The 54,632-nt window shown below is 64.9% G+C and carries 55 protein-coding genes (2 of these 55 cut by a window edge); 28 read left to right on the top strand and 27 right to left on the bottom strand.

Features of this window, described 5'->3' with window-relative positions; translation table 11 throughout:
• A protein-coding gene (locus ACVW1B_RS11050; RefSeq protein WP_253608958.1) for an MFS transporter crosses the window boundary here: on the bottom strand, nt 1-566 show its 5' end (the start). 658 nt of this gene lie to the left of the window's left edge; only the first 566 of its 1,224 coding nucleotides appear in the window; it begins with the start codon at nt 564-566; the stop codon falls past the left edge of the window.
• A gap of 96 nt (nt 567-662) precedes the next feature.
• Between ACVW1B_RS11050 and ACVW1B_RS11045 the strand changes: the two genes are divergently transcribed.
• Nucleotides 663-1,604, top strand: coding sequence for a LysR family transcriptional regulator (locus tag ACVW1B_RS11045; RefSeq protein WP_253608959.1), 942 nt, complete (start codon nt 663-665; stop codon nt 1,602-1,604).
• A gap of 48 nt (nt 1,605-1,652) precedes the next feature.
• Here the strand turns inward: ACVW1B_RS11045 and ACVW1B_RS11040 are convergent, their stop codons facing one another.
• From ACVW1B_RS11040 to ACVW1B_RS11020, 5 genes are all read right to left on the bottom strand, one after another.
• Nucleotides 1,653-2,357: a PA1136 family autoinducer-binding transcriptional regulator gene (locus ACVW1B_RS11040; protein ID WP_092089840.1), complete on the bottom strand. Its 705-nt coding sequence runs from the start codon at nt 2,355-2,357 to the stop codon at nt 1,653-1,655.
• Nucleotides 2,358-2,513: 156 nt separating this feature from the next.
• The gene (gene hchA, locus ACVW1B_RS11035) at nt 2,514-3,389 is read right to left on the bottom strand and encodes a glyoxalase III HchA (protein ID WP_456792156.1); all 876 of its coding nucleotides are present in this window, start codon (nt 3,387-3,389) and stop codon (nt 2,514-2,516) included.
• 100 nt (nt 3,390-3,489) lie between these two features.
• A complete protein-coding gene (locus ACVW1B_RS11030; protein WP_253608963.1) occupies nt 3,490-4,185 on the bottom strand; it encodes a GNAT family N-acetyltransferase in 696 nt (231 codons plus the stop codon).
• Between the two features lie 108 nt (nt 4,186-4,293).
• Nucleotides 4,294-4,938 carry an O-methyltransferase gene (locus ACVW1B_RS11025; RefSeq protein WP_253608964.1) on the bottom strand — a complete coding sequence of 215 codons (645 nt, stop codon included), beginning with the start codon at nt 4,936-4,938 and terminating at the stop codon, nt 4,294-4,296.
• 26 nt (nt 4,939-4,964) lie between these two features.
• Nucleotides 4,965-5,585 (bottom strand): PadR family transcriptional regulator, encoded by a 621-nt coding sequence (locus tag ACVW1B_RS11020; RefSeq protein ID WP_456780690.1) that lies wholly within the window; start codon nt 5,583-5,585, stop codon nt 4,965-4,967.
• 203 nt (nt 5,586-5,788) lie between these two features.
• Here ACVW1B_RS11020 and ACVW1B_RS11015 point away from each other — a divergent pair, with 203 nt between their 5' ends.
• Complete coding sequence (locus ACVW1B_RS11015) at nt 5,789-6,142, top strand: MmcQ/YjbR family DNA-binding protein (RefSeq protein WP_253608966.1); 354 nt, start codon at nt 5,789-5,791, stop codon at nt 6,140-6,142.
• 21 nt (nt 6,143-6,163) lie between these two features.
• Here the strand turns inward: ACVW1B_RS11015 and ACVW1B_RS11010 are convergent, their stop codons facing one another.
• Nucleotides 6,164-6,730 (bottom strand): histidine phosphatase family protein, encoded by a 567-nt coding sequence (locus ACVW1B_RS11010; protein WP_456780691.1) that lies wholly within the window; start codon nt 6,728-6,730, stop codon nt 6,164-6,166.
• A gap of 90 nt (nt 6,731-6,820) precedes the next feature.
• Nucleotides 6,821-7,786, bottom strand: coding sequence for a GlxA family transcriptional regulator (locus ACVW1B_RS11005; RefSeq protein WP_253608968.1), 966 nt, complete (start codon nt 7,784-7,786; stop codon nt 6,821-6,823).
• A gap of 205 nt (nt 7,787-7,991) precedes the next feature.
• Here ACVW1B_RS11005 and ACVW1B_RS11000 point away from each other — a divergent pair, with 205 nt between their 5' ends.
• Complete coding sequence (locus tag ACVW1B_RS11000) at nt 7,992-8,633, top strand: HD domain-containing protein (RefSeq protein WP_253608969.1); 642 nt, start codon at nt 7,992-7,994, stop codon at nt 8,631-8,633.
• A 7-nt stretch (nt 8,634-8,640) separates the two neighbouring features.
• Here the strand turns inward: ACVW1B_RS11000 and ACVW1B_RS10995 are convergent, their stop codons facing one another.
• Entirely contained in the window at nt 8,641-9,099 is a 459-nt protein-coding gene (locus ACVW1B_RS10995; protein ID WP_057019819.1) for an SRPBCC family protein, read from the bottom strand.
• A 77-nt stretch (nt 9,100-9,176) separates the two neighbouring features.
• Here ACVW1B_RS10995 and ACVW1B_RS10990 point away from each other — a divergent pair, with 77 nt between their 5' ends.
• Entirely contained in the window at nt 9,177-10,268 is a 1,092-nt protein-coding gene (locus tag ACVW1B_RS10990; protein ID WP_253608970.1) for an adenylate/guanylate cyclase domain-containing protein, read from the top strand.
• A 5-nt stretch (nt 10,269-10,273) separates the two neighbouring features.
• Here the strand turns inward: ACVW1B_RS10990 and ACVW1B_RS10985 are convergent, their stop codons facing one another.
• Entirely contained in the window at nt 10,274-10,522 is a 249-nt protein-coding gene (locus ACVW1B_RS10985) for a hypothetical protein (protein ID WP_051002888.1), read from the bottom strand.
• A gap of 92 nt (nt 10,523-10,614) precedes the next feature.
• Between ACVW1B_RS10985 and ACVW1B_RS10980 the strand changes: the two genes are divergently transcribed.
• Complete coding sequence (locus tag ACVW1B_RS10980; protein ID WP_456780692.1) at nt 10,615-11,835, top strand: helix-turn-helix domain-containing protein; 1,221 nt, start codon at nt 10,615-10,617, stop codon at nt 11,833-11,835.
• A 133-nt stretch (nt 11,836-11,968) separates the two neighbouring features.
• The gene (locus ACVW1B_RS10975) at nt 11,969-12,616 is read left to right on the top strand and encodes a Vgb family protein (protein WP_253608972.1); all 648 of its coding nucleotides are present in this window, start codon (nt 11,969-11,971) and stop codon (nt 12,614-12,616) included.
• A gap of 28 nt (nt 12,617-12,644) precedes the next feature.
• Here the strand turns inward: ACVW1B_RS10975 and ACVW1B_RS10970 are convergent, their stop codons facing one another.
• Entirely contained in the window at nt 12,645-13,862 is a 1,218-nt protein-coding gene (locus ACVW1B_RS10970; protein WP_253608973.1) for an MFS transporter, read from the bottom strand.
• A gap of 135 nt (nt 13,863-13,997) precedes the next feature.
• Nucleotides 13,998-15,164 carry an ABC transporter substrate-binding protein gene (locus ACVW1B_RS10965; protein ID WP_253608974.1) on the bottom strand — a complete coding sequence of 389 codons (1,167 nt, stop codon included), beginning with the start codon at nt 15,162-15,164 and terminating at the stop codon, nt 13,998-14,000.
• A 213-nt stretch (nt 15,165-15,377) separates the two neighbouring features.
• On the opposite strand from ACVW1B_RS10965, the gene ACVW1B_RS10960 reads away from it, so the two are divergent.
• Nucleotides 15,378-15,944 carry an AAA family ATPase gene (locus ACVW1B_RS10960; protein WP_456780693.1) on the top strand — a complete coding sequence of 189 codons (567 nt, stop codon included), beginning with the start codon at nt 15,378-15,380 and terminating at the stop codon, nt 15,942-15,944.
• A gap of 8 nt (nt 15,945-15,952) precedes the next feature.
• On the opposite strand, the gene ACVW1B_RS10955 is transcribed toward ACVW1B_RS10960, so the two are convergent.
• Together ACVW1B_RS10955 and bamA are read right to left on the bottom strand one after the other, a co-directional pair.
• Nucleotides 15,953-16,504: a carboxymuconolactone decarboxylase family protein gene (locus ACVW1B_RS10955; protein ID WP_057019813.1), complete on the bottom strand. Its 552-nt coding sequence runs from the start codon at nt 16,502-16,504 to the stop codon at nt 15,953-15,955.
• A 136-nt stretch (nt 16,505-16,640) separates the two neighbouring features.
• The gene (gene bamA / locus ACVW1B_RS10950; RefSeq protein ID WP_456792155.1) at nt 16,641-19,151 is read right to left on the bottom strand and encodes an outer membrane protein assembly factor BamA; all 2,511 of its coding nucleotides are present in this window, start codon (nt 19,149-19,151) and stop codon (nt 16,641-16,643) included.
• A 284-nt stretch (nt 19,152-19,435) separates the two neighbouring features.
• Between bamA and ACVW1B_RS10945 the strand changes: the two genes are divergently transcribed.
• On the top strand, nt 19,436-20,158 hold the full coding sequence (locus ACVW1B_RS10945; protein ID WP_456821605.1) for a response regulator: 723 nt from the start codon (nt 19,436-19,438) through the stop codon (nt 20,156-20,158).
• Nucleotides 20,155-21,498: an ATP-binding protein gene (locus ACVW1B_RS10940; RefSeq protein WP_253608979.1), complete on the top strand. Its 1,344-nt coding sequence runs from the start codon at nt 20,155-20,157 to the stop codon at nt 21,496-21,498. Before ACVW1B_RS10945 ends, ACVW1B_RS10940 begins: the two co-directional genes overlap by 4 nt.
• Before the next feature lie 190 nt (nt 21,499-21,688).
• On the opposite strand, the gene ACVW1B_RS10935 is transcribed toward ACVW1B_RS10940, so the two are convergent.
• Nucleotides 21,689-22,156, bottom strand: coding sequence for a MarR family winged helix-turn-helix transcriptional regulator (locus tag ACVW1B_RS10935; protein ID WP_253608980.1), 468 nt, complete (start codon nt 22,154-22,156; stop codon nt 21,689-21,691).
• 146 nt (nt 22,157-22,302) lie between these two features.
• Between ACVW1B_RS10935 and ACVW1B_RS10930 the strand changes: the two genes are divergently transcribed.
• Nucleotides 22,303-22,704 (top strand): Ohr family peroxiredoxin, encoded by a 402-nt coding sequence (locus tag ACVW1B_RS10930; protein WP_253608981.1) that lies wholly within the window; start codon nt 22,303-22,305, stop codon nt 22,702-22,704.
• 96 nt (nt 22,705-22,800) lie between these two features.
• Nucleotides 22,801-23,205: a cupin domain-containing protein gene (locus ACVW1B_RS10925; RefSeq protein ID WP_253610029.1), complete on the top strand. Its 405-nt coding sequence runs from the start codon at nt 22,801-22,803 to the stop codon at nt 23,203-23,205.
• 51 nt (nt 23,206-23,256) lie between these two features.
• Here the strand turns inward: ACVW1B_RS10925 and ACVW1B_RS10920 are convergent, their stop codons facing one another.
• Nucleotides 23,257-24,774, bottom strand: a complete 1,518-nt coding sequence (locus ACVW1B_RS10920; RefSeq protein ID WP_253608982.1) for an MFS transporter — start codon at nt 24,772-24,774, stop codon at nt 23,257-23,259.
• A gap of 214 nt (nt 24,775-24,988) precedes the next feature.
• Here ACVW1B_RS10920 and ACVW1B_RS10915 point away from each other — a divergent pair, with 214 nt between their 5' ends.
• Nucleotides 24,989-25,897: a LysR family transcriptional regulator gene (locus ACVW1B_RS10915; RefSeq protein WP_456780696.1), complete on the top strand. Its 909-nt coding sequence runs from the start codon at nt 24,989-24,991 to the stop codon at nt 25,895-25,897.
• 181 nt (nt 25,898-26,078) lie between these two features.
• Here ACVW1B_RS10915 and ACVW1B_RS10910 read toward each other — a convergent pair whose 3' ends face one another.
• Nucleotides 26,079-26,990 carry a LysR family transcriptional regulator gene (locus tag ACVW1B_RS10910; RefSeq protein WP_456780697.1) on the bottom strand — a complete coding sequence of 304 codons (912 nt, stop codon included), beginning with the start codon at nt 26,988-26,990 and terminating at the stop codon, nt 26,079-26,081.
• Between the two features lie 124 nt (nt 26,991-27,114).
• Between ACVW1B_RS10910 and ACVW1B_RS10905 the strand changes: the two genes are divergently transcribed.
• Entirely contained in the window at nt 27,115-28,554 is a 1,440-nt protein-coding gene (locus ACVW1B_RS10905) for an MFS transporter (protein ID WP_456780698.1), read from the top strand.
• Nucleotides 28,555-28,574: 20 nt separating this feature from the next.
• Here the strand turns inward: ACVW1B_RS10905 and ACVW1B_RS10900 are convergent, their stop codons facing one another.
• Together ACVW1B_RS10900 and ACVW1B_RS10895 are read right to left on the bottom strand one after the other, a co-directional pair.
• Nucleotides 28,575-29,768, bottom strand: a complete 1,194-nt coding sequence (locus tag ACVW1B_RS10900; protein ID WP_456821604.1) for an MFS transporter — start codon at nt 29,766-29,768, stop codon at nt 28,575-28,577.
• Entirely contained in the window at nt 29,765-30,547 is a 783-nt protein-coding gene (locus tag ACVW1B_RS10895; RefSeq protein WP_253608987.1) for a GNAT family N-acetyltransferase, read from the bottom strand. The genes ACVW1B_RS10900 and ACVW1B_RS10895 overlap by 4 nt, the downstream gene beginning before the upstream one ends.
• A 103-nt stretch (nt 30,548-30,650) precedes the next feature.
• Here ACVW1B_RS10895 and ACVW1B_RS10890 point away from each other — a divergent pair, with 103 nt between their 5' ends.
• On the top strand, nt 30,651-31,550 hold the full coding sequence (locus ACVW1B_RS10890) for a LysR family transcriptional regulator (RefSeq protein WP_456780699.1): 900 nt from the start codon (nt 30,651-30,653) through the stop codon (nt 31,548-31,550).
• Between the two features lie 68 nt (nt 31,551-31,618).
• A protein-coding gene (locus tag ACVW1B_RS10885) for an IS5 family transposase (protein WP_092083899.1) occupies nt 31,619-32,382 on the top strand; the annotation gives its coding sequence in 2 pieces (ribosomal slippage) (nt 31,619-31,954 and nt 31,957-32,382; 762 coding nt in all).
• A 146-nt stretch (nt 32,383-32,528) separates the two neighbouring features.
• On the opposite strand, the gene ACVW1B_RS10880 is transcribed toward ACVW1B_RS10885, so the two are convergent.
• Entirely contained in the window at nt 32,529-33,326 is a 798-nt protein-coding gene (locus ACVW1B_RS10880; protein WP_456780700.1) for a DUF899 domain-containing protein, read from the bottom strand.
• Between the two features lie 217 nt (nt 33,327-33,543).
• Between ACVW1B_RS10880 and ACVW1B_RS10875 the strand changes: the two genes are divergently transcribed.
• The 6 genes from ACVW1B_RS10875 to ACVW1B_RS10850 all read left to right on the top strand — a co-directional run bounded on the left by ACVW1B_RS10875 (nt 33,544) and on the right by ACVW1B_RS10850 (nt 39,337).
• Entirely contained in the window at nt 33,544-34,053 is a 510-nt protein-coding gene (locus ACVW1B_RS10875; RefSeq protein ID WP_253608990.1) for a MarR family winged helix-turn-helix transcriptional regulator, read from the top strand.
• Complete coding sequence (locus tag ACVW1B_RS10870) at nt 34,050-34,910, top strand: DMT family transporter (RefSeq protein ID WP_456780701.1); 861 nt, start codon at nt 34,050-34,052, stop codon at nt 34,908-34,910. Before ACVW1B_RS10875 ends, ACVW1B_RS10870 begins: the two co-directional genes overlap by 4 nt.
• Before the next feature lie 165 nt (nt 34,911-35,075).
• Nucleotides 35,076-37,172, top strand: coding sequence for a YncE family protein (locus ACVW1B_RS10865; RefSeq protein ID WP_456821603.1), 2,097 nt, complete (start codon nt 35,076-35,078; stop codon nt 37,170-37,172).
• A gap of 91 nt (nt 37,173-37,263) precedes the next feature.
• Complete coding sequence (locus tag ACVW1B_RS10860) at nt 37,264-37,731, top strand: carboxymuconolactone decarboxylase family protein (protein ID WP_253608993.1); 468 nt, start codon at nt 37,264-37,266, stop codon at nt 37,729-37,731.
• A gap of 165 nt (nt 37,732-37,896) precedes the next feature.
• A complete protein-coding gene (locus ACVW1B_RS10855; RefSeq protein WP_141342111.1) occupies nt 37,897-38,769 on the top strand; it encodes a bifunctional helix-turn-helix transcriptional regulator/GNAT family N-acetyltransferase in 873 nt (290 codons plus the stop codon).
• 70 nt (nt 38,770-38,839) lie between these two features.
• On the top strand, nt 38,840-39,337 hold the full coding sequence (locus ACVW1B_RS10850) for a peptide deformylase (protein ID WP_253608994.1): 498 nt from the start codon (nt 38,840-38,842) through the stop codon (nt 39,335-39,337).
• Nucleotides 39,338-39,462: 125 nt separating this feature from the next.
• Here the strand turns inward: ACVW1B_RS10850 and ACVW1B_RS10845 are convergent, their stop codons facing one another.
• Together ACVW1B_RS10845 and ACVW1B_RS10840 are read right to left on the bottom strand one after the other, a co-directional pair.
• Nucleotides 39,463-40,725 (bottom strand): serine hydrolase domain-containing protein, encoded by a 1,263-nt coding sequence (locus ACVW1B_RS10845; RefSeq protein WP_456821602.1) that lies wholly within the window; start codon nt 40,723-40,725, stop codon nt 39,463-39,465.
• A gap of 188 nt (nt 40,726-40,913) precedes the next feature.
• The gene (locus ACVW1B_RS10840; protein ID WP_253608996.1) at nt 40,914-41,387 is read right to left on the bottom strand and encodes a VOC family protein; all 474 of its coding nucleotides are present in this window, start codon (nt 41,385-41,387) and stop codon (nt 40,914-40,916) included.
• A 425-nt stretch (nt 41,388-41,812) separates the two neighbouring features.
• Between ACVW1B_RS10840 and ACVW1B_RS10835 the strand changes: the two genes are divergently transcribed.
• Nucleotides 41,813-42,466 (top strand): glutathione S-transferase family protein, encoded by a 654-nt coding sequence (locus ACVW1B_RS10835; protein ID WP_253610030.1) that lies wholly within the window; start codon nt 41,813-41,815, stop codon nt 42,464-42,466.
• A gap of 80 nt (nt 42,467-42,546) precedes the next feature.
• Here ACVW1B_RS10835 and ACVW1B_RS10830 read toward each other — a convergent pair whose 3' ends face one another.
• A complete protein-coding gene (locus ACVW1B_RS10830; protein ID WP_253608997.1) occupies nt 42,547-43,734 on the bottom strand; it encodes a serine hydrolase domain-containing protein in 1,188 nt (395 codons plus the stop codon).
• 373 nt (nt 43,735-44,107) lie between these two features.
• Here ACVW1B_RS10830 and ACVW1B_RS10825 point away from each other — a divergent pair, with 373 nt between their 5' ends.
• The 3 genes from ACVW1B_RS10825 to ACVW1B_RS10815 all read left to right on the top strand — a co-directional run bounded on the left by ACVW1B_RS10825 (nt 44,108) and on the right by ACVW1B_RS10815 (nt 45,866).
• Entirely contained in the window at nt 44,108-44,272 is a 165-nt protein-coding gene (locus tag ACVW1B_RS10825) for an FAD-dependent oxidoreductase (protein WP_456821601.1), read from the top strand.
• Nucleotides 44,220-45,254 carry an FAD-dependent oxidoreductase gene (locus tag ACVW1B_RS10820; RefSeq protein ID WP_456821600.1) on the top strand — a complete coding sequence of 345 codons (1,035 nt, stop codon included), beginning with the start codon at nt 44,220-44,222 and terminating at the stop codon, nt 45,252-45,254. The genes ACVW1B_RS10825 and ACVW1B_RS10820 overlap by 53 nt, the downstream gene beginning before the upstream one ends.
• Nucleotides 45,255-45,629: 375 nt before the next feature.
• Nucleotides 45,630-45,866: a hypothetical protein gene (locus ACVW1B_RS10815; RefSeq protein WP_253608999.1), complete on the top strand. Its 237-nt coding sequence runs from the start codon at nt 45,630-45,632 to the stop codon at nt 45,864-45,866.
• 281 nt (nt 45,867-46,147) lie between these two features.
• On the opposite strand, the gene ACVW1B_RS10810 is transcribed toward ACVW1B_RS10815, so the two are convergent.
• On the bottom strand, nt 46,148-47,044 hold the full coding sequence (locus tag ACVW1B_RS10810; RefSeq protein WP_253609000.1) for a LysR family transcriptional regulator: 897 nt from the start codon (nt 47,042-47,044) through the stop codon (nt 46,148-46,150).
• Nucleotides 47,045-47,360: 316 nt separating this feature from the next.
• Between ACVW1B_RS10810 and ACVW1B_RS10805 the strand changes: the two genes are divergently transcribed.
• Both ACVW1B_RS10805 and ACVW1B_RS10800 read left to right on the top strand, forming a co-directional pair.
• Nucleotides 47,361-48,095 carry an SDR family NAD(P)-dependent oxidoreductase gene (locus tag ACVW1B_RS10805; protein WP_253609001.1) on the top strand — a complete coding sequence of 245 codons (735 nt, stop codon included), beginning with the start codon at nt 47,361-47,363 and terminating at the stop codon, nt 48,093-48,095.
• A gap of 30 nt (nt 48,096-48,125) precedes the next feature.
• Complete coding sequence (locus tag ACVW1B_RS10800) at nt 48,126-48,725, top strand: NADPH-dependent F420 reductase (RefSeq protein WP_253609002.1); 600 nt, start codon at nt 48,126-48,128, stop codon at nt 48,723-48,725.
• A 191-nt stretch (nt 48,726-48,916) separates the two neighbouring features.
• On the opposite strand, the gene ACVW1B_RS10795 is transcribed toward ACVW1B_RS10800, so the two are convergent.
• On the bottom strand, nt 48,917-49,570 hold the full coding sequence (locus tag ACVW1B_RS10795) for a glutathione S-transferase (protein ID WP_253609003.1): 654 nt from the start codon (nt 49,568-49,570) through the stop codon (nt 48,917-48,919).
• A 107-nt stretch (nt 49,571-49,677) separates the two neighbouring features.
• Here ACVW1B_RS10795 and ACVW1B_RS10790 point away from each other — a divergent pair, with 107 nt between their 5' ends.
• A complete protein-coding gene (locus tag ACVW1B_RS10790) occupies nt 49,678-50,241 on the top strand; it encodes a TetR/AcrR family transcriptional regulator (protein ID WP_253609004.1) in 564 nt (187 codons plus the stop codon).
• 137 nt (nt 50,242-50,378) lie between these two features.
• On the opposite strand, the gene ACVW1B_RS10785 is transcribed toward ACVW1B_RS10790, so the two are convergent.
• Nucleotides 50,379-51,281, bottom strand: coding sequence for an HNH endonuclease (locus ACVW1B_RS10785; RefSeq protein ID WP_253609005.1), 903 nt, complete (start codon nt 51,279-51,281; stop codon nt 50,379-50,381).
• A 549-nt stretch (nt 51,282-51,830) separates the two neighbouring features.
• Nucleotides 51,831-54,632: the 3' portion of an alpha/beta fold hydrolase gene (locus ACVW1B_RS10780; protein ID WP_456821599.1), read on the bottom strand. It continues 414 nt past the right edge of the window; 2,802 of the gene's 3,216 nt are visible here — the last part of the coding sequence; its start codon lies off the right edge, out of view — the gene reads right to left on this strand; the stop codon is at nt 51,831-51,833.

Below are 54,632 nucleotides of genomic sequence, written 5' to 3'. Positions count from 1 at the left end.
ACAATGACGCCGGCGAGCACGAACAGCAGGGCGACAAAGGCAGCACTGGCCCACCAGATCGTGCGCCAGCCATCGAAGATCGGACCGGCGACCAGCGCCAGCGCGATCCCGAACGGCATCACGCAGCTCCACACCGCCATGGTGACGTCGCGCGCGCTGACATCGACGACACGATCCAGCAATGCAGGAGCCGCGACCATCACCAGCAGGAAGCCGAGCCCTTCCAGCAGGCGCGACGCCAATAGCACCGCTAACTGTGGCGCGAGCGCGCCCGAGGCTGCCCCCAGCGTGATGGCCGCGAGCCCGCACAGCAGCACCTTGCGAGCACCAACCGCGGCAATCACCACGCCCGCCGGCACGCTGCCGACAAGGCCGAGGACCGCAAAGATGCCGGCGATCGTTCCGACCGCGGCAAGGTCGATGCCGAGGCTCTGTTGCAGCATCGAGGCGGCAATCGGAACCTTGCCGACCTGCAGCGCCGCGCCGATCCCGCAACCGATCACGATGGCGACCGTGGCCCATCGCTTCGCCTCGGTCTGCTGCATCACGGCCGTCTCGATCGTCATGCGTCCACTCCGCCCTGGTCAGAGCACAGAGATAGCGTTTCCCGACCATCGACAGGAGTGATATGTTTTGCATCCGATTGATCGATTTCATAGATCATGCTCGACAACCTGACGCTCGATCAGATCCGCACCTTTGTCGCCATCGCCGAGCGCGGCAGCTTTCGCGCCGCCGCGGCCAAACTGGCGCGGGTGCAATCCGCGGTCAGCCATGCCATCGCCAACCTCGAAGCCGAACTCGGGCTGACGCTGTTCGACCGCTCCAGCCATCGCCCGGCGCTGACGGCCGAGGGCAAGGCACTGCTGGGCAACGCGCGCGACCTGCTGCTCCGTGTCGACGCGATGCGGGCGCGGGCACGCGGCCTGGGCGACGGGGTGGAATCGGAACTCTCGCTCGTCGTCGATACGCTGTTTCCGATCGCCGCCGTCGGCGCGGCGCTGACGGAAATGCGGGCGGCCTATCCGTCCGTCAGCGTGCGGCTCGCGGTCGAACCGATGGGCGGTCCGATCGCTGGCTTGACCGAACGGCGCAGCGCGCTCGCGGTTACGGTCAGCGAGGATTTTCGCGATCCCCGCCTCGCGCTCGATGCGATCTGCGCGGTGCAGATCGTCGCCGTTGCCTCCGCCGGCCATCCGCTCGCGCGCCGCGGCCGCAAGAGCGTGGCGGATCTCGCCGATCATCTGCAGATCGTGCTGTCGGATCCGACCCCGCTGTCGGAGGGCCGCAGCTTCGGCGTGCTCTCGCCGCAGATCTGCCGGGTGAGCAATCAGGACACTAAGCACGCCATGATCCTGGCCGGGCTCGGCTGGGGCCGGCTGCCGCTCTGGCAGGTGGCGCGCGACCTGAAGGAGCGCCGCCTGGTGCGGGTCGAAACCGGCGCGCTCGGCCGCAACGCCGCGCTTGCGATGGAGGCCTATCTCGCCCACCGGCTCGACGAACCGCTGGGACCTGCGGCACGTGCATTTGCCGATGCATTGACGCGGATCGCTGCGGGCACGCATGCGCCGAAGATCAGGGCGAAGACGGCGAAGAAACACTGAGCCGCAGCGATCGCTCGCCCGGCCCTGTGGCGGCCGACCGCAAGCGCCTCAGTCCTCGATCTCACCGCTGCGGATCGCAAGCCGGATGGCCTGCGCTGTCGTGGCGACGCCGAGCCGAAGCCGCGCACGCCGCAAATGGTTCTCGACCGTGCGTTCGGACAGGCCGAGCGATGCCGCGATGTCGGCCTGGCGTCGTCCCGCCGAAATCCAGCGCAACACCTCGCGCTCCCGCGGCGACAGGCTCGACGCACCGTTCGGCTCGTGCGCTTCCATCAGCCCGCGGGCGGCGCGGAAGGCCGCCGCGCCGATCATCGTCAGCGCCGCACGCGTCCGCGGCGACGCATCGATCCGCGTTCCGGCGAAGCTCATCGCGCCTTCGAGGCCGGTGCGCCCGAACACCGGAACCTGCAGCCCATGGAAACCGGGCCCGCGCGGCGTGCGCACCACGCGATACTTCTCGCCGCGCGCCGACATCACCTTGGTCCAAAAAAACGCCTGGTCCACATTGAGGAAATTGCGCGTCACCGGACAATGCCGGACATAGGTCTCGGCATCGACGGTCACGCCTTTGCCGAACCAGTCGCCTTCGACCCAATAGATCCGGTCAACCAGGTCCTCACGTGCCGGCGACGCCGAGAACATCACGAACCGGTCGTAGCCGAGCGGCACGCTCGCGGACCGCACCGCCGCCTGGATCGCGGGCAAGCTCTCGCTGCCCTCGATCGCAACCACGGCTTCGATGTAGCGGTCCATGCGGTGCCATCGTGTCGTGCGGAAGGCCGGTCGCGCGCGGCCGAGCGCGTTGAGGATTTTCCCTCAAGCGAGGTCGGCCTGCAAGGCGCGCGACATTGGCGCGCCGCCGGCGGCGCGGCGAGATTCGCGCCGCCCGGGGGTTAAGCCGCCGCCCGCTCAGCGCCCGCCGAGCGTATCGAGCAGAGCCTGTGCGGCTGCCTTGCCGACATTATTGGCGGCGAAGGGGCTGTCACCGGTGATCAGCTTGCGATCCTGATGGGTCTTGCCGGTGATGTCCTTGTTCAGGATCTCAACCCCGAGCGCCTGCAACTGTTCGCCGAACGCCCAGGTCAGCGCGCCCGGCATGTAGCCGATATCGGGCGTGGTCCGATCGATGGCGTCGGGAAATGCGCAGATCTTGTAGCCCTTGAAGGGATAGTCGCCCTTGGCTTCGCCGACCGCGGACGCCAGCAGCGCCGCCGGGCCATGGCAAAGCGAGATGATGTGCTTGTCGTTGTCGAGAGCCCATTTCAGGGCGGCCTTCACGTCGGTGCTTTCGGGCAAGCCGATCAGCGCACCATGGCCGCCGGGAATGAACACCGCGATGTAATCGGAATCCTTGCCGAGTTTTTTTTCGATCACGTCGGAGAGCTTCAGCGGCTGCTTCAGCCTGGCGAGATATTTCTGGTAGATGCTCTTGACCGCGTCGTCCTCCTTCGGAAACGCCCAGAGCTCGAATTTGACCGGATTGCCCGACACGGTCGCGATATCGAATTCGAAGCCCGCCTTGTCGAGGTGATACATCGGCAACAAGGTCTCGACGGGATGGTTGCCGGTCGAGAACATCGTGCCGTTCTGCAACAGCAGATAGCGCTCGTCCGCGGCGATCATCAGAATTTTCCAGCGGCCGCCTCTGTAGGCGTTGGGATAGTCAGCGCCGGAGAGATCCGACTTGGCCGAGGTGAATTGCCCAAGCGAGTAAGGCGACGGAAAGAAAGCATTGTTCTCCGCCGGATCGGGTACGGGACGCTTGTCCTGGGATTGCTCGGACATCGAGATATCCTCTCTCATCGTGTTGCGATCCGGCAAAGGTAAGCACGAGATCCGCGATGAGGAATGAGGGATTTCCCTCAACCCACTTTCCCGGGCATCCCTATCCCTGTTTCTGCAACACCGTGATGTGCAGGCGGCGGCGGATCTCCATGCCCTGGCGGCGATAGAGCGCGATCGCCGAGACGTTGCTGGTGAAGACGTGCAGGAATGGAATTTCGCCACGCGCCACGATCTGGCGGGCGACCGCCGACAGCAACGCCTGCGCGTAGCCACGGCCGCGATGCTCCGGATGCACGCAGACGGCGGTCATCTCGGTGTAGTTCCCCGGCTTCATCCGTTCGCCGGTCATCGCGACCAGTTCGCCATTGATGCGGATGCCGAGAAAGCTGCCGAGCTCATGCGTCCGCACACTAAACGGGCCGGGCTTTGTCAGCTCCGTCAACGCCATCATCGCAGGAACATCGGTAGCGCCGAGCGTGACGATCTCGACGCCGGGCGCAGAATGGTCCGCGGGCACGCCGATCATCTGCTCGCCGGTCTCGGCCAGCAGCACCTTGAACTGCGGCGGCACCGGGACAGGATCAGGCGTGAACAGCACCGCGATGTCAGGTCCCGACAGTAGCGCACCGAGCGCGGCAAAGCTCCTTGGCGACATGTCGACCATGTCGGCGAAGGGTGCGATCGCGAGCGGAAAGCGCCTTGCATCGGCGCCGCCTTCCGCCAGCTCGCGTTGTCTCGTGGTCAGCGCGCTCCAGATCGGGCGATCGAGCGGATGATTGGGCGGGACTTCGGACATGCGGCGCTTCGCTCCTGATTTTTTTGGAGCAGAGCAAGAAGCGCAGGCAAAATCCAGCATGGCGTGTTGTGGTTGTGGCTCACAATCACGCCAGCAGGTGAAACCCCGCTACGCCACCTTCAGGCAGAGCTCGGTGCCACCTTTGAGCGGCAGCGTGATCGACACGAAGCCGTTGTCGGGACCGCGCACGAACTCCAGGAAATCCGCCTCGGCATTGTCGTTCATGACGTAGCCGCCGACGCGCAGTTGCGGCGCGACGATCTCGACCACCTGGCGCGCCAGCGTCGGCCCCTTGTCGCCCGGCCAGCCGTCGATCAGGATGAAGTCAACGGGACCACCGAGATCGCGCAGCGTCTTGCGCGCATCGCCCTCGCGGATGTCGGCGTAGTCGGCAAGGCCGGCCTCCGCAAGATTGCGCTTCGCCGCTGCGACCTTGGCCGGAACGATCTCCGACCCGATCACGGTGCCGCCGCCATTGTCGCGCATCGCGGCGGCGAAATAGAGCGTCGACATTCCGACCGAGGTCGCGAACTCGGCGACGCGCTGGGCGCGCAGGCCGCGGCACAACAGATAGATCAGCTCGCCCTGCTCCGGGTGGATCGAGAATCCCTGCTCGGCATAGTCGTGCGGGTCGCGGCTGCCGCTCTGCGTCGGATTGCCCCTCACGGGCGCCCGGCGGGTGGCCTGCAGGCGCTCGATGACGGCGGTGACGCGGGCATCACGGATCGCGCTGTGCGGTTCGGCGTTGTACATGAAAGGTCTCCTTTGCTGCGACGGCGTCATTGCTGCAGGATCTCAGCGGCCGCGCGGTCGAGGATCTTTGCGATCCGCCGCGCCTCCGCGGCATCGCAGCCGCGCTTCTGGCGCAGCGCGCTCTTCAGCGCGTGACGGGCGCGGTGCACCTCGTCGGACGCCTCGCCGTCGAGATCGCTCACGCCGGCGAAGGCTTCGCGCACCTCCTCCATGCGGCGGCCGATCCGCGACAGCGCCTCGAGGATGGTATCCGCGGTCGTGCGGTTCTCGCCGAGATACGCCCTGCCCTGCTCGGTGATGCTGTAGAGTTTGCGTGCCGCGTCCTGGGTGACGCTGGCATTGCCGATCTCCTCGAGGAATGTCAGCGCCGGATAGATCACGCCCGGGCTCGGGCTGTAGAAGCCGTCCGACCGCTCCTCGATCCTCTTGATCAACTCGTAGCCGTGCGCCGGCTGCTCGCCGAGCAGCGCCAGGATGACCAGTTGCAGATCCTGCGACGAAAGCCGCCGCGATCCCGGAAAATCACCGCCGCCACCCCGCCCGAAGAAGCCATGGCCGCCGCGGCCGAAGCGATGGCCGCCCCGGCCGTGCCGGCCAATGGCGAAGAACCCAAACCGGAAGCCGTCATCGTCCCGGTCGCGAAACATCGATCGTCTCATTTGCTCATTTCTTACTAAAAACATATCTTACGATATATCTACAGATGGAAAGGCGACAACCCACATTTTCGTGAGATTTCCGAAATGGGCGGCGACCAGAGCTGGCCAAGGATGGCCGGCTCGGCCCCGGGGGCTTGTCGACCCTCGCGCGGCTGGCCTATGGCTTTGAACGCCTTCCAGCCCTGCGACTCATGCGCCCCAAGACCTTCGAAGCCCATTGTCTGCGCCTGCCCGCCGCCACCAAGGTGGTGCAATGGGAAGGCACGTCGGTGTTCAAGGTCGGCGGCAAGATGTTCGCGCTGGCCGGCGGCTACATCGAGAGCACCGGCGGCTTCATGTTCAAGACCTCGAACATGGCCTACCAGCTGCTGATCGAGCAGGGCTTGGCGCGGCCCGCGCCATATCTGGCGCGCGCCACATGGGTGCAACTGGTGAGGAACGACTCCCTGCCCGACGCTGAGCTCAAGGCCTATCTCGGCCAGGCGCATGCGCTGATCGTCGAAAAGTTGACGCGGAAGTCGCGCAAGGCGCTCGGGCTCGACTGATCGGCCAAGCTGCGACGCTATTCAGCCACCCAGCGGCTTGTCGGAATCGCCCGACAGCAATTTCGGAAACAGCTCCTTGAAGGCGAACTTGTCGTCGCCCTTGGCGCGGTCGAAGCGCAGCACGACGTCGAACCGGCTGCCCTCCCATTTGGTCGGCGGGGTGCCCTTGCTGACCGGGATCAGCGGAAGGATATCGGAGATGATCGCCTTGTGCTCCCAGCACAGCAGCACGACGCCCTTCAGCGCCAGCACCGCAGGCACCAGCCTCGGCTCATCGCCCTTGCCAAAGCTTTCGTTCGGGGTCAGGCCGCGCCGTGCGGCAAGCGCCGAGATCGTCTCGGCCGGACGGCTCGACGGCGGCTGATTGGCCGTGGTGCCCGGTGTCGCGGCATAGATTGCATCGGGCTTGGCATAGTCACCGCCGGTGAGATCGGTGCCGAACAACGCGGTCCACGCGCCCGCACGCTCCCACCCACGGAGCACAAGCGAGTCAGTGTCGGAGACGCCATCCGCGGTGAAACCGGGTCCCGGCCAGGAATCGCCCGGCTTCTCGGCATGACGGATGATGAAGAGCGTGAGCGCGTCCATGGGCGGCCTTTCGGGAGAAGATGTGTGGCAGGATCCGGCGTCGGTGACGTCGATCCTATCCCCGTTACAGCCTCCGGTTGACGAACCGCATCACAGTTTGCGAAAACTAGCGCGGTACTGCGCCGGCGACACGCCGAGCCGCTCGCTGAACACGATCCGCATCCGGTCGGCCGAACCGAAGCCGCAGTCGAACGCAACCGCCTTCAGCGGCCGGTCTGAGCCCTCGAGCAGCCGGCGCGCGGCGTCGACCCGCGCCCGCTCGACGAATTCATGCGGCGTGATTCCGGTCTCCTGCAAAAAGGCGCGGCCGAAATTGCGCACGCTCATGCCGACGGCTTCCGCCAGCGACTGCAGCGTGTGGCGATCGCCGACATGCTGCATGACATGCGCCTGCGCGCGCGCAATCGGCGAATCCTCATCGACCGGCGCGGTGAGATAGGGACTGAACTGCGACTGCCCGCCCTGGCGCTGCGCCACCACGACCAGCCGCTTGGCCACCGCGACCGCAACCTGCGGCCCGTGCCGCTCGGCGACCAGCGCGAGCCCGAGATCGATCCCCGCGGTCACGCCGGCCGAGGTCATCAGATGCCCATCGCGAATGTAGATGCGATCGAAGATTACCTCGGCTGCCGGAAAGCGCGCCGCCAGCCGCTGCGCGTTCTGCCAATGCGTCGTCACCTTGTGGCCGTCGAGCAGCCCGGCATGGCCGAGCGCGAAGGCGCCGGTGCAGATCGAACCATAGAGCTCGGCGCGCGCGGGCGCCCCGCGCAGCCACTGTGTCAGTTCGGGATCCGGCGCGGCGTCGGGCAATGCCGGCCCGCCCGCCACCAGCAGGATATCGAACTTCTCCTGTGCCTCGGCGAAGCTGAGATCGGCCGATATCTTCATGCCGTTCGACGCGCGCAGCGGTTCGCAGCCGGCGCCGACCAGCACCGTCTCATAGCCATTCCCCGCGGGCACAAAGCCGTTCGTTTCTGCGAACACGTCGACGGGACCCGCGACATCGAGCGCCTGAACCCCTTCGTGAATCGCGATCGCGACTCTCTGAATCGCCATACCTTCTCCCTGCCCGCTGGCGCGAAACGACGTCTGGTTGGCCCGATCCGGCGGCGCGCGATCGTTGCGGGATCGGGCCCAAACGGGCGACAAGCACGCCACGGATCGCGCCATCCGGCGATCCGCACACACCGCAGAGACGAGCGCCGGGCTCGCGTGTTCGCACGCCACGGCATCGTCTTGCCATATCGAGGAGCGTCTTGAAATGACCGAGATCATCGCCGGCATCCGCGTACCCGACAGCGCGATGGCCCGCGCCGCCACCCAGCTGGTGCGCGATACCGAGGACGACCTGCTCTACAATCACAGCCGCCGCGTGTTCTTCTGGGGCGCGCTGACCGGCAACCGCCGCAAGCTGAAATTCGATCCCGAACTGCTCTATATCGGCGCCATGTTTCACGACATGGGCCTCACCGCTGCTCACGCGAGCCCCGATCTGCGCTTCGAAGTCGACGGCGCCAACGCCGCGCGCGACTTTCTCAAGGGCTATGGCATTCCGGAGCGTGACATCGAGGATGTCTGGACCTCAATCGCCCTGCACACCACGCCTGGCGTCCCCGAGCATATGCGTCCGACCATTGCGCTGGTCACCGCCGGCGTCGAGATGGACGTGCTCGGCATCGCCTACGACGAATTCTCGCACGAGCACCGCGACCATGTCTGCGCGCACCATCCGCGCGAGGCGAACTTCAAGGAGAACATCATCGATCATTTCGCCGCCGGCACCATCAGGAAGCCGCTGACCACCTTCGGCAACGTCAAGGCCGACGTGCTGGCGCTGAAGGACATGAACTATACCAGGATGAACTTCTGCTCGATCATCCTCGGCTCGAAATGGCCGACATGACGCGACGTCAATGGCGGTTGGCGGGACCGTGGTCGGGGCCGGGATCCCGACCGGCGGCCGCGTGGGAGAGCCGGCCCATGTAATGCGCCCAACCCTTGTCGTGGCTCTCGCACTGCGCGGCGTTCGGCAGGCCGCTATGGGTCATGCGGAGCAGCGTGCCGTTGTCCTGCTCCATCAGGTCGATCTCGATCAGGCTCGATCCCGGCGGCACTTCCTCGCTGCCCTCCCAGCCGAAGCTGTAGGCCAGACGATGCACCGGCACGACCTCGCGGAACGCACCGCGCGCGGCGCGGCTGCGATCGCTGCCGAGCCCCTTGAGGAAGTAGAGGCCCCCGGGATGCGTCTCGGTCGCGGCTTCGAGCCCCATCCAGCTCACGATCTTCTGCGGATCGGTCAGAAAGGCGAACACGGTTGCAGCCGGGGCTGCGATCTGGATCTCGCGTTGAACGATGAAGGCTTCAGTCATCGATCCATGCTCCATTGACAGTCGGTGCTCAGGGATAATTCGTGACAAGAGTGGTGCGTCAACCCCATGATGGCGTAATGCAATTGTCCTCGACGTTGAGCTGGCTGGTCGACGCCGCCGCCGAGACCGCGGGCGCCAACCGGTTGTTGGCGGACCTCGGTAGCCACCTTATCACGGATGGCCTGCCGCTTGCCGGCGGCGCTCTGACGCTTGAGGTTCCGCACCCCCTGATTGCAAGACGAACCTGGCTGTGGCGTGCCGACAATGGCGAGGTCATCGAAGCGCTCGGATTCGCACCGGAACAACCTTTTGCGATGCCCGATATGGTGGGATCCGGCGACGCCGGCCGGCGCTGGCTCGGAACTCTCGCGCCCGGCCCGATCCACGAGGGCACGATTGGAACGCGGCCGGATGGCCCGACCCTCGGCTGGATCGGGACACGCGCGTTCACACCTGCCGAGGCGGATCAATTGCGCGAGGCGGCGCGGTTCACGGCCGCGCCGCTCGCCGCGCTCGCGGCGCGCGCGACACTGACGGCGGCGCTGGAGGCCTATCTCGGCCGGCGCAGCGCGGCGCGCGTGCTGGCATCGCCATTGCGGCGCAATACCGGCGAAACCATCCGGGCGGCACTGCTGTTTGCCGACCTTCGCGGCTTCACCTCGCTGTCGGAAAGCCATCCGCCTGCCGAGGTGATCGCGGCGCTCGATGCCTGGTTCGACCGCATCGCCGGCGCCATCCACGCCTTCGGCGGCGAGGTGCTGAAATTCATCGGCGACGGCCTGCTTGCGATCTTTCCGGTCACGACCAGCGCGCGCAGCGCATCCGAGGCGGCATTGCGCGCGGTGTCGGCGGCGCGCGTCGGCATGGCCCATCTCGATGCAGAGCGACGCAAGCAGGGCTTGCCGCCGTTGCCATTCGGCGCGGCGCTGCATCTCGGCGAGGTGCACTGGGGCAATATCGGCGCCGCCGACCGCCTCGACTTCACCGCGATCGGTGCCGCGGTCAATCTGGTGAGCCGGCTCGAAGGGCTGTGCAAGCCGCTGGAGCAGACCGTGCTGGTTTCGGGCGCCCTCGCCGCCGAGACCGAGACGCCGCTGGTCGCGCTCGGCAGTCATGAATTGCGCGGCATTGCGCGGCCATGCGCGGTCTTCACTTTGCCGGAGGGGTGAGCCGATCATCTGAACAGGCGCAGCCACGGCGCCAGATGAAATGCGCTCATCAGCGCGTACATCGGGACCATACCCTGCAATGACAGCGGTCCCTGCATCGCGCCGCAGATCATGTCGGCCGGCGCCATCGCGGCAATCAGCGCCATCACGGCGAAGGTCGGCGCCGCCGCCAGCGACAGAAAGCGCGCCACGATGGGCCCGCGTCCACTGAGCCGCCCCCTCACCCAATCTTCTCGTGTTTCAATACCGGCCATCGTTCGATCTCTCTGGAGATGATCCATGTCGTCATGTGCTAGGTTAGGACCGAGCCTCGGAGGGTGAGAGTGACAAGTGTGTCGGGATTCGAATGGACTCGCTGATAACGGCTGCGGCGCGCGCGCTCGCGGCGGGTGATCCCCTCGGCGCACTGAAACGGGTGGCCCTGCGCGACGATGCGCCGGCGCTGGCGCTGCGCGGCATCGCGATGGCCCGGCTCGGCGATTTCGTCCGCGCCAAGGAGCTGTTGCGGCGCGCAGGACGCGCCTTCGGCCCGCGCGAAGCGGTCGCGCGGGCGCGCTGCGTGGTGGCGGAGGCCGAGATCGCGCTGGTGTCGCGCGACCTTTCCTTTCCCGGCAAGAGCCTCGCCGCGGCGCGCGCAACGCTCGCAGCACGAGGCGATGCACTCAATGCCGCCCATGCCGGCTATCTCGAAATCCGCCGCCTGCTGCTGATCGGGAGCCTCGATGCGGCCGAGCGCATGCTTGATGGCCTCGACCCAGCACCGTTTCCGCCGGCGCTGCGGGTCGGCCATGAACTGGTCGTCGCCGGAATCGCGATGCGGCGGTTGCGGACCAAGCCGGCACGCGAAGCGCTGGCCCGCGCGAGGGAAGCCGCGCGCCGCGCCGGCATCGCCGAGCTCGCGGCCGAGGTCGAGAGCACCGCGCGCATGCTCGCCACACCCGCGGCGCGCCTGATTGCGCGCGGCAGCGAGCAGCCGCTGCTGCTCGAGGAGGTCGAAGCGCTGATGGCGTCGAAGGCGCTCGTCGTCGATGCCTGCCGCTATGTCGTGCGCGATATCGGCACGACGGTCTCGCTGACCCGACGGCCGGTGCTGTTCGCGCTCGCCCGCGCGCTGGGCGAAGCGTGGCCGCAGGACGTGTCCCGCGGCACGCTGATCGCGCGGGCGTTTCGCGGCAAGCACGCCGATGAATCACACCGGGCGCGGCTGCGGGTCGAGATCGGACGGCTGCGCCGGGCGCTGCGGCCGCTGGCCGATCTCAGCGCGACACCGGACGGCTTTGTGCTCCAGCCGCATGGCCGGCGCGAGGTGACCGTGCTGGCGCTGCCGGTCGAGGAGGAGCATGCCGCGGTGCTGGCTTTTCTCGCCGACGGCGAGGCCTGGTCGAGCTCGGCGCTGTCGGTCGCACTGGGGGCGAGCCAGCGCACCGTGCAGCGCGCGCTCGACGCGCTGGCCGCCACCGGTAAGGTGCAGTCGGTCGGCCGTGCCCGCGCCCGGCGCTGGATGACGCCGCCGGTGCCTGGATTCACGACGACGTTGTTACTCCCTGCCCCGCTGCCGAACGGCTAGCATCAGGACACAATTGGAAGCGTTTTCGAGCGAAGCGGATACCGGTTCGCGTGAAGAAAACGCGTCAAAACAGGATTCTGGAGCCTCGATTCTGATTCAATCAGAATTGAAGCTCCAGGCGACGGGAGCGCACATGAAAAAGGCCACGGCCGAGATCATCCGGGAATACGGCCCCTTCGACGGCGTCGAGAACGTCGGCGGCGTCAGCTTCGACGGCGAGCAGGTCTGGTTCGCGGCCGGCGATCGCCTGGTCGCCTTCGATCCCGACAGCGGCAACACCACCCGCACCCTCGATATCGCGGCTCATGCCGGCACCGCCTTCGACGGCAAGCACCTCTATCAGATCGCCGAGGACCGCATTCTGAAGATCGAGCCGAACAGCGGGCGCGTGATATCCACCATCCCCTCACCCGGCGGCGGCCGCGACTCGGGCCTCGCCTGGGCGGAGGGCTCGCTGTGGGTCGGCCAGTATCGCGACCGCACCATCGTTCAGATCGATCCGGAAACCGGCAAGGTTCTGCGCACCATCGAAAGCAACCGGTTCGTCACCGGCGTCTCCTGGGTCGATGGCGAACTCTGGCACGGCACCTGGGAAGGCGATGAAAGCGACGTGCGGCGGATCGACCCGCAGACCGGCGAAATCATGGAAAAGCTGGAGATGCCGCAGGGCGTGTTCGTCTCTGGCCTCGAGTCCGACGGCGCCGACCGCTTCTTCTGCGGCAGCGGTTCCGCCAACAACAAGGTGCGTGCCATCCGGCGACCGAAGCGCAGCCGCGCGTGAAGTGGATCGCTTCACGCGCGCACCGGCCTCATGCCGGCGCCGGCACCGCGGTGGGCCGCGCCGCCGGCATCGGGCGGAACGTCATCATGATCAGGAACGCGCCGATGCCGACCGCCCAGGAGCCGACATAGAGCCACGTGTAGCTCGCGAAGGTGTCGTAGATCAGCCCACCGGCGAGCGGTCCGGTCGCCATGCCGAGGCTGCCGGCCATCGCGGTGCCGCCGATCACCGTACCCATCATCCGCAGCGGAAAATTCTCGCGGATCAGCACGGAATACAGCGGCATGGTGCCGGCATAGATGAAGCCGAAGATCGCCGCGACCGCGTAGAATGCGGCGAGCTCGCGCACGAAGACGTAGCCGAGCGCGCCGAACGCCTGCGCCAGCAATCCGAGCACCAGCACGCGCTTGGCGCCGAAGCGGTCGCCGAGCAGGCCGAAGGCGATGCGGCCGCCCATCCCGGCGAGCCCTTCGACGCTGTAGATCGTCACCGCAGCAACCATCGGAATGCCGCAGGTGACCGCGTAACTCACGGTATGGATGATCGGGCCCGAATGGGTGGCGCAGCAGAAGAAATTGGTCGCGATCAGGATGATGAATTGCGGCGAGCGCAGCGCCTGCGCCAGCGACATCGGCGGTTCGCCGTTTTCGGAGATCGCTTCAGCGTGGTCGCCCTGCAGCGCCGGCGGGCGGCGCACCAGGAACGAGACCGGGATCATGATCGCGCCGACCACGCCCGAGACGATCAGCATCGCGGTGCGCCAGTCGTGGTGGGAGATCAGCCAGGCCGCAAGCGGCGACATCGTCATCGGCGCCATGCCCATGCCGGCCGACACCAGCGAAACGGCGAGGCTTCGATGGGTGTCGAACCAGCCGGTGACGCAGGCCATCATCGGCGCGAAGATCGCCGCCGTTGCCGCGCCGACCACCGCGCCGAACACGAACTGAAAGGCCAGCAGCGATGTTGTCTGGCTGGCCAGCGCGAGGCTTGCCGCCAGCACGACCGATCCGGTCAGCACCACCGGAAGCGGCCCGAAGCGGTCGGACAGCGTGCCCCAGATCATGCTGGTGAAGGCCATCGCGAGAAAGCCGATCGTCATCGCGCTGGAAATGCCGGTCACCGACCAGCCGGTCTCGCGCGCCATGGGCTGGAGGAACACCGGCAGCGAGAACATGCCGCCGATCGCGACACAGCCGAGCAGGCCGCCGGCCGCGACGATCACCCAGCGATAGGTCGAATTGCTCATTCCGGAACTCCCGTTCAGCTCATTCTGGCTGGAAGACGAGCGGGAGGACGCGAAACCGACAGCTGACGAGCGCGCCAGCTCACTTTTTTGCGAGCATCGCGGGCTCGAGCGCCGCTACCGAAATATTCCTCCTGGTCAGCGGCCAGCGGGACTGCACCCCGGCTCCGGCGCGATCTCGCCGAGTGCTCGCACCTGCACGAGTTCCGAACCCTGCGTCCTGGCAATGAACATGTTCATCGCCGCGTGATGATCCTGACCGAGCGCGACAGGGCCGGTCGGCGACGGAATGGCGAGGCCCGCCATCGCGTCGATGATCGCCTCCTTGTCGAGCTTGCCGGCCCTCTCGGCCGCCGCCTTGAGTGCGATCAGCGTGTTGTAATGCGTCATCACATAGTTCGACATCGCGACACCCGGCTCTGCGGCGGCGCGCGCCTTCGCCACGAACGCCTTGACGGCCGGATCCTCGCTCGCCGCGACCGCCGGCACCACTGTGACCATGTTCTGGCCCTTGCCGCGGAAGATGCCGAGGTCGACCTCGGACAGTCCGAGGAATGCCACGGTGATGTCCTTTAGCAATCCGGCCTCGTCGGCCTGCCGGATGAAATCCATCCCGTCGCCCTTCAGCGCGAACAACAGCACCTTGGCCTTGCTCGCCGCGACCTCCTTGATCAGCGGTGAAAAGTCGGTCTCCGTCCCCAGCGTGTATTTGGTCGCGACCACCTTGCCGCCGAGCTTCTCGATCAAGGGCTGCGCGATGTCGAACATCTGGTGCGGCCAGACCCGGTCGGCGCCGAGCAGGAAGTACGTGTTGCCGAAGGCTTGCGTCATGTAGGGCAGCAGCTGGCCGAGCTCCTGGTTCGGCACCGCGCCGAACGAAAACAGATAGCGGCTGCATTTGCCGCCCTCGTAATTGGTGGCATAGAGCAGCGGCGTCTTCGAGCTCTCGGCAAGCGGCACCAGCGCATTCAGGTTGCGCGAGGTGATCGGACCGACCACCGCCAGCACGCCGTCCTTGTCGACCAGCGAACGCATGGCGTCAGTGGCCGCCTCCGGCCGCGTCTTGTCGTCGGCATAGATGATTTCGACCGGCCGGCCGAGAATGCCGCCGGCCGCGTTGATGTCCTTGGCGGCGAGATCGAGCCCCAGCCGCGCCTGCTGGCCGTAGAGCTCGACACCGCCGGAAAATGGCAGCACCGCGCCGACGCGGATCGGTTCGCCGGATTCCGCGGCGCGCGAAGGCTGAAGCAGCGCACCGCAGAGCAGAAGCGCGAGCGTCGTGCAGATGATCGAGCGTGATGCCATATGCGTCGTCCCTTCAAGCTTGATACAACCATGCTTGATCGAGGTTATCGGCGTGGCACTGAAGAATTCGTCAAGCGCCCCCCATTTGCGTCACATTCGAGGCTATGCTCACTCCGCGCGTCGAGACATTTCCGCGCGCCTTCTTCCCCAAAATTTCTGGCCTATCCGGCAACCCGCATCCGCGGAGTGCCGGCCCACGCCTTGTCATGATCGATGAAAGGACACCCTTTGCAAAACCGCTTCGTCCTGATCTCCGGCTGCTCCGGCGCCGGAAAATCGACGCTGCTGGCCGATCTGCGTGCGCGCGGCTATCCGGTCGTCGAGGAGCCCGGCCGCCGTATCATCGCCCATGAGCTCGCGTCCGGCGGCAAGGCGCTGCCGTGGGTCGATGCGGCAGCATTCCTGCATCGCGCCATTGACGTCGCACTGAAAGATATGGAGATGGCCAAAGCCCATTCCGGATGGGTGTTCTTCGATCGCGGCCTCGTCGACGCGGCGTCGGCGCTCCAGGCGTTGACAGGCGAGCCGGTGCTGCACCCGAATTGCTCCATCCATCGCTACCACGGTCGTGTGTTCATGACGCCGCCATGGCCTGAGATTTACGTTACCGATTCGGAGCGGCGGCACGGCTTCGAAGCAGCCACGGCGGAGCATCGGCGGCTGATGGAGACGCTTCCGACGCTCGGCTACGACGTCATCAGCCTGCCGAAGCTATCGCCATCCGCGCGGGCCGATTTCGTGCTGGCGACGCTCGGCGGCGGCGTCCTACCTAAGGCCTGATCAGGCCGTCATTCCGCGGCCTCACGCTGCGGAACGCCCTGCTCGACATCGAGCTGCAAGATGTCGTTGAAGCGATTGAACGCGCCGCACAGCGCGATCCGCCATGTCAGCTCGACGATCTGCGCTTCCGAGAAATGTTCGCGCAGCCGTGCGAATATCTCGTCGCGGGTCTTGTTCCAGTTGTTGGTTACGGCGATCGCATATTCGACCACGAGCTTGTCGAGCGCATCGAGCTCGGGATGATCCTGATAGTCGAGCAGCCGTTCGGCGCCCGCTTCCGAAACTCCCTGGATCGCGAGCTTCGGCGCATGGTGCGACACGCAATAATCGCACTTGTTGAGCAGCGACACCGTCACCAGCGCGAGCTCGAGATGCCGCTTCGAGACCACCGCCTCGTCGGCGAGATCGACCAGCAGCGACCACATGTGCTTGAAGATCGGCGGGCGCTGCGCCATGACGCCGGCCTGGTTCTCGAACGCGCCATAGGTGGTCATCTTGTCCCACAGCGGCTTGAGCTCGCTCGGCAGGTCGTTCCTGGTCTTGATTGACACGCGTGACATGGATTGCCTCGGATCGGAAATTGAACCAATGCAGCCTGCCCCGCTTCGCCTGATACCGCAAGCCGCAGGGCGGCATGGCAGGCGTCACGCTGGCCGCAATCCGCGGCGCGGTCCGGCAAGCGGAGCGACTGTCGGTTCAGAACGACGTCCCGCCTCCGAACCGGAACTCCTGCACGATGTCGTACTTGCCCTTCGTGATCGGCACGGCGTAATCGAACCGCAGCGGGCCGAACGGCGAGGCCCAGATCAGGCCGACACCGACCGAGGTTCGCACCACGTTCCCATCGTCGTATTGAAGGCCGCATTTGCAAGCAGCCGTATTCACCTCGCCGGTTGCGGCCCACGACGTCGGGCCTTGATAACCCCAGAGCGAGCCGGCGTCCGCATAGACGGCCCCCTTCAGCCCAACCTCGGAGGGCAGGAACCAGAACGGCATCTGCAGCTCCATCGACGCGCCCCAATATTTGGTGCCGCCGAGCGCGTCTCCGACTGCGCCAAGGCTCGCATAGGTGATGTCGCGCGGGCCGATGCCGTTGGTGGCAAAGCCGCGCACCAGGTTCGGCCCCATCTGGAAATGGTCCAGCATGCGCAGATCATTGTCGCCGACCTTGGTGAGCAGGCCGCCCTGCAGGTGGATCAGTCCGATCAGGTCGGACACCAGCGGCGTGTAGTATTTCGCGTCGACCGCGCTCTTCAGATATGTCACGTCGCCGCCGACGCCGGCAAAGTCCTGCTTGAAGTCGATCAGCAGGCCGTCGGTCGGGTTCTTGTTGTTGTCGAGGGTGTTGTAGCTCAGGGTGTAGCCGATCTGCGAGGTCCAGGTCGCCCCTGCGGCCAGCTCCTTGCGCACCGGCAAGGTGGATTCTCCGTCGCCATAGCAGCCATACCCATAGAGCCCTGACGAGACCGAGTTCGTGGGATCGACGCCGCCAAGCACACTCTGGATGTAGGCAGGCGTCGGATTGAACGCGAGCGACGGGTTGGACGGATTGTTGTTGCAGTTCGCGTAGGCGCTATCGAGCGAGATTTCCTGCTGATAGAGCGAGTATCGCAACTGGAGGGTCAGGTCTTCGCGCAAGGCCAGGCCGAGCCGCGGCGAGAACCCGATCGTCTTCACGCCATAGGTCGTGTAGTCCGTCGGCAATTGCTCCTTGTAATACGCATCGAGCCCGAGCGCGACGCGATAGTCGAGCAAATACGGTTCGACAAAGGACAACGACAGGCCGCGCGAGTACTGGCCGTAGCTGACCGTTGCCTTGGCAAACAGGCCACGGCCGAGCAGATTTCGCTCCGAGATGCTGACCTCGGCGAGCGCGCCGTCCGTCGTGGAATAACCGCCAGACACGGAGAAGTCGCCGGTCGACTTTTCCTCCAGGTTGACGATCAGAACGACGCGATCGCTCGTCGAGCCGGGCTCGGTGGTGATCTTGACCGTCTTGAAATAGTCGAGATTCTTCAGCCGCCGCTCGGCGCGATCGACCAGCGCACGGTTATATGCATCGTCCTCGGAGAGATCGAACTCGCGCCGGATCACGTAGTCTCGGGTGCGGCCGTTGCCGCGAATGTCGATCCGCTCGATATAGGTGCGCGGCCCCTCCTCCACGCGAAACATGATCCCCACCGTGTGGGCCTCGAAATTCCGGGCGCCGTCCGGACGAACCACCGCGAAGGCGTAACCGCGGCGCGACGCCTCGATCTGCATGTCCTCGACCGATTTCTCGACCGCCTCGACATTGTAGAGCGAGCCTTCGCCGACGCGCGACAATGAACGCAGCGTCGTCGGATCGAAGCCCGCAATGTTCGAACGGAAACCGACCGTCGCAACGCGGTACTGCTGCCCCTCATCGATCTTGAACGTCACCTGAAAGCCCTTGCGCGCCGGATCATACTCGGCGAGCGCTGCCACGACCTGGACGTCCGCGTAGCCGTGCTTCAGATAGAAGCGGCGGATCAGGTCACGATCGGCCTCGACCCGATCCGGGTCATAGATGTCGGCGTTGCCGAGAAAGCTCAGGAAGTTCGTCTCATGGGTCTTGATCACGTCCTTCAGGCGCACCGCCGAAAAACTGTTGTTGCCCATGAACTCGATGGTCTTAATGCCGGTCTTCGCTCCCTCATCGACGGTGAAGACGAGATCGACGCGGTTGTTCGAGCGTTCGATGATCTCCGGCGTGACGTGCACGTCGTAGCGGCCTGAGCGCCGATAAATCTCGGCGATCCGCAGTGCATCCGACTGCACCATCGACCGCGACAGGGTGCCCCGCGGCTTGGACTGCATTTCGGCCGAGAGCTGCTCGTCCTTGATCTTTTTGTTGCCCTCGAACACGACGCGGTCGATCACCGGATTCTCGATCACGGAAACGACGATCCTGCCGCCCGCCTGATTGATCTTGACGTCCAGGAACAACCCCGTCCCGACCAGCTCCTTGAGCCCGTCGTCGATGGCAGCCTGATCGAGATGGCCGCCAGGTCCGGACCTGAAATAGGAGCGGATGGTCTCCGCCTCTACTCTCCGGTTGCCTTCCACCGTGATCGCGTCAACCGATTGGGCCGCCGCCGGAGTCAACAATGGCCATATCACGGGCGTCCCCGGGATCGAAAACCCCGACAGCACGATCGCCGCGACAAAGCCCCGCCACGTCTTCATTCCACACCTCGCGAACAACAAGCTCGTTGTGACGGGATGGTGATGGCTGCGGTGTGGCTGCCGGATTGCGGGATTATTTCCAGTGGTTTGGGACTGTGAGCGCGATGCGACGCGGCCAGCATCGCGGATTGCTTTGGGCTGCGAGCGACGCTTACAGTTCAGAAACATTATGCTTACGAAAAGGCGCAATGCCGCCCACAAGCGACGCGTATGCTGGTCAATTGGTGGCTGAGCGCGCTGGAACGCGCGCCAATGACGTTATGATGAGGACCCAGTCGCGGATCATGCTTGCACACACTCCGAAGATCCTGATCGTCGAGGACGATCTGCCGACCAGAGACTTGATCGCCCGCTACCTGCGCGACCAATCCTGCCTGGTGGCCACGGCCTCGAACGGCAGGGAAATGGATCGTTACCTTGCCGGGCATTCGCTCGATCTCGTCGTCCTCGATCTGATGCTGCCCGGAGAGGATGGACTGACCCTGTGTCGCCGCCTGCGCGGCGACTCGACGATCCCGATCATCATGCTCACGGCAAAGGGCGAAGACCTCGACCGGATCCTCGGGCTCGAGATGGGCGCGGATGATTATCTCGCCAAACCGTTCAATCCGCGCGAGCTGCTGGCGCGGATCAACGCGGTGCTGCGCCGCCAGGCCCAGGCCGGCCTTGCCGGGCGCTCGGGCCAGAGCGCCGCCCGCCGGCGCTTCCAGGACTGGACCATCGATCTTCGCCTGCGCGAATTGCGCGATCCCGACGGCGCCCAGGTCCCGTTGACCAGCGCGGAGTTCGACCTGCTGCAGGTGTTCTGCGAGCGGCCCGGCCGGATCCTGACGCGGGATGGCCTCTTGACCATGACGCGCAGCCGGCCGGCCAGTCCGTTCGGGCGCAGCATCGACGTCTTGGTCAGCCGGCTTCGCCGCAAGCTCGATACGAGCGAAGGATCGTCGGTGATCCGGACGGTGCGCACCGGCGGCTACATCTTCACGCCGCATGTGGAGGACGCATGAGCGGGACCCGCAGGATTGCCGCGCTTTTCAGCTTCCACCGGATCAGTGGCCAGATCGCCGCGCTGATCCTGCTTTCTCTGGTGCTCATCCATGCGCTGATCGGGCTTTATTTCGTCAGCCAGAAGCCGAGATCGTTCGCGGACAGGCCGATCCATCAGTTCCAGCTGGTTGCCAAGCTTCTGGCCGAGGCCCCTGCGGCCGATCGCGCAACGCTGTTGCGCGCGGCCGATCGAGCCTTTCCTCGCCTGCACCTCACATTGCGCGACGCAGGTCCGGGCTCGTCTGACGGTGCTTCGTCAGAGCCGCCCGGCGTCGACGATATCGACGAGTTTTCCTCGAAGACCGCGCCGGCGGCGGCTCGGTTGCCGGACGGAGTCCTGTTCGAAGCGACGATCGGCCCGACGAAAATGCCGCCGTTCTTCGGCGGATTCTGGGTCAGCACGTTCCTGTTCCTGTTCGTCAGCGTCACGCTGCTCGGCGTGTGGGCCGGCCGCGCGCTCAGCGCGCCGCTGTCCGCGTTCGCCCGCGCCGCCGAGAATTTCAGCATCAGCCAGGCGGACGCGCCGCTGCCGGAGACCGGCCCGGAGGAAATCCGCGCCGCAGCGGTCGCGCTCAATCGTATGCGCGAACGCATCACCACCTTGATGAATGACCGCACGCGCATGCTCGCCGCCATCAGTCACGACCTGCGCACACCGATCACCCGGCTGCGGCTCAGGTCCGAATATATCGAAAACGATGCCCAGCGTGCGGAGACCCTGCACGACCTCGACCAGATGCAGGCCATGCTGGAATCCGTGCTGTCATTCCTGAGCGGCGGCAGCGCGGCGAAGCCGACGCTTGTGAACGTCGCTGCGCTGCTGCAGACGATCTGCGAGCAATTCTCCGATTGCGGTCATGTCGTGCGCTACGAGGGCCCGACCAGGGCTTCGCTCCTGATCCGCCCGAGCGAGATCAGCCGCACCGTGACCAACCTGGTGGAGAACGCCCTGAGGTTCGGCAGCGAAGTCGATATCCGGCTGACCGCGTCAACCGATAGGGTCACTATCGATGTCTCGGACGACGGTCCGGGGATTCCAGAGCACCGCCGGGCCGAAATGCTGAAGCCGTTCGTCCGCGGCGACGAGGCCCGCACCATGGACGAGAAAAGCGGCTTCGGACTTGGTCTTTCGATCGCTCAGGCCATGGTGTGCGGGCATGGCGGCGAGCTGTCGCTGCACGACAACACGCAGCACGGCCTTCTTGTCCGCATCAAATTGCCGGGGCCCGTGCACCTCGGATCGGATCGAAGCGGGACGAGCGCGTCGCGACCCGTACTTCCTGAGCTCGTGTCCGGTTAAAGCAAGATTCAGAATCGCTTGCCCCTGCCACCCGGCCGCTTTTGATCAGACCCGGACTGCCGGCGTGACGCGGCAATCGCCGTTCTCCTCCGCGTCATCCCTGAAGCGGCGCGGAGTTGTCGGTCGCGCCGTGGCGAAAATGCGGAAGGGCGCGGCGCGGATACAGCGCGTTACAATCTGGCCCGCAGGATCAGCCCTTCTTCGGATCGGTGCGCGTGTTGCGCAGCAGATTGTCGCGCAGCCTCGCGACGGTCTTCTGCACGACGGGAAATTCGTCTCCGAGCCCGGTGGCTTCGACCAGGGACACATTGATGTCCTTGTCGAGCAGGCGCCGGCCCGCCGCCGTCAGGCTCACCCGAACCTGCCGCTCATCGGCGGGATCTCTGACGCGGCTGATATAGCCGCTCTGCTCGAGCTTCTTGAGGATCGGCGTCAGCGTGTTGGATTCCAGAAACAGCTTCTCGCCGAGCGCGCTGACGGTCTGCTCGTCCTCTTCCGACAGCGCCACCATGGCGATGTATTGGGTGTAGGTCAGGCCGACCGCATCCAGGATCGGCTTGTAGGCGCGGCCGAAGGCCAGATTGGCCGAATAGACCGCAAAGCACAGAAAATTCGAGAGTTTTCGGCCCTTGGTCTCGGCCTTGGAGGTGCGGGTCACGGACGTCTCCGGAGTTTGTGATGTCGCAGTCCATATAAATCGCATCCGATTAAATCGGAAGTGCTTGACACGATCAAGCCTGAAGCCTATTTCGACGCGCACACGATTAGATCGGATACGATCTATATTCACCAAAGGAGCTCGCCATGACCACCAATGCAAAGGTTCTCGTCACCGGAAAGACCCACGTCACCGCCGGCCCGAACGGCGCCGCCCGCTCGCGCGACGGCTTCCTCGACGTCAAGCTGCCGCAGCCGCACCCCGCCGCGGAAAACCTGTTCGCGGCCGCCTGGTCGGCCTGCTACATCGGCGCGATCCAGCTCGCCGCCGGTCAGCGCAAGGTCAAGCTCGCGAGCGAGCCCGAAGTCGACGCCGAGATCGATCTGAACCAGGCCGGCAGCGCCTTCTTCCTGAGCGCCCGCCTCAACGTCCACGTCCCCGGCGTCGAGCGCGAGGTCGCGCAGGAGCTGATCGAAGCCGCGCACGGCATCTGCCCCTACTCCAAGGCGGTCCACGGCAACATCGATGTCACGACCACCCTCGTCTGAAACGAGCACATGACGATCTCCGACGCGGGCCGGCCGCTTGCCGGCTCGCGGTCGGGCAAGTCCAGAAGACTGGAGTTCAAGATGACCAGCAAGCTGATGAAGGCAACGCGCCTGCTCGCAAGGACGGCCTTGTTCACCGCAAGCCTCCTGACCATACCGAGCGCACAGGCGCAGCAACCGACTGGTTTCACGCGAACCGACCTGCAGCGCCACGACCTCAGCGTCGGCGGGCATGAAGCCGTGCAGGTGCGGGTCGACATCGCGCCGGGCAAGGCCTTCGGCCGCCACACGCATCCGGGCGAAGAAATCATCTACGTGCTCGCCGGCACCCTCGAATACGACGTCGACGGCAGGCCGCCGGCGAGGCTGAAGGCCGGCGACGTGCTGTTCATTCCCGCCGGCACGGTCCATGCGGCGAGGAATGTCGGCGACGTCACCGCCAGCGAGCTTGCGACTTACATCGTCGAGAAGGACAAGCCGCTGCTGACCCTCGTGAAGTGACCGGTACCGCCTACCCGCCCCGGCGCCTGGGCAGGCACGGCGACATCGTGTTCACTTCGTGCCGTGAGCCTCGGCCTGCCGCACCGGCCGCGCATTGAAGATCAGGAAGCTGAGCGCGGCCATGACCCACACCCCGATGCCGCCATAGAGCATCACCCAGCCGAAGCCGCTCGCGAGTGCCTGATGCACGACCGGGCCGGTCAGCTCCGGCGCGGCTGCGACGTCGCCGGCCGCGATCCGCTCGCCGATCGCGCGAAGTTGCGCGCCGTCCAGCGCCGGTAGCACCGCCTTCAGATGCGCCAGCACGCCGCTTGCCAGGATGAAGCCCATCAGCGCGATGTTGACCGAAAGCGAAACCATCCGCGCGCTCATGTCGATGCCCGAGGCCATGCCGGCGCGGTCGTTCGAGACCGAGCCGGTCGTCGTGTTGGTGACCGGCGTGTTGGTGATGCCGAGGCCAATTCCGGCGAGCAGGCAGCCGGGCAGCATCGTCAGCCAGTCCGGCTGCGCGGCGGCGCTGGCGAATTTCATCAGCATGAATCCGGCGCCGATCGTGAACAGCCCCACCGGAATGATCAGTCCGGGCTGATAGCGCAGCGACAGTCGTTCGGCGAACGGCGGCATCACCAGCGTCGGCAGCGTGTAGGCAAGCAAGGCAAGTCCCGCGGACACGCTGTCATAGCCGAGGCCTGCATGAAACCAGATCGGCAGATAGATCATGAAAGGCCAGTAGCTGAGGTTCATCGCCGCCGAGCCGACGATCGAACCGGAGAAAGCCGGGATCCGAAAGACAGAGAAGTCGAACATCGGCCGCCGGCTGATTCTCTCGGCAACCAGGAACGCGGCGAAGCTCGCCGCGGAGACGCCGAGGATCACAAGCCCCTTCAAGCTGACGAAGCCGAGATCCGGCCCCTGCGTGATGTAGAAGGCGAGGCAGAACACCGCGACCGACATCGTCACGATACCGGCGACGTCGAGGCTGCTGGCCTTTGGGTCCCTCGATTCATGCACACCGCCGATCGTGAGCACGAACGCCGCGGCCGCGAACAGCACGTGGACGAGGAACACCCACTCCCAGCTCAGCACCGCGACGACGGCGCCGCCGATGATCGGGCCGAAGCCGAGGCCGATGCCGAAGATGACGCCCCACCAGCCCCAGGCGACGGCGCGCACCCGGCCGCCCTGGAATTCGTGCGAGAGCACGGCGATCTGGCAGATCAAGAGCGCGCCGCCGCTGAGGCCCTGCAGGAACCGGGCGACAATCAGCGTTTCGACGCTCGAGGCGACGCCGCAGATCAGCGAGGTGATGCCGAATGCCGCGATCGCGACCAGGAAGATGCGCTTGCGGCCGTAGCGGTCCGCCACCGTCCCGATCGCCATCAGCACCGTGGTGACCGCGATCGTGTAGGCGTTCATGATCCATTGCAGCGCCTTGAAGTCGGCATGCAGCACCCGCTCCAGCGTCGGCAGGATCGCGGGGATGCTGGAAATCTCCAATCCGAACATCAGGCAGGCAAGGCATACGGCAGACAGCACGACAGCGCCGCGGCGGCTCAGTTCAGTAGACATGATCAGGCCTTTTGTTGTGGCAAGCCAACGGAGTACCGCACGCTGTTGCCAGGGTGCTGGCAGCAGCGTCGGTCGATCGACTCACGATGTATTGAGGCAGCAGCGGCAGGAATCGGGTGGCCACGGCGCTTCACAACGCAAAGCTAGTCATGGCTTGAGCAGTGGTGAATTGGATGACTAGATATTTCAGAGACAACAAATCCGGATGACTGACATGACCACGCTCGACGTCGACGCCGTGAGGACATTCGTGACCATCGCCGATCTCAAGAGCTTTACGCGCGCCGCTGAAACGCTCGGCACCACGCAGGGCGCGATCAGCGTCAAGTTGAAGCGGCTGGAAAGCCAGCTCGGCCACAGGCTGATCGAACGGACACCGCGCCTGGTGCGCCTGTCGGCGCAGGGCGCAGCTTTCCTCGCCCCGGCGCAGGAATTGCTCGCCGCGCATGATCGCGCCGTCGCGGCGTTGTCGCCCGTGCGCCCGCGTCGCTTCTCGCTCGGCATTGCCACCCATGTCGGAGGCGCGGAGGTTCCGACCTTGCTGACGCGGCTGCATGCGCACGACCCGGCGCTCACCATCGAAGTAAGGCTCGAGGATTCCCGCGACCTGCTCGACGCCTTCGACCGCGGCGAGATCGATGCCACCATCATCCGCCGCGAGGACGACCGCCGCGACGGCGAGATGCTGGCGACGGACCACTATGGCTGGTTCGCCACGCCGGACTTCGTCCATCGCGCGGGCGAGCCGCTGCGGCTCGCCGCCTCCTCGCCGTCCTGCGGCGTGCTCAACATCGCGACGCGCGCGCTGGCGGCGGCGAACATCCCGTGGACGGAAAGCTTCCTGGGCTGTGGGTCCTTTGCTGTCGCCGATGCGGTCGCCGCAGGCCTCGCTACGTCGGTGTTCTCCCGCCGGCTCGCCCCGGCCGGGACGATCGAGGTCAGCCGGCGGCTCGGCCTGCCTGCCCTGCCGCCGTCCGAGATCATGCTGCTGTCGGCGCTGTCAGATGCAAAATCACGCGCGGTCCTGAAGACGATCGTTGGTGCCTTTCGCGAGCATCATCGGATGCCTGCGAATCGCGCGGCAGAGGACATCCATACCGTCACGGAAGTTGTCGGCTCCTGAACGGTCTGCGCGCCGGCCGGCTAGTGTGCTGAATGCGAAGTTCGTGCGATTTCGCGGCAGCCACTTTCACGAACTTCGCATTCACAAAGCACACTAGAATCATAAGTTTGCTAGTGTCCTTATCGAATCCGAAGTTCGCTCCGAAGGTGCGGCAAATGATGCGAACTTCGGATTCGGGACACTAGCGGCGCGCCCTTCCGGCGCGCTTTCCCTCGAACAGCGCACGCTCCGAGGCGAGCGCCCTGGCGAGAAAATCGAGCGTCGCGCGGATGCGCGCGGTGCGCTTGAGATCGTCATGCGTCAATAACCACAGCGCCGAGCGCGGCTCCGCCAGTGCTTTCGGCGTCAGGCGGCGCAGCGTGGGCGCGAGATCGCCGACATAGCAGGGCAGCAAGGCAAGCCCCAATCCCGCCGCAGCAGCATCGCGCAGCGCCGGAAGCGCATCGACCCGGCAGGTGATCCGCACCGAACGCACGTTCTCGCGCATCCAGCCGGCGATGACGGTCCCCGCCAGCGCATCGTCGAGCCCGATCCAGTCGTGCACCGACAGATCCCCGTCGACGCGGCGGGCGAGATAGGCGCGCGATCCGTAGACCGCATGGGCAATATCGGCAATGCGCCGTCCGACCAGCAATTCGGATGGCGCCGGCGTCGGCCGGATCGCGATCTCGGCCTCGCGGCGCGTCAGGTTCGCCATCGCATTCGAGATGATGATCTCCGGCTGGATCTCCGGATGCGCGGCGCGCATCGCCGGCAGATGCCGCATCAGCACCGCGCCGAGCGTGTCCGTCGTCGTGATCCGCACCGGCCCCGACGGCCTGAGGTCCTGCCCCGCCAGCTTGCGCTCGAGCGCAAGCACTTCGTCCTCCAGCCGGGCTGCCGACGCCGCCGCGATCTCGCCCGCCGGCGTCGGCGCGTAGCCGTCGCGGAAGCGCTCGAACAGCCGCGTTCCGATCGCATCCTCGATCGTGGCGAGCCGGCGAAACACGGTGGAATGCGTGACGCCGAGCCGGCGCGCCGCCCCCGAGAGGCTGCCTTCCCGCGCAACCGCAAGGACAAGGCGAAGGTCATTCCAGTCAAGCGGGCTGTTCATTTTTGCAAACTCAATTGGCAGAGTTGGCGAATACCTTATCACGGACAAACAGGCCATCTTCCCGAAAAGTTCGGCCGACGGGCGCACCTCGTGTGCCGCGCTGGCAACGCAGAGGAGCTGGCAGGTGACAAGCGAGACTACCGAGACGTTGCAATTGCACGACACGCGGCCCTCGGCGATCGATCCGCGGCGATGGCTGGCGCTGCCGGTGCTGCTCACCGGCGCCTTCCTGCCGATCCTCGACTTCAACGTCGTCAACCTCGCACTGCCGGTCATTCGCGACAATCTCGGCGCCAGCCCGAGCGAGGTGCAGTTCGTGATCTCGGCCTATGCCGCGACCTATGCGGTCTTCCTGATCACCGGCGGCAGGCTCGGCGATCTCCTGGGGCGGCGGCGGATGTTCCTGACCGGCGTCGCCGGCTTCACGATCGCATCCGTGCTGTGCGGCATCGCGTGGTCACCGGCCATGCTGGTCGCCGGACGAATCCTGCAGGGCCTGACCGCGACCGTGATGGCGCCGCAGGTGCTCGCCTCGATCCGCGTGCTGTTTCCGGCGGCCGAACAGGGCCGCGCGCTCGGCTTCTATGGCGCGACCTTCGGCCTTGCTAATATCTGCGGCAAGCTGCTGGGCGGCGTGCTCGTCTCGGCGCATCCGTTCGGACTGGCCTGGCAGGCGATCTTCCTGATCAACGTGCCGATCGGCCTCGCCGCCTTCGTCTGCGGCCTGCTGTTCTTGACCGACTCGCGCGCCGCGCACGCGCAGCGGCTCGACGTCGGCGGCGTCATCCTGCTGTCGCTCACGCTCGGCCTTCTGATCTATCCGCTGATCGAGGGCCGGGAATCCGGCTGGCCTATCTGGATCGTCGCGATGCTGTTGGCCTCTCCGCTGATGCTCGACGCTTTCGTCCGCTTCGAGGCGCGCCTCGAAGCCCGTGGCGGCGATCCGCTGGTCGCGCCGCATCTGCTGCGCAACAGCGATTTCGTGATCGGGCTGGTGATGGCGCTCGCCTTCTACATGCTGTCGTCGTTCTATTTGACCTTCGCGGTCTACCTGCAAAGTGGCCTGCACCAATCTCCGTTGGAGGCCGGCCTTGCCACCCTGCCCTTTGCCGCCGGCTTCTTCGTCAGCTCGCTGGTATCATCGCTGGTGATGCAATGGCTCGGTGCCCGCACGCTGACGCTGGGCTTTGCGCTCCAGGTCACAGGCTTCGGTGTCGTGATGCTGTCGGTCGGTGGCGCGCTTCCGCAAAGCCTCGAATTCGGCCTGATCTGCGGCGGGCTCGGCTTCGGCACCGTGATGCCCTCGGTGATCAAGGCTGTGATCGGCAGCATCGATCCACGCCATGCCGGGCTGGCATCGGGGATGATGATCTCGACCTTCCAGATCGGCGCCGCACTCGGCGTCGCGATTATCGGCGGCGTCTTCTACAGCCTGCTCGGGCCGCATCCGCAGGCCGACGACTACGCGCACGCCTTCACGATCGCGCTCGGCTGCAATGTCGCGCTGCTGGCGCTCGGCGGCTGGCTGTCGCTGTGGCTGCCGCGCCAGCCGGCGGCGGGTTGAGATCGACACCGCCGACGCGGCTATTGCTTCGCGGCCGCGAGCGGCGGCGGAAACAGCAGCTTGAGCAGGATGGCGGCAAGCAGCGTCACCAGGGCGAGACCGGTGGAGAGATAGAGCGCGCTCGCATCGCCGAACCGGTCGATCACGATTGCATAGATCAGCGGCGCCGCCGCCGCCGGCAGGATGAAGCTCGGGACAATGAGCCGGCCGACCAGCGTGCCATAGCTGCGATGATCGAACAGGATGAGCGGCAGCGTTCCCCTGGTGATGGTCAGAATGCCGTTGCAGGCGCCGTAGAGCAGCGCAAACGCAATCCCCATCTCCCGCGCCGATCCGCTGAACAGGCCGGCGATGAAGGAGAGCGGCATGATCAGGCAGGCCATCAGGTTGAGCGCAAGCGGATCGATCCGGACGCCGAACAGGACTTCGCAGAGGCGCGCGGCGGATTGCCCGATCCCCCGCAGCGTTGCGATCCAGACCGCAACGGTGACGGTAAGCCCGAGGCCGGTGAGCACCGCAATCATGTGCGCGGACATGCCGGCGTTCAAAAAGTTCGCGCCGGTCATGGTCACGGCATAGAGCCCGCTCGCCGCTGCAAGCTGCCGCCGCCCCACCGCGCGCGGTTGCCTTGATGCCACCGCAGAGCCCGGCACGCCGGCAAATCGCTGGTTCGGAATCAGCAGATGCAGCGGGATCGTCAATAGCGCAATGCCGGCATAGACCAGCACCGCGATGCGCCAGCCGAAATGGTCCGAGAGCGCATGGCCGAGCGGCCAGAACACGGTGGCGGCCAAGCCACCAAGCAAGGTGATCCCGGACATCGCACGGCGCGCCTCCGGCCCGCCGATCCGGGCCAGCGCCGCGAAGGCGGCATCGTACAGCGTCAGCCGCATGCCGAGGCCAAGAACGATCCAGGATGCGAAATAGCTGCCGATCTGGTGCGAGACCGCGAGGCCGGCGCAGCCGAGCGCATTGATCGCGGCGCCCGCGACCATGACCTGCCGGCCGCCGCTTCTGTCCACCCACCTGCCCGCAAGGGGCGACGTCACGCCCATCACCAAGAGCGCCGCGGCAAATCCGCCGTAGACGATGTCGCGGCTCCAGCCGAGATCCGCGGCGATCTGCTCGCCGAACCCGCCGACCAGATAGTAGGTCGCGCCCCACGAGATCAGTTGAGCCAGCCCGAGGGCAATCACGACCCGGCGTGCGATCACCGGGCCGTTTCCCTGTCTGACGGAAGCGTGGAAGCGCCCGGCCCCAGCGGCCGCTGCATCAGCACGGTGTCGACCCATTGCCCGAGCTTGAAGCCCACCGACCTCAACGTTCCGACCATCTCGAAGCCCATGCGACGGTGCAGCGCGATCGATCCGGCGTTGCCGCTGTTACCGATCACGGCGATCATTTGCCGCCACGGTCCCGCCTCCGACCGTTCGATCAGCGCCCGCAGCAGCGCCGCGCCGACGCGGCGGCCACGCAGGGCTTCCGACACGTAGACCGAGTCTTCAATGGTGTTGCGATAGGCCGGCCGCGGCCGGTACGCTGTCGCGTAGGAGTAGCCGGCCACCCGTCCGTCGATATCGGCCACGATATATGGCAGCCCAGCGGCCAGCACGGCGGCACGGCGCCCGAGCATCTCGTCGAGTGTCGGCGGCACTTCCTCAAAGGTTGCCAGCCCGTTGAGCACGTGGTGCGCGTAGATGCGCTGCACCTCCGCCATGTCGACCTCTGTGGCGTCGCGGATCACGGTGTCTTCGTTGTCTCTCATCCTTGCCTCGTCTAGCGGCATCATGCCCGTGCTTCGACGGCGCGTCGGTGCACGTTGCGGGCACCACGGGCTCATCTCGACATCGCTGCGCGACAGTCCGACATCCGCAAGCAGGCGATCATCGAGCTCGCGCAGCGCCTGCCGGCGGCGGATGCGCGAATGCGGCGAGACCGCAAGATAGCGCCCTAGCTCGACGATGACACCGCCAATGGACTTGAGGCCGGACAATGCCTGCTCCCGGTCTGCCGAAGCCGTCGCTTGCCGGACTATGCGCCCCGCCGTTATATAAGTGAAGCTTTGACAGCTTATGCGCGGTATAAGAGATACTTTGATGAAGAACCTCAACCTCGATTATCTCGAAAGCTTCGCTGTCGTGATCGACTGCGGCAGCTTCTCGGCGGCGGCCGAGCGGTTGCAACTCACGCAGCCCGCGGTGAGCCTGCAGGTGCGCCAGCTCGAGCGCAGCCTGAATGCGACCTTGATCGAGCGGGTCGGACGCAAGGCCAGACCGACCGCCGCCGGCGTCGCGCTGCTCTCCCATGCGCGTCAGATCAATGCGGCGGTGGCATCGGCGGTCGACGCCGTTGCACAGCAGACGACGGGAACGGCAGGCCGCGTGCGGCTCGGCACTGGTGCGACCGCGTGCATCTTCCTGCTGCCGCCGATCTTAAAAGAGTTACGGGCCGCGCTGCCCTCGCTGGAGATCACGGTCACGACCGGCAACACCGCGGAGATCGCAAGGGCGGTCGAGGAAAACACCATCGACATCGCGCTCGTCACGCTGCCGGTGTCGGGACGCAGCTTCGAGATCACGCCGGTCATGAACGACGAGTTCGTGCTGATCGCGCCCCGCGACATGCAACTGCCGGCGCGGATCACGCCGGAGGTGCTGGCGACCAGGCCGGTGCTGCTGTTCGAGCCGGGCGGCAACACCAGGCGCACCGCGGACGAGTGGCTGGCCCGCGGCGGCGTGTCGTTGAAGCCGTTGATGTCGCTCGGCAGCGTCGAGGCGATCAAGGAGATGGTGCGCGCCGGGCTGGGCTGTGCGGTGCTGCCCGGCATGGCCGTCCCCGCCAGGACCAAGCAGCGCGACCTGGTCGTCCGGTCGCTGTCACCAAAGCTCTACCGCCGGCTCGCGGTGGTGATCCGCCGCGACAAGCGCCTCGATCGCGGGCTGCGGCAGACCTTGTCGGCGCTGAAGGCACTCTCGGCCAAGGACAATGGCCGCTAGGCGGTGTGGACTCTAAGGATTCCCTTTTAGGAGCAAATCAGATTCAAGGCTGCTTTTGGGAGGCAGTCTTGGGTGTGATGGATCGTCTGGTGTTGAGCGATGCGGCTTGGGAGCGGATGGCGCCGCTGATCATAGGCCGGCCTGACCAGAAGGGCTCGACCGGGCGCGACAATCGGATGTTCGTGGAAGGTGTGCTGTGGATCGTTCGCACGGGCTCTCCCTGGCGTGATCTTCCGGAAGCGTTCGGGGATTGGAACAGCGCGTTCCGGCGCTTCAGCCGATGGAGTGCCAAAGGCGTCTGGTGGCGGATCTTCGAGGCAATGTCCGACGATCCGGACTTCGAATATCTGATTGTCGATTCCACCATTGTTCGAGCCCATCAGCATGCTGCCGGGGCCAAAAAAGGGGGTCTGAAGATCAGGCGCTTGGCCGTTCGCGCGGCGGCCTGAGCACCAAGATACATATGGCCGTTCGCGGCTTGGGATGTCCGGTACGGTTCACGATCACCGCAGGCCAGAAGGGCGATGCACCGCAAGCCGCCACATTGATCGAGGGATTGCCTGCCGAGGTTTTCATGGCCGATACGGCTTATGACGCCGATCACCTGCGCCAGGACATTGCAGCCAAGGGCGCGCTCGCCGTCATCCCCAACAACCCGTCACGCGCGCTCAAGTATCCGCTCGACAAGCATCTCTATGCCCAGCGCCATCTCGTCGAATGCTGCTTCTCAAAGCTCAAGCAATTCCGCCGCGTCGCAACCCGCTTCGAAAAGACCGCCCGAAATTACCTTGCCGTCATCACTCTCGCAGCCATCGTCCTATGGCTGCGATAACTGTCCACACCGCCTAGAGCGTCGAGCGAGGCGGACGCCGGTCCGCGTCAAGAAAGCAGGCATGACAAGGAGCGGGAGCTTCGGTTCTGATCCAATCAAAACCGAAGCCCTCGGAAGCACGCCGCGCGTTCTCCCCGTTCTACCCCTTACGTCGCTTTGCGCTCCTGCTCCGCGATCTTGCGGAACGCGGCCTCGCCGGCATCGGTCACCGCCGCCCATTTTGCGTTCGGCGTGGCCTCGGCGTCGTAATTGTCGTGCCAGTTCCACCATTTGTAGGTCGGGCTCTGCGGATAACCCTTCGGCGAGTCCTCCCAGAGTTCCTGGCGGCCGAGCGGCGTGATGTCGAGATAGCTCCACACCGTACCCATCGCCTCGTCGCCGCGGCTGTTGACGAAATAGGTGCGGAAGATCCGCTCGCCGTCGCGGATGAAGACGTTGTGGCCGTGCCACTCGGCAACGCCGAAGTCGGTGTCAAAACTGTCGGTGATCGTGTACCACGGCATGTCCCACTCCATCCGCGCCTTCAGCCGCGCGATGTCGGCCTGCGGCGCGCGCGAGGCGTAAGCCAGCGTGGTGTCGCGCTGGTTCAGATGGGAGAGGTGACTGACCTGATCGGCGCCGAGCGAACAGCCGCGGCAGCCATGGTCCGGCCAGCCGAACACGCCGGGCTCGAAGAAGGCGCGGTAGATGATCAGCTGCCGGCGGCCCTCGAACAGGTCGAGCAGGCTCGCCTTTCCGTTCGGTCCTTCGAAGACATACGGCTTCTCGACCGCCATCCAGGGCATCCGCCGCCGCTCCGCCGCAAGCGCGTCGCGTGCCCGCACCTGGGCCTTTTCCTTCACCAGCATCTCCAGGCGCGCCGCCTCCCACGCCTCCCGTGACACCACCGGCGGCGTCTGCATCGCTGCCAGTCCGCCGCGATCGTTTTCAGATGATTTATTCATGATGGTCTCTCCATCTCCGATTTGGACGAACTCCGCTCCCCGAGCGCGGTTCCAGCGCCGGCGGCCGTTCGTCATTGGCCATGCCGCAATCTGGCTCGGCAGTGCTGGCGAGCGGGAGTGACAAGTGTGTCGGGATTTTTCGCGCAGGTGGTCAGACCGCATCACCATGTTTGTGATATGCTTGCACTTTGCAATTAACTATGCGAGCCTCACCGGCATGAAGCAAACCGCTGCCCCCGCGTTCGATGATGGCCTCAAGCTAAGCGCATGGCTGCCCTACCGCCTGTTCCTGGTCGCGGCGCAGGTCGCCCGCCCGCTCGAGCGCTTCTACGGCGAGACGTTCGGATTGAGCCAGGCGGGCTGGCGCATCCTCGCCGTCATCGCCGAGCGCGACGCGGCCAACGCCTCCGAGATCGGCCGCGCCTGCGCGCTCGATCCGTTCGCGGTCAGCCGCGGCATCGGCCAGCTCACAGAGCTCGGCTTCGCGGTGCGACGCTCCGGCAAGTCCGACCGACGCTTCGCCGCCGTCAGCATCACCCGCAGCGGCCGGGCCGCGTTCAACCGGATCGCCGCACTCGGCAGCGCGATCGAGGCGCGGCTGCTGGCGCGGCTCTCGGAGAGCGAGCGAACAATACTCGACTCCGCCCTCACCCGGCTTGAGGGAGAAAGCGCGCGGATCGACGCCGACGGCTGGCGCGCACTGCGCGATGACGCCGGCGCGCCATGACGGCCCTGCTGTTCGCAGTGACCGCGCTGCTCTGGGGCGGCGGCGCGCTGGCAACGGCAATGCAGGCCGGCGTGACGCCCGCGCCGTGGTCGGTCGCGCTGCGCATGGTGCTCGCGGGCGTCATCCTGCTCGGCTACAGCCGGATGCGCGGCGTGCCGCTTGCGATCCCGCGCAAGGACCGGCCGGCGGTCGCGTTGCAGGGCCTGCTGTTCTTCGCCATTGCCTTCATCGCCTTCTATGAGGCGACCGCACGCATGCCGAGCGGGCTTGCGGCACTCGTGCTGTCGACATCGTCGCTGTTCGCGGCCGTGATCGCGCGTGCCGCACTCGGCGTGCCGATCTCTTCCGGATTCGTGTGGGGCGCGCTGTGCGGCATCCTCGGACTGGCGATCATCTTCCTGCCCGGTGCCGCCGCGCAGGGAGTCGCACCGCTTGCGGGATTCGCCTGGGCGCTCACCGCGGCCATCGCAACCGGCGCCGGGACAACGGTCGGTGCGCGCAACCAGCGCGCCGGACTGCCTGTCGCCTCCGTGCTCGGCTGGGGCGCGTTCGTCGGCGCGGCGGCGAGCGCGCTGTGGGCCGTCGCGACGGGCACGCCGTTTGTAGCCGACATTTCGCCCTCCTACGTGGCGAGCTTCCTCTATCTCGCGATCGCCGCGTCCTGCATCACCTTCATGCTCTATTTCGAGCTGGTGCGCCGGCTCGGTCCCGGCCGCGCGGCCTATACGCTCGTGCTGGTGCCGCTCGTCGCGCTCGTGCTGTCCGCGCTGTTCGAGCACCTTGCGCTGGGCTGGCCGGTGCTCGCCGGCGCCGCCGCGATCCTTGCCGGCAACGTGCTGGTGCTGGCGCGCGCTTGACCGGCTCGTCGGCGCACAGCCAGAGGCATGCGGCAAGTTGTCCCGCGCCGGCGATCGCCGGCCAGTCAACCTCTTATTTCCCGATCGCATTAATCGGACGTTGTCCGGCTCGCATATAAAGAAGCAACCCGGGACGACGAGGCGGCTTCGCAGGGTTACCCGATCGTGAATTCCATCCGCAGAATCGGCAACACCGAGTACTTCGCAATCCAGGTCGACGGCCAGGATGACTGGATCATGCGTCCTGCCCTCGGCCAGCGGCCCGCGCGGAATGCCGGGCTGCTGCCGGATGGCATCGCCTGGTTCTTCAACACCGACGCTGGATTCATCTTCTATGATCTCGCGCATCGCCAACTCGTCGATCGGCTGCAAACGCCCTGGGCCCGCGGCCACGACGGAAAGGACGCGCGCGACGATTATCTGAGTTACGGATTTCTCCAGAGCAAGGATGGCCGGTTCGTCTATCTCCTGCTTTATCACGCCGCGAACGCGACTGACCTGCATGTCATCGACCTCGAGCGCAGGGCGATCGTCCGCTCGGTTCTGGACATGCCGAGCGGCAACTCGCTGTGCCCGCCGGTTCTGGACCAGGCTGGCCGGATTCTGGTTTCGGCGTTCCGGCACGACAATGGAATTATCGCGCTGCTGCTGCGCATCGATCCTCAGACGGGCCATCACGAGGTGTCGAGCTGCGAGGGATCGCGGGCGAGGTCGTTCCTGATCCGCTCGAGCCCATGCGGCCGCTATTGGTTGCGCGCCGACAACTCCCGCCTTCCAATGCTCACCGAGGAGGCCTCACTCGTCTCGCGAATGCTGGGCAGAGACACCACAGCGCAGCGGGAGTATTTCAGCTTTGCCGTCGAGATCTGGCAGGCGTTTCCGCTGCGGCGGTTGCATTCCGTCGCGCCGATGTGGATGCAGGCGGAAGGGCTGCCCGACAACGGCCACATCGACTACGACCGGCGCAAGCAAGGATTGCCGCCGCAGCGCGGCGGGATCTACCGCACGGTGTCGCAGTTGCTGGATCAGGAGGGCTCGCTCACGACCAACCGGATCAGCGCGACATCGCATCCCGGTCTGTGGCCGGATCCGAACGGCCACTACGCCAATGTCAGCAGCAATCTGCGCGACTTCGAACTCTCCGAGCGCGACGTGATCGGCTGGCAAGGCGATGGCCAGGCCTTCTGGTTGAAGCGGCAAGACTTCGTCGCCTGTGTCGGCGTGGACGGTACGGTCTCGCCCAAGATCATGCTGGAACGGTTCGGGATGGACAGCCGCCCCTGGCTGGTCAACGCTCGCGGTTGGTCGGAGGCGACGCCCCTGCCGGACCGTCGCCTCGATATGCGGTTCACGGAGGGGATGGTGACGGTCTCCGGCGCGCCAGGCGATCCGGTACACCGCGTCCGGGCGGTGCCCGTAACCGAGGATCATTTCAGGCCCGCGCCTCCCGAGCCGCAAGACGAGGACAAGGATGCCGCGCTCGCCAAGAAGGCCGAGACGCTCGCCAAGCGGTTCAGCACCTACGCCGTCGATCTCGCCTCGATGAGCGAGCCCGATTGTATCGCGGCCATCGATGCGCTCACGGCGCAGATCGGTCCCGATATCAACGAGCGTCCCTACGACAACCACCTGCAGGCGGTGTTCCGTTGCGATGGCAAGCGGCTCAACGAGAAGAAGTTCTTCACGCATGTCGCGAAGCACTGCCCCGGCGCCGCGCCTGCGATCCGAAGGCTGATCGACGCGGTATGCACGCACATCGGACCGCATGCCAACGCCTGGTACGATCCTTACGGAGACGAGATTCCGACCGCGCTGTTCGGCTACGCCGCATGGTGCCTCGCGCGCCTGGACAAAACGAGCAACGATGTCCTGCTGCGCTACTACGGGCTGGTCGATACCGACCACGAGAACTTCTTTTTCGAGAAGATCGCTCCGTTGATGCTGGAGAACGCAGGCGACGCGAGTGCTCGCCTGGAGCTCGCGGAAGGGTTCTATTTCGGTGATCTCGGCAATGCCATCGGTCACTCGGCGCTCTGGCGAATGGCGAAGATGGCCGAGCATGCGGCGAGCCTGATGACGGCGAAGCAATATGCGGCGCGATTGCTGGCGCGCGCAGCCGCGACCTCCGCCGCGCGATCGAAGTCGGAGTTCGGGTATTATTGTTTCGACAATCTCGCGCGGTTCCTGACGGATCCTTCGCAATGGGAAACAGAGCTGCTGCAAGAACTTCGGCAAGCGGCGAGCGATCTCGCGCCCCAATAGCGCCGCGGCAGATGAGAATATCGCGCCGGCATGTCACATTCGCCGTTCCTCGTTCGTCATGATGTCGTCAACCAACCCAGGGAAACCGACCATGACTGTCAGACTTGATCCGCTCGCCGCCGCCCCCAAGATCATGAAGATCTGGTTCGACGCGTCGGTTGCGATCTCCTCCAGCCTCGAGCCGAAGCTCGCCGAGCTCGTGAAGATCCGCGCCTCGGAGATCAACGGCTGCGCCAATTGCATCAATTTGCACACGACATTTGCCCGCGATGAGGGTGAGACCGAGCAGCGCATCTACCTGCTGTCGGCCTGGCGCGAAGCGCCCTGCTACACCGATCGCGAGCGCGCCGCGCTCGGCTGGACCGAGGCCCTGACGCGGATCTGCGAGCAGCATACCCACGTCGCAGCCTACGAGACGCTGAAGGCGCATTTCACGCCGGAGGAGCAGGTCAAGGTGACCTTGCTGATCAACATCATCAACGGCTGGAACCGGATCGCGGTCGGCTTTGGCGGCTTCGTCGATCCGCACGTGATCAAGGCCAGGACGGCCGCGGCGTGACCGCGGAAACGGCACGAGACGACGCAGCGGCTGACTTCGCGCCGCTGCGTCCCAGGCTGATGCGCGTCGCCTATCGCATGGCCTCTGCACTAGGCGGCAGGGCTCCGTTCGGTCTGGATCGCCGGCCGATTGACGCGGCGACGATATCTGACTAAAGTCAGATATATGCTCGACCCCGTGTCCCGCGTCCGTCGCTTCAACCGTGCCGTGACCTCCGCCGTCGGCGCGCTCGACACCTCGTTCCTCGGGCGCGGCCGGCCGCTCGGCGCGGCGCGCGTGCTGAACGCGATCGGACACGGCCGCGCCGATGTCGGCGAGATCAGGGATTATCTCGGGCTCGATTCCGGCCTGATGAGCCGCCTGCTGCGCAGCCTCGAGGACGAAGGCCTGATCGAGACCACGGCGCATGGCGACGATGCGCGCCGCCGCATCGCACGGCTGACGGCGGCGGGTAGGCGCGAGTTCAACGCCTATGAGGCGATCTCCAACCGGCAGGCCAAGGACTTTCTCACCCACCACAGCCAACGCGAGGCGCTGCTGGCGGCGATGGACCTGATCGCATCGGCGCTCGGCCGCGACGGCACCGCCCTCGATGAGATGGATCCGCGCAGCGACGAGGCGCGCTACTGCCTCGGCGAATATTACGCCGAACTGGCGCGGCGATTCGAGAAAGGCTTTGACGTCAAGCTGTCGCGCGACCCTGAGGCCAAGGACATGGTGCGCCCACGCGGCAGCTTCATCGTGGCGATGTCGGACGGCCTGCCGATCGGCTGTGTCGGGCTGAAGGGCAGCGGCGGCGAGTTCGCCGAGATCAAGCGGCTCTGGGTCGCACCTGGCGCGCGCAGCCTCGGCCTTGGCCGCCGCCTGATGGACGCAGCCGAGCAGGCCGCACGCGAGCTCGGCATCGCGGTGTTGCGGCTCGACACCAACAGCGCGCTGCCGGAAGCCGGCCAGCTCTATCGCAGGACGGGCTGGACCGAGATCCCGCGCTTCAACGACGACCCCTACCCCGATCTGTTCTTCGAAAAGCATCTCTGAACGGCGCGCCGCACGCGGTGCCCGGGATCAGCATGTTGTCCGGCGCGATGCACTGGCCTAAGACACGGGCATGACCATTCGCCCCATCGTGCGCTATCCCGATCCGCGCCTTGCACTGCCGGCCGAGCCGGTGACCATGTTCGACGAGGCGCTGCGCGAACTGGCGCAGGACCTGCTCGAGACCATGCGCGCGGCGCCCGGCATCGGCATCACCGCGCCGCATATCGGCGTATCCCTGCGCGTCGTGGTGCTCGAGCTCGATGCCAGCGAGGGCGCGCGGACCTATGTCAATCCGGAGATCATCCGGACCTCGCCCGAGATAATCCTGCACAAGGAAGGCAGCGTCTCGATGCCCGGGGTCAACGACGAGGTCGAGCGTCACGCCCGCGTCCGCATCCGCTATCAGGATCTCGACGGCAACATGCAGACCGAGGAATCCGACGGCCTGCGCGCCGTGTGCCATCAGCACGAGATCGATCAGCTCGACGGCGTGTTCTGGATCAGGCGGCTGTCCCGCATCAAGCGGGAGCGCCTGATCAAGCGCTTCGACAAAATCTCGCGGACGTGATCGTAGCCCCGCATGAGCGAAGCGACATGCGGGACAAGCCGCGATCAGCAGACGGAAAGGCCCCGGATATCGCTGCGCTCATCCGGGCTACGCGTCTTGCGCGAGCGAACCAACCTGCCTTCGTCCTACCCTCCCGCCATCAGATCCTTGGCCAGCGCCATGTAGGCCGGCAGCGTCACAGGGTCGTTGGCCGCGTTGCCGGCGGCCGGGTGCGAAGCGTAGCGCGCGATCACCATCTCGGCCTTCGGATCGATATAGAGGCCCTGGCCATAAACGCCGCGCGCCATGAAGGCGCCGTGCGCATTGTGCGTCACCCACCATTGATTGCGGTAGGATGCCCCTGGCAGCGTGGTGTAGCCGGCAGGCTTGAATTTCCCGGGATCGCCGCCGCGCGCGATGTCCTCGACCACCTGAGACGGTACGATCTGGCGGCCGTTGAAGCGGCCGTGGTTGCGGATCGTCTCGCCGAACCGGGCAAGATCGCGCAGCGTCGTCGACAATCCGCCGCCACCGCTTTCGGTGCCGATGCGATCGACGTGATAATGCGCATCCTCCTCGGCGCCCATCGGGGCCCAGATCCGCTCGGAGAGCAGGTCCGATAAGGTCATGCCGCTGGCACGGCGGCAGATCCAGGCCAGCACGTCGGTGTTGACGGTCTTGTAGGCGAACGCCTTGCCGTGCTCACCCAGCTTCTGCTGCGCGCAGAGGAAATCGAAGATATTGGTCGCGCCCTCATAGCCCGGCTCGATCGGCGCCATGCCGTTGGCGCGCCGCAGCCCCCACACGTCGGAATTCTTGTCGGTATAGACCTCGGTGTATTTGAGGCCGGTGGTCATATCCATCGCCTCGTGCACGCGGGCATCGCCGAACGCGCTTGCCTTCAGCTCCGGCACGTAATCGGTGATCGGCGCCTGCGGATCGATCTTGCCCTCCGCAATCAGGATGCCGGCGAGCGCGCCGGTGAACGATTTGGTCACCGACATCGCGATGTGCGGCTTGTGCGACCTCAGGGCGCCGAAATAGCGCTCGTAGATCAGCTTGCCCCGGTGCAGCACGGCGATGCCGTCGGCATAGGTCTCCTCGAGCATGCGCGCGAAGGTCATCGGGCGGCCGTCCATCGTCACCGATGCCGACGCGCCGATATCATGGTCTTCGCGCGGCAGCACCGACGCCGGCCCTGCCCCGCGCCAGACATTCACGGTCGGCACCAGCTGGCGGATGTTGCTCCAAGCCCAGCGCAATTCGGGGAAGCTGCGGAACGAGCCGTTCTGGAAGGTGATGGTCCTGTCCTGCGGCGGCGGAAAGCCCTGCATCCAGCCAAGCGTCTGCGGATCGGATTCGGCGGCGGTGAGATTTTGCTGTTGATTGGCGGCGGCTGCGACGGACATCAGGACTGGCTCCAGAGCTGCGAATGCGAATTTCGTATCACGCGACAGCACCAGGCACATCCCGCGTTTGCGCCGGGGTGATCGTCGCGGCGAGCGCACGCCGCAACGCAAATGGCCGCGCGCCGCACATACCGGCTCGATCGGACACCTGACTATCGAGCCCGGGCCAAATCATTCCACCACGCGGATTACCCCGCCGCCGCGCGCTCGATCGCGGCGATGTCGATGTTCTTCATCGTCATCATCGCCTCCATCGCGCGCTTGCCGGCGGCGCGGTCGGCGCTGTTGACGAGCTCAAGCAGCCGCCGCGGCGTGATCTGCCAGGCAAAGCCCCAGCGATCCCGGCACCAGCCGCATGGCAACTCCTTGCCGCCGTTGGAAGTGACCGCATTCCAGTAGCGGTCGGTCTCCTCCTGGCTGTCGGTGAGCACCATGAAACTGACCGCCTCGTTCGGCACGTAGTTCGAGCCGCCGTTCAGCCCCACGAAGCGGCGGCCGAGCACGGTGAACTCGACCGTCAGCTCCTCGCCCTGCCCGATGCCCGGTATCGGCGATTGATGGCCTGCGCCGACATGACTGTCGGGAAACGTCGCAGCATAAAACTCCGCCGCTTCGCGCGCCCGGCCCTGATCGAACCAGAGGCATGTAACGAGATCGGTCATGGCAGTCTCCTTGTTTGCGCGCAAAGGACGATTGGCGAAGACGGCAGCCGACATCGCGGCAACAGGCTGATGAAAAATATTTGCGGAACCTCGTTCGTCACAACACCCGCCTCTACACCCGATCGTCGTCCTGGCGAAAGGACCCATAACCACCGCAACTGATTGGGAACGGGATCACGGCCCCAGCGTCGCATAACAATTGAGATTTGGGGTAATGGGTCCTGGCTTTCGCCAGGACGACAGTGAGTGTGTGGCATGGCCTCCATCCCCAATCGTCGTCCCTGCGGGTTCTCGCCTTTGGCAGGACCGGTCCCGGATTTCGCTGCGCTTCATCCGGGCTAGGCTTGGCCAAAATATTCCGGAATCAGCTGTCGGGGCGCGCGCCGCCCGCTCGTCCTCAGGACGCAAGGACATGGAGAGAAACGATGACGCCCATCATTACCGCCTTCGAACGGTCGCCCGATGGCGGCAAGGGACTGGCGCGCGATACGCGCGTTCGCTGGGCGCTGGAAGAAACGGGCCAGCCTTACGAGGTTCGCCTTGTTTCGTTCCAGGCGATGAAGGAACCCGCGCATCTGGCGCTGCATCCCTTCGGCCAGATTCCGACCTATGAGGAAGGTGATCTGGCGCTGTTCGAGACAGGCTCGATCGTGCTCCATATCGCCGAGCGTCATGCCGGCCTGCTGCCCGGCGATGCCAATGCCCGCGCCCGCGCGATCACCTGGATGTTTGCCGCGGTCAACACGGTGGAACCGCCGATCCTCGAACTCATGACCGCCAGGATTCTGGAGAGCGACAAGCCCTGGACCAAAGACCGCCTGCCGCTGGTCATGGATCGCATCCGCGACCGGCTGACGCAACTCTCCCCCCGCCTCGGCAAGGCCGACTGGCTCGACGGCGCGTTCAGCGCGGGCGACCTGATGATGGTGTCGGTGCTGCTCAGGCTGAGAGCATCGGGCATTCTCGAAGAATATCCGGGCCTGTCCGCCTATGTCGCCCGCGGCGAAGCCCGGCCGGCTTACCAGCGCGCTTTCGAGGCTCAGTTGGCGGTTAACACGGGTAAACCACCGACCGGCTGAGGTTGGCGACAACAGGGACAGCGCTCTCGCGCAGACGACAAAGCCGCCGGACATCGGTGCACTCGTCCGGGCCAGGTTTGCTAGTCGAATGGATCGTGTTCTGGCAGCGGTTCGGTCAGTTCGAAGCCTGGATGAAGCTGCGAAATAATCTCCAGTGCGGTGCGGCCGGGTGCGATCCCCGCGGGGTGCACGCGGGACGCATCGAAATACTGGTTGCTCAGCACCGCGACACCGCATTGCAGTTCCGGCACGACGATCACGATCGCTTCGAATCCGCCTCTGCTCGTCGCGCCGTTCTTTGTGAAAACGGTATGGCCCTGCGCGTCCGTGGTGATCTGCCAGGCGAGGCCCATGGTGACGCTGGTCTTCTCCCCGCAGATGGGGAATGTCCCCTGGTTCTGCTGCGTCAGCGCGATTTGCGACCCGAGCGGCCCGTTCGGGGCCGCGATCTGCGCCGCGAGAAACCTGATCATATCGTCGCCGGTGGTCTTCAGATCAAAGGCCGTGCCGCCGGTCGGCGTGTTGCGGTCGAAGACGATCTGGTATGGCGGCTCGGAGCTCTTGCTCCAATGCCCGATACATCCCTGCGCGATCTTCCACGACGAATTGAGCACGGCTCCGGTCTGCTTCATGCCGAGTGGACCGGTGACGTATTCGGCCAAAATTTCGTTGTAGTTATGGCCCTTGTCTTTCGCAAACATCTGCGTGACCGCAAAGCCCAAGGTCACGAAGCCGATGTTGGAATACTGCCAGCAGCCTTGCGGCGGCGTATCATATTGATTCCACCAGTTGATGAGTTCACTGGAGGGCGGCTCGTCCGCAAACAGCTGCTCGCTGTAGCCAGTCAAGCCGTCCCCCGGCTGCTCCGGCATGCCGGAGGTATGGGTGGCGAATTGCACGAGCTGGATGGCGTCCAGCACCGGCGTTCCCACCGCGTTCGCGCTGAAGAGGTTCAGATAAGGGCCGATGGTATCGTCAAGAGTGGGCCCACCAGCCTTGACCGCCACCGCCAGCAATGTGCTGGTGAACACCTTGGTCACCGATCCGATCTCGAACACCGTGTCGGTCGTGACACTGAATGGCGCGGGCGAAGAGCCGGCCACGCCTGACAGTCCCTTGGGGTAGACGTAGCCCTTGGTGCCGAACGACTTTTCGTCATAGACCGCGATGCAGCAGCCAGGGGCGTTGCTGATGTCGAGATATTTTTTTGCCGCCTGTTGAACGATCTGTGCCGGACTTGTCGTCGCCTCGATCATCTGGTCGCTCATTTCGCCCTCCTGCCGGTGAAGATGCACCATGTTAACCCTTGGTTGCATCATCTCATATAACGCCGTTCAGCGCGAGTGAAATCACCGTGACTATTTGTTTCAAGTTCGCTCAGTGGAGCGTTCGCGCGGAAAAACAGCGTCGTCAGACGCCGGCTTGCGCCGACTTCCCGGCAGTCGCGAAGAGTCTCGCGGGAAATCGGGGCCGGGTTAGCCGAACGCGTAACCTGCTGCCTCGCGGCCGGCTTCAAGATGTGGCGGATTACGCTTCGCCGGTCCACCTGCGCGCTCAGCTGGATTATGCTTGCTGCCAGGGCATCGGAAATGACATGGTCGATCTCACACTGCCGATGCAGGCAGAGCGCAGGACTTCTTCGTGAGCCCCAATCAAGCGATCAAACTTGCGGTGATCGGACGCGGCCTGATCGGATCGGCAGCTGCGCGGCATCTGAGCAAGATGGGCCACGATGTTGCGCTGATCGGGCCCGATGAGCCGGCGGGATTTTTCGCGCCATGGCGGCGTCTTCGGCAGCCACTATGACGAGGGCCGCATCACGCGGAGTTACGATCCGGGGCCGTTCTGGCGGCAAGCGAACCGCGCCGCGATTTCGCGCTACGGCGAGATTGCAGCGGAGAGCGGCGTGGAGTTCTATCGGGAAGCTGGAGCACTTCACATCGGCCGCAGCGAAACCAGCGATGTTGCTTCGATCGGCAGGATCTGTGCCGAAGACGGGATCCGGTGTGAAGCCTATCATGATGCGGGGCTCGCGGAGCGCTTTCCGTTTCTGAAATCGACGGCGGGAATGCAGGGTTATTTCGAGCCGCACAATGCCGGATACATCAGCCCGCGCCGCCTGGTCCGCGCGCAGACGATCGCGGCGGAACGCGCCGGCGCCCGGATCATCGACGAACCCGCGCTGGGGATTTCGGAAAGCGGCTCCGGCGTCACGATCCGGACGCGATCGGGGAGCGTCGAGGCCGAGCGCGTTCTGGTTGCGGCGGGCGGGCACACCCAATCGCTGCTCGGCCGCTCCCTGGGCTTTACGGTCTATGGGCGGACCGCGGCGCTGTTCCGGCTTGGTGCGGCGGAGGTTCAACGCCTGGCCGGAATGCCGTCGATGCGTTGTCTCGGGCCCAAGGGCGACAATCCCTACATCCTGCCTCCGATCCGCTATCCGGACGGCCAGACCTGGCTGAAGCTCGGCGGCGATCCGGTCGATCTTCCGCTCGGCAGCGAGGCCGATATCAAGAACTGGTTCCGCTCGGGCGGATCGATTGAGGTTGCCGATCGGCTTCAACAACAGATCCTTGACCGCATTCGCGACCTCGCTTTCGAGGAGCGCCGCGTCGTGCCTTGCATGACCACATTCGGCGACAGCGGCCTGCCCTGCATCGGACCACTTTCAGAGCGCGTCACAGTCGCCTTCTGCTGCTACGGCAAGAGCGCAAAATGTTCGGACGAACTGGGCCGGCTCGGCGGCATGGCGCTGCTCGGCGAGGTCCGAGCGGAGCTCGCGCCGTGACGGAGTTTTGTGCGGCGTTTGCGTCCGAAAGTTCCTAGGCACGGGTAGCCCGCACGAGCGCAGCGATATGCGGGACGCCACGACACGCCCCGGATATCGCTTCGCTCATCCGGGCTACGCTTGCTGAACCCGTAGGAGCGTCAACGCGCACGTAACGCACCCTCACGATCATCACGCGAAGACGTGATGGATTACGCTTCGTTCATCCGGCCTGTCGGTGATGGTCTGCATCGCGCGACACAACGGCGAGGATCGCATTGCTCACGCAGCGTTGAGCCGGCGTGAGTGATGATTGCATTCAAGTCCGCCGTCGCCGTGCACAAATATCTGACGAGGCCAGACTCCTCGGCCCCATAAACAAAACGGAGAAACTCCATGACCAACGTCAAACTCCTGTCGGCTTCCTTGATCGCGGTTGCCATGATCGCGTCGCCGGCAATGGCGCGTGAAACCCACGCGATGTCCCGCCACGTCGCGGAGGCGAGCGCCGCCGCGCCGACCGAGCCCGTCTATGTCGACGGTCGCGCCTGCATTCCGGCGCCGCGCGTCGGTTCATTCGCCACCGCGCCCTGGACCGGCAACAATGTCCCCTGCGAGCCGGGCCCATATTGATCGCTCAGCGCGCATCGATCGGTCGGGCGGCCTCCTAGCTGCTTGACCGCCGTGGTGTGCCATCGCGACGATGAAACAGCGAGTAGCCCGCATGAGCGCAGCGATATGCGGGGCACCACGCGACACACGGATAGAAATGCCCCGGATATCGCTTCGCTCATCCGGGCTACGCTTTGCTACCGTCAGCAGCGCAAGGGAATTGACCGCGATTTTCGCTTGGTGCAATCGCAGCTCGCCTCCGACCGGATTGCGGCAAGCGCCATCGGCGACCTGCCCGCGCGTCAGTCGCGTGATACGGACAGTCCGGCGAGAAGCGGCGCGTATGCGGTGAGCCTGCGGGATACGAACTCCGTGAAGAGCCGCACGCGCTTCGTCTTGCGTGTCTCCCCCTGTGTGAGAAGCCAGAGCGTTCCGTACATGTGCAAGTCGGTGCCCGGCACCCTCACCAGCAGCGGGTCGGCATCTCCGACGAAGCACGGCAGCGTCGTCATGCCGATCCCCTGCTGCACCGCGACGATCTGCGCCGCGGCATCTGTGGCCCTGAACGGAACCTCGGCGGCGCGAACCTCACCCTCGTGGGCCCAGTCCGGGATTCCGTGAATACTTATGACGATCCACCTGACGGGGTCAGGCGCGCCCGCGCGCCACGCGGCCAGTCGATCGCGGGATATGTAGATGCCTCCGAACAGCTCCGGTCCCTTCAAGCCGTGAAGATTGAGCGGCAGGGTTTTGCGGTCGTAGACGACGCGGATCGCTACATCGGCCTCCCGGTTGGTCAGATTTGCCAGCTCGCCGGACGACAAGATTTCCATCTCGATATCCGGATGCAGTCGCGCGAAATCGGAGAAGTCCGGCATGAGCAGGTGTGTCGCGAGGGGCGGCGCCAGCGTCACCCGCAGAAGCCCGCGCACGCCCTGGTCGCGGCCGAAGACGCGCGTCTCCAGCTGGTGCGACGAGGCCTCCATCTGGTCCGCGAGTTCGAGGACCTCCTCACCCGCAGCCGTCAGGCGGTAGCCCGAAGGCAGCTTCTCGAACATCTGCGCTCCGAGCCGCTCCTCCAGTTGGGCGACGCGTCGCAGCACGGTCGAGTGGTTCACCCCGAGGCGCTCGGCGGCAGCCCGCACCGAGCCTCCGCGCGCGACGGCAAGAAAGTAGCGAACGTCATCCCAGTCGATCATGGTGCAATCCAGCACCGCTGGGGTGCGCCTTCCAAAGCCCGTCTCCAGTACGTCGAACAGCATCTCGTATGTGGGTAGCACGGGCGATCATCATAGCCCAAGCCGAATAGCCACGCCGACAAACGCGCCCCAATTCCGAACGGCGGACACCAATCGTCGCGGCTGGCGTCAGTCATCCGGCCGGATCGATTTCGCACCACCGATGTGCGCGCTTCCGCACTCAACGCCTGACGCCGGCGGAGCTACGTCGAGGTTCTCGAGGGCCATCTGGCAAATGGGACCAGAGACGCTGTCCGGCACGACGAAAGGAGAAGTCATGGGAAAGCTTGAAGGTAAGGTTGCAGTCATCACGGGTGGATCGAGCGGCATGGCGCTGGCGAGCGCCAGGCGGTTCGTTGAAGAAGGCGCATATGTTTTCATCACGGGCCGAAGGCAGGAGGTGCTCGACGAGGCCGTCAGGCTGATCGGCCGGAACGTAACCGGCGTGCGCGGCGACGCGGCCAATCTCGACGACCTCGATCGTCTGTTCGACACGGTCAAGCGGGAAAAGGGCAGGATCGACGTCCTGTACGCGAGCGCCGGCATGGGCGAAGCCGTCCCTCTGGGCGAGATTACCGAGCGGCATTTCGATGCGACCTTCAACCTGAATACGCGCGGAACGCTGTTTGCGGTTCAGAAGGCGTTGCCGCTGTTCAACGATGGCGGATCGATCTTCATGACCGGGTCGGTCGCGTCGGTAAAGGGCTTTCCCGGTTACGGCGTGTATGCGGCAAGCAAGGCGGCGTTGCGCTCATTCGCGCGCACCTGGCTCAACGAACTGAAGGGCAGGAATATCCGGGTGAACGTGCTGAGCCCGGGGCCGATCGCCACACCGATGCAGGACCAGGTTCTCGACGAGGCGGCGAAGCGGATGTTCGAATCCCTGATCCCGCGCGGAAAGATGGGTCGTCCCGAGGAAATTGCGGCGGCCGCGCTGTTTCTTGCCTCAGACGATTCGAGCTTCGTGAATGGGGTGGATTTGTCTGTCGACGGCGGTTTTTCGGCCATCTGAAATCGAATCAACACGGATCGGAGAAGCACTATGAGCTACGCGATTGTAGGATTCGGTAAGATAGGCCAGGCCCTCGCCCACGCCTTCGCCCGTAAGAACATCGACGTGACCGTCGCGAGCCGCCGGCCGCCCGAGGCGTTGGCGCCGCAGGCTCGGGCGATTGGACCCACGGTCGTCGCCAAGTCGTTGCGGGAAGCGCTCGAGGCCGACACAATCATCCTGGCGGTCCCGTTCGGGGAGCATCGCGAGGTCGCGAAGGCCCTGCCGAGCTGGAAAGGCAAGACGGTGATCGACGCGATGAACGCGTTTCCAGTCCCTGAAGAGCTGGACGGCCTGCCGTCCTCCGCCTTCGTCGCGAAGGCGTTCACCGGCGCCAAGCTCGTCAAAGGGTTCAATCACCTGATTGCGGCCATCTTGGCTGCCGATCCGATCGTCGAGGGTGGGCACCGGGTGGTCTTGCTGTCTGGTGACGACGAGGACGCGGTCGCGCCTGTGGCGGCCTTGGCGAAGCAACTCGGGTTCGCACCCGTCAAGCTGGGAAGGCTCAACGAGGGTGGCGCGCTGGTGCACGCACGCGGCCGCACTTGGGGCCCGCTCATCTTCCAGGATTTGTTCAAGAAGGAGCAGTGATTGATCCCGGCCGTGTGATTTGACCGAGAAGTGAGTAGCCCGCATGAGCGCAGCGATATGCGGGGCACCCGCGACGCGCGGATAGAAAATGCCCCGGATGTCGCTGCGCTCATCCGGGCTACGCTTGCCATCCTGACGATCCGCCCTCGCGTAAGACTCGCGAGGGCGGTGTTCGCAAACGACGATCTTAATCAAGATGCCTCGATCGGCTCGGACATCGTTATCCGGTTCTTCACGCTGGGACGCTCCTGCATCACTGCATACCATGCCAAAAGAGCCTCGCACTCCATCGGCACCGGCACCTTCACCAGCCCCGCGAAGATCAAGCCGCCTATGAGGGTGATATCGGCCATCGTGAATGCCTCGCCGGCGACGAACGGCTGTCGTTTCAGAATGCCGTCAAAGTAGTGCATCCCCCTGAGGGCCTTGTCGCACTGACGGAATCCCCATTCGGGATTCTGATAGATCTCGACATGAGGCCCGAGACCCGGCGTGGCGTGGTGGAAATAGACGCTGATGGCATCGAGCAGTTCCAGTTCGGCGCGCTTGCTCATCATGTGGATCACACCCTTTTCGCGCGGCGTCCTGCCGGTCAGCGTCGGCGCGCCATTGAGCGCGTCAAGGTACTCGGTAATGGCCGTGCACTCGCCAATGAACGCCCCGTCGTCGAGTTCGAGCACCGGCAGCGTGCCGGAGTAGTTCTTGGCGAGGAATTCGGGCTTCTTGTGCTCGCCCTTGTAGAGATCGACCAATACGAACTCCACTTGCGACCTCAGGTTCTTCTCGGCCAAAGCGATGCGAACGCGGGCCGGATATGGGCCAGTTGGCCAATCGTAAATCTTCATTATGACTCCTGTCTACCTGTCACTTGGTAGGGCAAAATTAGCCTTCAAATCAGGCCGGTCAACGCCTATCTGTCACTTGGTAGATAACGAAGCAGTGAGGCAACGAAGTGAGTTCGAGCTCTCGGGAGGCCATCCTGGCGGCAGCAAAGCGGACCGCGCAGGCACGCGGCTATGGCGGCTTGATTTTCCGCGATCTCGCGGAGGAAGTCGGGATCAAGGCCGCCAGCATCTATCACCATTTTCCGAGCAAGGCCGATCTCGGCGTGGCCGTCGCGCGGCGCTACTGGGAGGACACCGCCGCCCAACTCGAGTCGATGCTGGCAGAAACGGCCGATCCTGTCCGCTGCCTGCGTCGATATCCCGATGTGTTTCGCAAAGCGCTCGAGAGCAACAACCGCATGTGCCTCTGCAGCTTCATGTCGGCAGAAGTCGACGACCTGCCGGACGTGGTGAAGAAGGAGGTCCAGACCTTTGCCGACGTCAACGTGGCGTGGCTGAGCAAGTTGTTGGTGGCCGCGGGCCTGGTCAGTTCGAGAAAGAGCGAACAGCGGGCCCGCGCCATCTTCGCCGCCGTCGCCGGCGCGCAGCTCGTCGCCAGAAGCCGCTCCGATATTTCGCTCTACGACGCGATGATCGACAATTATCGCGCCGCGGGTCTTTTGCCGGCATAGACGGTACGAACGTCAGGTCGAGGTGAGTAGCCCGCACGAGCGCAGCGATATGCGGGACACCACGACACGCGGATAGGACGTGGCCCGGATATCGCTTCGCTCATCCGGGCTACGCTTGCCGATGCATTGCTACGGACTCATTGCTTAAAGCAATGCTCGCGGTGCCACCTTAGAAAATGCGGATGCGGACGGTCAGACATGCGCTGAGGCGCAAGCGCCTGACCGGACTTGTTGATTATCGATCGTATCCCTTCCGGATCATTTGTCTGTCGCGAGATTAATATCTCCAAATCATCGGCCAAGCTGATCAAGCCCCGATCAAACATCCAATGCGCCGTGCCTGAAAGCGCGATCCCATTGCTGATAACATCAGGCCCGCTCGCTTCCACCGGCCGAATGTGTGCGGCAGCAACCTCCGCCCGGCCTCTTCCGTTGATGAGTTTCAGTCCCGTGATGGCGCACCGTTCATCATAGGCGCGCAGGACGACACGTCGGAAGACGCGATCGCGCAAAATCCTCGACATGGTAATACTAACGCGATCGCGCTGCTGGTCATATGTGAAAGGCACCTGCTCCTCTGCAAGAGACCGCAGCGGTATTTCATCGTCGAGCCGAGGCAGTAAAGGAGCCTTTTCCTCAAGGCCGAGTCCAACGATTCTACTGAAATCTTCAGGAGAGATTGGCCGCACCGCCGATTGAGCGCGTCCCGAAATCCGCCCCTCATCGTTGAGAACGCCTCGCTCTATCGGTCGCCCAGTTGGTTCGCTGAAAGGAACCGGATTCGCAAAGTCGAGATAGCTTCCCGGCTCAATCAGCGCGAGGTACATCCCAGGCGCCCCGGGGTCCGGAATAACTTGTTGAACCTTTGCAATCGCAAAGTAGCCCCGTGTTTCCGCGACCTTGCGCGGTTCGTAGTAAATTATCCAATCACCAACGCAGGCTTCTACGCGACGCAAATACTGGCTGGGAAATTGATATTGTTCGGCTGGACTGTCCTCATAGATCGAGTCCAGCCGATGAATGAATACTCCCAGTCCCATAGCTTGATCGGCAAAGCCTTTCCGTCTTGGTCTTCGAAGCTATTCTCCGAGAGATGGTAACTTGGACGGCCGCATGACGTCCGTCACTACTCCCACTCAATCATTTAGAACGACACTACGGCGTTGATTTGCAAGCACAAACTCTCAAAGCTGGCGGACAAATCCCGACGGTATGCCCGCCCTAACTTCTTGATGCTGAATTCACAGGAAAATTCGTTCTGGTCGGAAGAATGGCGACTTCGGCAAGTATCGGAGTCAATCGGCTAAGTGGCCGCACGTGGCTAGCCGGGACGGCTACCGCTCGTAGTCGCGCTGCATAGCTTTCAGTACCGTCAACGATCAGGAAAGCGCGGGTTCAGTTTGTACGATCATCGCTCGCACCGCTCACTCGACTCCGACGCCGATATACATGTCCGCTTTGCGCCAGAAGCTGCCCTCCCCGCCAAGTCGCAGTTTGACCGAATTGAGACATTTGCTGCGCGTCGGTGACGTTTGTATTCGGGCGCCGCTCATGCTCTGCGCGGCCAGGCAGTTGTTTGAGACCTTGGTTCACGCCGCCGCCGATCCTCGAAACGTTCTTTCCGCGCGTCCTGTCCGAATGAAATTGCGAAGCACATCGCAAAACTCGTCCGTAGCCGAGAACATCGGGTTGTGTCCCCTGCCGTCGAAGAGATAGAGCTGCGCGCCGACAATGCGAGACGCGATGAATACGCTGGCATCGCATGTGACGAGCCGGTCTTCCCGGCCGTGGGTAACGAGGGTTGGGACGGCGATCGATTCGAGCAGCGGCGCGATGTCCATGCCTGGGTCCGGATCGTAGAAGCTAAGGATCGTCTCAATCGGCAACCTGCACATGCGCTCGGAGGCCATCCGCCGTAGCTCGTCGGTATCTGGCTCGCTGTAGACATACCGTGTTTGCAAGCGAACTAGTTCCTCAACGGCGCCCCGCGCATAGGCGTCCTGACGAAGCGCTGTGTAATCCGGGTTAAAAACCGGACGCCCGTTCGGCAGCGTTCCAATCATCGGCGTGCCCACCGTCACGATCTTTCCGACGAGTTCCGGGTGCCTATGAGTAAGCTGGATGAGCAGGTTTGAGCCGCGCGAGATGCCAATGCCGATGATTGGGGCGGCGGCGGCCGCGTGGATGATCGCGCGGAGGTCCTCCATGTGTTGGAGGGTTGAGTAAGGACGCACGAGAGGGTCGGATCGTCCGGCACCGCGGCAGTCGACCGTGATGACACGGAATTCCTGGCAAAGCTGCTCGAGAATCGGCTCAAAGGTCGCAAGCCCGTATACGATCGGATTTATGAAAACGACGGTCGGCTCGCCGCTGCCGTGCTCGTAGAAGACGAGGCGTGCACCCTCCCGTACTGCGTACTTGGCACGATGAATGCACTTGCGCGCGCGGTCGCGGTCAGCGTCGGTCTCGCCAAGCGCCATGGCGCGCTCGTAGTAGGCGTTCGCTCCATCAAGGTCGTCGTCGACGCCGGCCAAGTCACCGAGCATCAGGAGGCACTCGTGCTCGATGCGCCGGGCGGGCGGCGCTGCATCCCCTCGAGGACGGGTCGTAAGCTGCAGGCACGTTTCAAGTTGGGATACAGCTTCTTTGACAGCATGCCGCGCCTTTGCCAGCCGACCGGCGGCCATCAGATAAATTGCCCCCTGGTCGGGCAGTGCGCCTTCAATAAAATGATGGGCGACGATCTCGGGCTGGCCCACCGCGATCTCTGGCCGCAACCGCTCGATCGCTTGTGCGACGCGCGCATGCAGCTGCTGACGGGACGATTTGAGCAAGGTGGCGTAGGCCGCGTCGCAGACAAGCGCGTGCTTGAAGCTGTACGTATGATGGGGCGGCGTCCCACGTCGTTGGATGAGTCCCGCCTGGCAGAGCTGACCAAGCGCCGCCGCCAGCTGCGCCTCGGGATATCCGGCGACCGCCCTGACGACGTCCTCATCGAACTCCCGACCGATGCAGGCGGCGATCTGTGCTACCTCGCGTGCCGGAGCCAGGCGGTCGAGACGCGCCATGAGCGAATCCTGCAGCGTCGCCGGAATGGCCGGCGGCGGAAGTGGTCCGGCGAGCTCGAGATCGCTGCCGCCAGCCGTTGTCTTCCAGATCGCCGATTCGATGACCGCTTTCGTCAATTCCTCGACGAACAGAGGCACACCCTCCGTACGGGAGAGAATGGCTTCGATCACGATTGGCGGAAGCGACCGTTCACCCGCCGCCATCTGGATGAGCGTTCGGGATGCTGGCCGCCCGAGGCGGTTGAGACTGAGTAATGTGACGTGCGGAAAATTCGTCCAAGACGTCGGCACGTCAGGCCGCAAGGTTGTGACGAGAAGGATTGGCAGAACCCGGATCCTGTCCACAATTCGCTCGAACAGCTCCGCCGACGTGGGATCGAGCCAATGCGCGTCCTCCAGGACGACGAGCATCGGCCGCTGCCGCGAAAGCCCCTCCATCTGTGCCAAGAGTATGCCAAAGAGCCGCGCCTTCTTCTCTTGCGGCGTCCCTCCTGGCGCCGCGTAGCCTCCACTGAGCGGCAGCCCCATCAGCTCGGCGAGCAACAGCGCCGCGTCTTCCCCGAACTCGCCGGCCGTGCCGAGAAGCCGCTCCAGCTTTTCGAGCTTTAATGAGGGTGCATCCTCTCGGAGATACCCGGCCGCCCTCTGGAGCTGGGTGACCACGGGCCAGAGCGCACTGTTGGCATGATGGGGCGAACAGTAATACCCGATGCGGAAGCGAGGTTCGTTTCGGAGACGCTCACGGAGTGCAAGGACGATCCGAGACTTGCCGATGCCGGCCTCGCCGGATAGCAGCACGACCTGACCCTCGCCGCTTTTGGCCATCTCCCAGCGGTCGAGGAGGAGAGCGAGTTCGTGTTCGCGTCCGATCAGCGGGCCAACATCGGCGCGTCGCAAGGCCTCGAACCGACCCTCGGCTGCCGCTTCGCCAAGAACGCGGAACGCCGGTAGCGGGGCTTCGATCCCTCGGATCTGCTGCAGGCCCAGATCGGTGAGTGTGAACCAGCTGCCAAGGAGGCGCCGTGTGCTTTCGGAGATCACCACAGCACCGGGTTCTGCGAGCTGCTCCAAACGCGCTGCGAAGTTGGGCGTGGCCCCAACAACTCCCTCTTCCTGGGCAGCCCCTTCCCCGATGAGGTCGCCAACGACGACCGGCCCGGTTGCGATCCCGACACGCGTGGAAAGGGCGACACCCGCTCGTTTGTCTAGCCTCCCTACGGCTTCCACGATTGCAAGCCCGGCGCGCACGGCACGTTCGGCCTCGTCCTCATGTGCCTGCGGCCAGCCGAAATAGACGAGTACGCCGTCGCCCATAAGCTTGGC

The sequence above is a fragment of the Bradyrhizobium sp. USDA 4502 genome, assembly GCF_054063355.1.
This window is presented reverse-complemented; position numbering and strand designations above follow the sequence as displayed.

What these genes read in the sequence shown, in the direction of transcription:
- ACVW1B_RS10850 (WP_253608994.1), top strand. Translation starts at nt 38,840, where the DNA reads ATGACCATTCGCCCCATCGTGCGCTATCCCGATCCGCGCCTTGCACTG.
- hchA (WP_456792156.1), bottom strand. Translation starts at nt 3,389, where the DNA reads ATGTCCGAGCAATCCCAGGACAAGCGTCCCGTACCCGATCCGGCGGAG.
- ACVW1B_RS10890 (WP_456780699.1), top strand. Translation starts at nt 30,651, where the DNA reads ATGAAGAACCTCAACCTCGATTATCTCGAAAGCTTCGCTGTCGTGATC.
- ACVW1B_RS10995 (WP_057019819.1), bottom strand. Translation starts at nt 9,099, where the DNA reads ATGACTGAAGCCTTCATCGTTCAACGCGAGATCCAGATCGCAGCCCCG.
- ACVW1B_RS11005 (WP_253608968.1), bottom strand. Translation starts at nt 7,786, where the DNA reads ATGGCGATTCAGAGAGTCGCGATCGCGATTCACGAAGGGGTTCAGGCG.
- ACVW1B_RS10910 (WP_456780697.1), bottom strand. Translation starts at nt 26,990, where the DNA reads ATGAACAGCCCGCTTGACTGGAATGACCTTCGCCTTGTCCTTGCGGTT.
- ACVW1B_RS10810 (WP_253609000.1), bottom strand. Translation starts at nt 47,044, where the DNA reads ATGATCGACTGGGATGACGTTCGCTACTTTCTTGCCGTCGCGCGCGGA.
- ACVW1B_RS10880 (WP_456780700.1), bottom strand. Translation starts at nt 33,326, where the DNA reads ATGAATAAATCATCTGAAAACGATCGCGGCGGACTGGCAGCGATGCAG.
- ACVW1B_RS10940 (WP_253608979.1), top strand. Translation starts at nt 20,155, where the DNA reads ATGAGCGGGACCCGCAGGATTGCCGCGCTTTTCAGCTTCCACCGGATC.
- ACVW1B_RS11020 (WP_456780690.1), bottom strand. Translation starts at nt 5,585, where the DNA reads ATGTTTCGCGACCGGGACGATGACGGCTTCCGGTTTGGGTTCTTCGCC.
- ACVW1B_RS10915 (WP_456780696.1), top strand. Translation starts at nt 24,989, where the DNA reads ATGACCACGCTCGACGTCGACGCCGTGAGGACATTCGTGACCATCGCC.
- ACVW1B_RS10785 (WP_253609005.1), bottom strand. Translation starts at nt 51,281, where the DNA reads ATGGGACTGGGAGTATTCATTCATCGGCTGGACTCGATCTATGAGGAC.
- ACVW1B_RS11000 (WP_253608969.1), top strand. Translation starts at nt 7,992, where the DNA reads ATGACCGAGATCATCGCCGGCATCCGCGTACCCGACAGCGCGATGGCC.
- ACVW1B_RS10815 (WP_253608999.1), top strand. Translation starts at nt 45,630, where the DNA reads ATGACCAACGTCAAACTCCTGTCGGCTTCCTTGATCGCGGTTGCCATG.
- ACVW1B_RS10980 (WP_456780692.1), top strand. Translation starts at nt 10,615, where the DNA reads ATGGACTCGCTGATAACGGCTGCGGCGCGCGCGCTCGCGGCGGGTGAT.
- ACVW1B_RS10960 (WP_456780693.1), top strand. Translation starts at nt 15,378, where the DNA reads ATGAAAGGACACCCTTTGCAAAACCGCTTCGTCCTGATCTCCGGCTGC.
- ACVW1B_RS10830 (WP_253608997.1), bottom strand. Translation starts at nt 43,734, where the DNA reads ATGAGCGACCAGATGATCGAGGCGACGACAAGTCCGGCACAGATCGTT.
- ACVW1B_RS10920 (WP_253608982.1), bottom strand. Translation starts at nt 24,774, where the DNA reads ATGTCTACTGAACTGAGCCGCCGCGGCGCTGTCGTGCTGTCTGCCGTA.
- ACVW1B_RS10990 (WP_253608970.1), top strand. Translation starts at nt 9,177, where the DNA reads ATGCAATTGTCCTCGACGTTGAGCTGGCTGGTCGACGCCGCCGCCGAG.
- ACVW1B_RS11030 (WP_253608963.1), bottom strand. Translation starts at nt 4,185, where the DNA reads ATGTCCGAAGTCCCGCCCAATCATCCGCTCGATCGCCCGATCTGGAGC.
- ACVW1B_RS10820 (WP_456821600.1), top strand. Translation starts at nt 44,220, where the DNA reads ATGAGCCGGCGGGATTTTTCGCGCCATGGCGGCGTCTTCGGCAGCCAC.
- ACVW1B_RS10945 (WP_456821605.1), top strand. Translation starts at nt 19,436, where the DNA reads ATGCTTGCACACACTCCGAAGATCCTGATCGTCGAGGACGATCTGCCG.
- bamA (WP_456792155.1), bottom strand. Translation starts at nt 19,151, where the DNA reads ATGAAGACGTGGCGGGGCTTTGTCGCGGCGATCGTGCTGTCGGGGTTT.
- ACVW1B_RS10975 (WP_253608972.1), top strand. Translation starts at nt 11,969, where the DNA reads ATGAAAAAGGCCACGGCCGAGATCATCCGGGAATACGGCCCCTTCGAC.
- ACVW1B_RS10955 (WP_057019813.1), bottom strand. Translation starts at nt 16,504, where the DNA reads ATGTCACGCGTGTCAATCAAGACCAGGAACGACCTGCCGAGCGAGCTC.
- ACVW1B_RS10795 (WP_253609003.1), bottom strand. Translation starts at nt 49,570, where the DNA reads ATGAAGATTTACGATTGGCCAACTGGCCCATATCCGGCCCGCGTTCGC.
- ACVW1B_RS10930 (WP_253608981.1), top strand. Translation starts at nt 22,303, where the DNA reads ATGACCACCAATGCAAAGGTTCTCGTCACCGGAAAGACCCACGTCACC.
- ACVW1B_RS10840 (WP_253608996.1), bottom strand. Translation starts at nt 41,387, where the DNA reads ATGACCGATCTCGTTACATGCCTCTGGTTCGATCAGGGCCGGGCGCGC.
- ACVW1B_RS10855 (WP_141342111.1), top strand. Translation starts at nt 37,897, where the DNA reads ATGCTCGACCCCGTGTCCCGCGTCCGTCGCTTCAACCGTGCCGTGACC.
- ACVW1B_RS10965 (WP_253608974.1), bottom strand. Translation starts at nt 15,164, where the DNA reads ATGGCATCACGCTCGATCATCTGCACGACGCTCGCGCTTCTGCTCTGC.
- ACVW1B_RS11015 (WP_253608966.1), top strand. Translation starts at nt 5,789, where the DNA reads ATGCGCCCCAAGACCTTCGAAGCCCATTGTCTGCGCCTGCCCGCCGCC.
- ACVW1B_RS11045 (WP_253608959.1), top strand. Translation starts at nt 663, where the DNA reads ATGCTCGACAACCTGACGCTCGATCAGATCCGCACCTTTGTCGCCATC.
- ACVW1B_RS10970 (WP_253608973.1), bottom strand. Translation starts at nt 13,862, where the DNA reads ATGAGCAATTCGACCTATCGCTGGGTGATCGTCGCGGCCGGCGGCCTG.
- ACVW1B_RS10875 (WP_253608990.1), top strand. Translation starts at nt 33,544, where the DNA reads ATGAAGCAAACCGCTGCCCCCGCGTTCGATGATGGCCTCAAGCTAAGC.
- ACVW1B_RS11040 (WP_092089840.1), bottom strand. Translation starts at nt 2,357, where the DNA reads ATGGACCGCTACATCGAAGCCGTGGTTGCGATCGAGGGCAGCGAGAGC.
- ACVW1B_RS11010 (WP_456780691.1), bottom strand. Translation starts at nt 6,730, where the DNA reads ATGGACGCGCTCACGCTCTTCATCATCCGTCATGCCGAGAAGCCGGGC.
- ACVW1B_RS10860 (WP_253608993.1), top strand. Translation starts at nt 37,264, where the DNA reads ATGACTGTCAGACTTGATCCGCTCGCCGCCGCCCCCAAGATCATGAAG.
- ACVW1B_RS10925 (WP_253610029.1), top strand. Translation starts at nt 22,801, where the DNA reads ATGAAGGCAACGCGCCTGCTCGCAAGGACGGCCTTGTTCACCGCAAGC.
- ACVW1B_RS10835 (WP_253610030.1), top strand. Translation starts at nt 41,813, where the DNA reads ATGACGCCCATCATTACCGCCTTCGAACGGTCGCCCGATGGCGGCAAG.
- ACVW1B_RS10985 (WP_051002888.1), bottom strand. Translation starts at nt 10,522, where the DNA reads ATGGCCGGTATTGAAACACGAGAAGATTGGGTGAGGGGGCGGCTCAGT.
- ACVW1B_RS11025 (WP_253608964.1), bottom strand. Translation starts at nt 4,938, where the DNA reads ATGTACAACGCCGAACCGCACAGCGCGATCCGTGATGCCCGCGTCACC.
- ACVW1B_RS10805 (WP_253609001.1), top strand. Translation starts at nt 47,361, where the DNA reads ATGGGAAAGCTTGAAGGTAAGGTTGCAGTCATCACGGGTGGATCGAGC.
- ACVW1B_RS10845 (WP_456821602.1), bottom strand. Translation starts at nt 40,725, where the DNA reads ATGTCCGTCGCAGCCGCCGCCAATCAACAGCAAAATCTCACCGCCGCC.
- ACVW1B_RS10870 (WP_456780701.1), top strand. Translation starts at nt 34,050, where the DNA reads ATGACGGCCCTGCTGTTCGCAGTGACCGCGCTGCTCTGGGGCGGCGGC.
- ACVW1B_RS10800 (WP_253609002.1), top strand. Translation starts at nt 48,126, where the DNA reads ATGAGCTACGCGATTGTAGGATTCGGTAAGATAGGCCAGGCCCTCGCC.